Annotated in this window: 49 protein-coding genes and 1 riboswitch (1 of these 50 cut by a window edge); of the genes, 15 read left to right on the top strand and 34 right to left on the bottom strand. The window is 63.6% G+C overall.

What is annotated here, in order from left to right:
• Positions 1-130: the 5' end (the start) of a recombinase RecA gene (gene recA, locus I2H31_RS23020; protein ID WP_196295439.1), read on the bottom strand. 923 nt of this gene lie to the left of the window's left edge; 130 of the gene's 1,053 nt are visible here — the first part of the coding sequence; it begins with the start codon at positions 128-130; its stop codon lies beyond the left edge, outside the window.
• Positions 131-548: 418 nt separating this feature from the next.
• Here recA and I2H31_RS23015 point away from each other — a divergent pair, with 418 nt between their 5' ends.
• A complete protein-coding gene (locus tag I2H31_RS23015) occupies positions 549-1,628 on the top strand; it encodes a hypothetical protein (protein WP_196295411.1) in 1,080 nt (359 codons plus the stop codon).
• A 30-nt stretch (positions 1,629-1,658) separates the two neighbouring features.
• Here I2H31_RS23015 and I2H31_RS23010 read toward each other — a convergent pair whose 3' ends face one another.
• Entirely contained in the window at positions 1,659-2,207 is a 549-nt protein-coding gene (locus tag I2H31_RS23010; RefSeq protein WP_196295410.1) for a GNAT family N-acetyltransferase, read from the bottom strand.
• A 142-nt stretch (positions 2,208-2,349) separates the two neighbouring features.
• Here I2H31_RS23010 and I2H31_RS23005 point away from each other — a divergent pair, with 142 nt between their 5' ends.
• A complete protein-coding gene (locus tag I2H31_RS23005) occupies positions 2,350-3,246 on the top strand; it encodes an SDR family NAD(P)-dependent oxidoreductase (protein WP_196295409.1) in 897 nt (298 codons plus the stop codon).
• Between the two features lie 176 nt (positions 3,247-3,422).
• Here I2H31_RS23005 and I2H31_RS23000 read toward each other — a convergent pair whose 3' ends face one another.
• From I2H31_RS23000 to guaB, 8 genes are all read right to left on the bottom strand, one after another.
• Complete coding sequence (locus tag I2H31_RS23000) at positions 3,423-3,839, bottom strand: hypothetical protein (protein WP_196295408.1); 417 nt, start codon at positions 3,837-3,839, stop codon at positions 3,423-3,425.
• 165 nt (positions 3,840-4,004) lie between these two features.
• Complete coding sequence (locus tag I2H31_RS22995; RefSeq protein WP_196295407.1) at positions 4,005-4,970, bottom strand: AAA family ATPase; 966 nt, start codon at positions 4,968-4,970, stop codon at positions 4,005-4,007.
• Between the two features lie 136 nt (positions 4,971-5,106).
• Entirely contained in the window at positions 5,107-6,489 is a 1,383-nt protein-coding gene (locus I2H31_RS22990; RefSeq protein ID WP_196295406.1) for a peptidylprolyl isomerase, read from the bottom strand.
• A gap of 263 nt (positions 6,490-6,752) precedes the next feature.
• Positions 6,753-9,065, bottom strand: coding sequence for a peptidylprolyl isomerase (locus I2H31_RS22985; protein ID WP_196295405.1), 2,313 nt, complete (start codon positions 9,063-9,065; stop codon positions 6,753-6,755).
• A gap of 243 nt (positions 9,066-9,308) precedes the next feature.
• Entirely contained in the window at positions 9,309-9,722 is a 414-nt protein-coding gene (locus tag I2H31_RS22980; protein WP_196295404.1) for an ATP-binding protein, read from the bottom strand.
• Between the two features lie 95 nt (positions 9,723-9,817).
• Complete coding sequence (locus I2H31_RS22975) at positions 9,818-10,147, bottom strand: STAS domain-containing protein (RefSeq protein WP_190925021.1); 330 nt, start codon at positions 10,145-10,147, stop codon at positions 9,818-9,820.
• Between the two features lie 15 nt (positions 10,148-10,162).
• Positions 10,163-12,265 carry a PP2C family protein-serine/threonine phosphatase gene (locus I2H31_RS25730; protein WP_196295403.1) on the bottom strand — a complete coding sequence of 701 codons (2,103 nt, stop codon included), beginning with the start codon at positions 12,263-12,265 and terminating at the stop codon, positions 10,163-10,165.
• 179 nt (positions 12,266-12,444) lie between these two features.
• On the bottom strand, positions 12,445-13,923 hold the full coding sequence (gene guaB, locus I2H31_RS22965; RefSeq protein WP_196295402.1) for an IMP dehydrogenase: 1,479 nt from the start codon (positions 13,921-13,923) through the stop codon (positions 12,445-12,447).
• Between the two features lie 285 nt (positions 13,924-14,208).
• Between guaB and I2H31_RS22960 the strand changes: the two genes are divergently transcribed.
• Positions 14,209-15,060, top strand: a complete 852-nt coding sequence (locus I2H31_RS22960; RefSeq protein WP_196295401.1) for an oxidoreductase — start codon at positions 14,209-14,211, stop codon at positions 15,058-15,060.
• A 164-nt stretch (positions 15,061-15,224) separates the two neighbouring features.
• Positions 15,225-16,067 (top strand): FRG domain-containing protein, encoded by an 843-nt coding sequence (locus I2H31_RS22955; protein WP_196295400.1) that lies wholly within the window; start codon positions 15,225-15,227, stop codon positions 16,065-16,067.
• Between the two features lie 25 nt (positions 16,068-16,092).
• Here I2H31_RS22955 and I2H31_RS22950 read toward each other — a convergent pair whose 3' ends face one another.
• The 4 genes from I2H31_RS22950 to I2H31_RS22935 form a co-directional block, all read right to left on the bottom strand.
• Positions 16,093-17,004: a fatty acid desaturase gene (locus I2H31_RS22950; RefSeq protein ID WP_196295399.1), complete on the bottom strand. Its 912-nt coding sequence runs from the start codon at positions 17,002-17,004 to the stop codon at positions 16,093-16,095.
• Between the two features lie 86 nt (positions 17,005-17,090).
• On the bottom strand, positions 17,091-19,775 hold the full coding sequence (gene hrpB / locus I2H31_RS22945; protein WP_317192264.1) for an ATP-dependent helicase HrpB: 2,685 nt from the start codon (positions 19,773-19,775) through the stop codon (positions 17,091-17,093).
• Between the two features lie 9 nt (positions 19,776-19,784).
• On the bottom strand, positions 19,785-20,573 hold the full coding sequence (locus I2H31_RS22940; protein WP_196295398.1) for a YqjF family protein: 789 nt from the start codon (positions 20,571-20,573) through the stop codon (positions 19,785-19,787).
• Positions 20,574-20,761: 188 nt separating this feature from the next.
• A complete protein-coding gene (locus I2H31_RS22935; RefSeq protein ID WP_196295397.1) occupies positions 20,762-21,094 on the bottom strand; it encodes a rhodanese-like domain-containing protein in 333 nt (110 codons plus the stop codon).
• Between the two features lie 67 nt (positions 21,095-21,161).
• On the opposite strand from I2H31_RS22935, the gene pnuC reads away from it, so the two are divergent.
• Together pnuC and I2H31_RS22925 are read left to right on the top strand one after the other, a co-directional pair.
• Positions 21,162-21,803 carry a nicotinamide riboside transporter PnuC gene (pnuC, locus tag I2H31_RS22930; protein WP_196295396.1) on the top strand — a complete coding sequence of 214 codons (642 nt, stop codon included), beginning with the start codon at positions 21,162-21,164 and terminating at the stop codon, positions 21,801-21,803.
• A gap of 98 nt (positions 21,804-21,901) precedes the next feature.
• The gene (locus tag I2H31_RS22925; RefSeq protein WP_196295395.1) at positions 21,902-23,401 is read left to right on the top strand and encodes an aldose epimerase family protein; all 1,500 of its coding nucleotides are present in this window, start codon (positions 21,902-21,904) and stop codon (positions 23,399-23,401) included.
• Between the two features lie 73 nt (positions 23,402-23,474).
• Here I2H31_RS22925 and I2H31_RS22920 read toward each other — a convergent pair whose 3' ends face one another.
• Positions 23,475-23,699 (bottom strand): hypothetical protein, encoded by a 225-nt coding sequence (locus I2H31_RS22920; RefSeq protein WP_196295394.1) that lies wholly within the window; start codon positions 23,697-23,699, stop codon positions 23,475-23,477.
• 161 nt (positions 23,700-23,860) lie between these two features.
• Positions 23,861-23,966, top strand: a riboswitch (TPP riboswitch).
• Positions 23,967-24,024: 58 nt separating this feature from the next.
• On the opposite strand from I2H31_RS22920, the gene I2H31_RS22915 reads away from it, so the two are divergent.
• Complete coding sequence (locus I2H31_RS22915) at positions 24,025-26,265, top strand: TonB-dependent receptor (RefSeq protein WP_196295393.1); 2,241 nt, start codon at positions 24,025-24,027, stop codon at positions 26,263-26,265.
• 189 nt (positions 26,266-26,454) lie between these two features.
• On the opposite strand, the gene I2H31_RS22910 is transcribed toward I2H31_RS22915, so the two are convergent.
• A complete protein-coding gene (locus tag I2H31_RS22910) occupies positions 26,455-28,215 on the bottom strand; it encodes an APC family permease (protein WP_196295392.1) in 1,761 nt (586 codons plus the stop codon).
• A gap of 190 nt (positions 28,216-28,405) precedes the next feature.
• On the opposite strand from I2H31_RS22910, the gene I2H31_RS22905 reads away from it, so the two are divergent.
• Positions 28,406-29,641 (top strand): acyl-CoA dehydrogenase family protein, encoded by a 1,236-nt coding sequence (locus tag I2H31_RS22905; protein ID WP_230688007.1) that lies wholly within the window; start codon positions 28,406-28,408, stop codon positions 29,639-29,641.
• 77 nt (positions 29,642-29,718) lie between these two features.
• On the opposite strand, the gene I2H31_RS22900 is transcribed toward I2H31_RS22905, so the two are convergent.
• The 4 genes from I2H31_RS22900 to I2H31_RS22885 form a co-directional block, all read right to left on the bottom strand.
• Entirely contained in the window at positions 29,719-30,078 is a 360-nt protein-coding gene (locus I2H31_RS22900) for a hypothetical protein (protein ID WP_196295391.1), read from the bottom strand.
• Positions 30,079-30,156: 78 nt separating this feature from the next.
• A complete protein-coding gene (locus I2H31_RS22895) occupies positions 30,157-30,525 on the bottom strand; it encodes a DUF4177 domain-containing protein (RefSeq protein WP_196295390.1) in 369 nt (122 codons plus the stop codon).
• A 46-nt stretch (positions 30,526-30,571) separates the two neighbouring features.
• Positions 30,572-31,027 carry a hypothetical protein gene (locus tag I2H31_RS22890; protein ID WP_196295389.1) on the bottom strand — a complete coding sequence of 152 codons (456 nt, stop codon included), beginning with the start codon at positions 31,025-31,027 and terminating at the stop codon, positions 30,572-30,574.
• A 53-nt stretch (positions 31,028-31,080) separates the two neighbouring features.
• Positions 31,081-32,205 carry a hypothetical protein gene (locus I2H31_RS22885; RefSeq protein WP_196295388.1) on the bottom strand — a complete coding sequence of 375 codons (1,125 nt, stop codon included), beginning with the start codon at positions 32,203-32,205 and terminating at the stop codon, positions 31,081-31,083.
• A 143-nt stretch (positions 32,206-32,348) separates the two neighbouring features.
• Between I2H31_RS22885 and I2H31_RS22880 the strand changes: the two genes are divergently transcribed.
• From I2H31_RS22880 to queG, 4 genes are all read left to right on the top strand, one after another.
• Positions 32,349-32,696, top strand: coding sequence for an HIRAN domain-containing protein (locus tag I2H31_RS22880; protein ID WP_196295387.1), 348 nt, complete (start codon positions 32,349-32,351; stop codon positions 32,694-32,696).
• A gap of 158 nt (positions 32,697-32,854) precedes the next feature.
• A complete protein-coding gene (gene ruvB, locus I2H31_RS22875; RefSeq protein ID WP_196295386.1) occupies positions 32,855-33,910 on the top strand; it encodes a Holliday junction branch migration DNA helicase RuvB in 1,056 nt (351 codons plus the stop codon).
• 65 nt (positions 33,911-33,975) lie between these two features.
• On the top strand, positions 33,976-34,458 hold the full coding sequence (locus tag I2H31_RS22870; RefSeq protein WP_196295385.1) for a YdeI/OmpD-associated family protein: 483 nt from the start codon (positions 33,976-33,978) through the stop codon (positions 34,456-34,458).
• Between the two features lie 17 nt (positions 34,459-34,475).
• Positions 34,476-35,435 (top strand): tRNA epoxyqueuosine(34) reductase QueG, encoded by a 960-nt coding sequence (queG, locus tag I2H31_RS22865; protein WP_196295384.1) that lies wholly within the window; start codon positions 34,476-34,478, stop codon positions 35,433-35,435.
• Here the strand turns inward: queG and I2H31_RS22860 are convergent.
• The 5 genes from I2H31_RS22860 to I2H31_RS22840 all read right to left on the bottom strand — a co-directional run bounded on the left by I2H31_RS22860 (position 35,402) and on the right by I2H31_RS22840 (position 39,222).
• Complete coding sequence (locus tag I2H31_RS22860; protein ID WP_196295383.1) at positions 35,402-35,617, bottom strand: hypothetical protein; 216 nt, start codon at positions 35,615-35,617, stop codon at positions 35,402-35,404. The genes queG and I2H31_RS22860 overlap by 34 nt on opposite strands.
• Positions 35,618-35,839: 222 nt before the next feature.
• A complete protein-coding gene (locus I2H31_RS22855; protein ID WP_196295382.1) occupies positions 35,840-36,697 on the bottom strand; it encodes a ferritin-like domain-containing protein in 858 nt (285 codons plus the stop codon).
• Positions 36,694-37,422 (bottom strand): ferritin-like domain-containing protein, encoded by a 729-nt coding sequence (locus tag I2H31_RS22850; protein WP_196295381.1) that lies wholly within the window; start codon positions 37,420-37,422, stop codon positions 36,694-36,696. Before I2H31_RS22850 ends, I2H31_RS22855 begins: the two co-directional genes overlap by 4 nt.
• Before the next feature lie 162 nt (positions 37,423-37,584).
• Entirely contained in the window at positions 37,585-38,421 is an 837-nt protein-coding gene (locus I2H31_RS22845) for a ferritin-like domain-containing protein (RefSeq protein WP_196295380.1), read from the bottom strand.
• Between the two features lie 33 nt (positions 38,422-38,454).
• Positions 38,455-39,222 carry a ferritin-like domain-containing protein gene (locus I2H31_RS22840; protein ID WP_196295379.1) on the bottom strand — a complete coding sequence of 256 codons (768 nt, stop codon included), beginning with the start codon at positions 39,220-39,222 and terminating at the stop codon, positions 38,455-38,457.
• Positions 39,223-39,534: 312 nt separating this feature from the next.
• On the opposite strand from I2H31_RS22840, the gene I2H31_RS22835 reads away from it, so the two are divergent.
• A complete protein-coding gene (locus tag I2H31_RS22835; protein WP_196295378.1) occupies positions 39,535-41,067 on the top strand; it encodes a BatD family protein in 1,533 nt (510 codons plus the stop codon).
• A 94-nt stretch (positions 41,068-41,161) separates the two neighbouring features.
• Positions 41,162-42,241, top strand: coding sequence for a chorismate synthase (gene aroC / locus I2H31_RS22830; RefSeq protein ID WP_196295377.1), 1,080 nt, complete (start codon positions 41,162-41,164; stop codon positions 42,239-42,241).
• Here the strand turns inward: aroC and I2H31_RS22825 are convergent.
• The gene (locus tag I2H31_RS22825) at positions 42,238-44,502 is read right to left on the bottom strand and encodes an OmpA family protein (protein WP_196295376.1); all 2,265 of its coding nucleotides are present in this window, start codon (positions 44,500-44,502) and stop codon (positions 42,238-42,240) included. The two genes, aroC and I2H31_RS22825, sit on opposite strands and share 4 nt — an antisense overlap.
• A gap of 239 nt (positions 44,503-44,741) precedes the next feature.
• Here I2H31_RS22825 and I2H31_RS22820 point away from each other — a divergent pair, with 239 nt between their 5' ends.
• On the top strand, positions 44,742-45,341 hold the full coding sequence (locus tag I2H31_RS22820; RefSeq protein ID WP_196295375.1) for a NifU family protein: 600 nt from the start codon (positions 44,742-44,744) through the stop codon (positions 45,339-45,341).
• Positions 45,342-45,510: 169 nt separating this feature from the next.
• On the opposite strand, the gene I2H31_RS22815 is transcribed toward I2H31_RS22820, so the two are convergent.
• The 8 genes from I2H31_RS22815 to I2H31_RS25725 all read right to left on the bottom strand — a co-directional run bounded on the left by I2H31_RS22815 (position 45,511) and on the right by I2H31_RS25725 (position 56,938).
• Positions 45,511-46,437 carry a DUF5777 family beta-barrel protein gene (locus I2H31_RS22815; RefSeq protein WP_230688006.1) on the bottom strand — a complete coding sequence of 309 codons (927 nt, stop codon included), beginning with the start codon at positions 46,435-46,437 and terminating at the stop codon, positions 45,511-45,513.
• A 27-nt stretch (positions 46,438-46,464) separates the two neighbouring features.
• On the bottom strand, positions 46,465-47,058 hold the full coding sequence (locus I2H31_RS22810) for a YceI family protein (protein WP_196295374.1): 594 nt from the start codon (positions 47,056-47,058) through the stop codon (positions 46,465-46,467).
• Between the two features lie 18 nt (positions 47,059-47,076).
• Complete coding sequence (locus tag I2H31_RS22805; protein ID WP_196295373.1) at positions 47,077-47,478, bottom strand: c-type cytochrome; 402 nt, start codon at positions 47,476-47,478, stop codon at positions 47,077-47,079.
• A gap of 89 nt (positions 47,479-47,567) precedes the next feature.
• Positions 47,568-48,239 carry an outer membrane beta-barrel protein gene (locus tag I2H31_RS22800; RefSeq protein WP_196295372.1) on the bottom strand — a complete coding sequence of 224 codons (672 nt, stop codon included), beginning with the start codon at positions 48,237-48,239 and terminating at the stop codon, positions 47,568-47,570.
• Between the two features lie 958 nt (positions 48,240-49,197).
• Positions 49,198-49,812, bottom strand: a complete 615-nt coding sequence (locus I2H31_RS22795) for an RNA polymerase sigma factor (protein ID WP_196295371.1) — start codon at positions 49,810-49,812, stop codon at positions 49,198-49,200.
• Between the two features lie 217 nt (positions 49,813-50,029).
• Positions 50,030-53,011: a protein translocase subunit SecDF gene (gene secDF / locus I2H31_RS22790; protein ID WP_196295370.1), complete on the bottom strand. Its 2,982-nt coding sequence runs from the start codon at positions 53,009-53,011 to the stop codon at positions 50,030-50,032.
• A gap of 189 nt (positions 53,012-53,200) precedes the next feature.
• Positions 53,201-53,563, bottom strand: a complete 363-nt coding sequence (locus I2H31_RS22785) for a hypothetical protein (protein WP_196295369.1) — start codon at positions 53,561-53,563, stop codon at positions 53,201-53,203.
• Positions 53,564-54,037: 474 nt separating this feature from the next.
• Positions 54,038-56,938, bottom strand: coding sequence for a LamG-like jellyroll fold domain-containing protein (locus I2H31_RS25725; RefSeq protein ID WP_196295368.1), 2,901 nt, complete (start codon positions 56,936-56,938; stop codon positions 54,038-54,040).
• Between the last annotated feature and the right edge of the window lie 255 nt (positions 56,939-57,193).

Genomic DNA, 57,193 nt, shown 5'->3' with positions numbered 1-57,193 from the left:
CCGTGCTGATGCTCGGAATGTCGTCCACCTTGTTGTCGCTGAGCTTCATCACGGTGCCTTTGCCGTAGGCTTTGTCCAGCTTGTCCAGCGTGAGCTGCAGGGCTTTCATCTTTTCGGCAGCGACGTTCATATCGCCTTTCTCCGCTTTTTCAACTTTGTCGGCTTTGGAGGCCGTTTTGGTAGCTAGTGCCATGAGGGGGTGTTTGAGAAAAAGGAATTAGGTTTGGTAAAGTTAAGGGTTTTGGCGAGGTCGCAATCAGATAATTCTATTCCTGGGTTAAAACTTCGGACAGGCCCTTTTGCGACGGCTTTTTCTAACACACTGCCCCGTGGTTTCGTGCCCTAGAAAGGGGAAATATATGAGGAAATTTCTAAAAATATTAGTTGGCCTTGTGGCTGTGCTAATTAGAGTGGAAGCGGCGCACGCGCAACTGGATAATCGGGCGTTTATTCAACCTTATGATGTAAGAAAAACAGCCGAAGAACCCAAAGAAACGCTGGTAAGCGCTGAGGATTCTGCCAGGGCGAAGATTCGGGAGAATATTCGAATGGATGCTGACAACGTGTGGCGCATGAAGCAGGAAGGACACAGCGGGGAGTTGCGGCTGGCAATAAGCTCCTTTACTTTCTTCAAGGACAATGAGTATTTCAATAAGATTGTCGACGGATATACGCTCTTTGGCACCCAGTTAAATCCCCAACTCATCTATTACCCCACGAAAGAACTACGCCTGGAAGCCGGCATCTTTTTGTGGAAGGACTTTGGAAACCCTGAACTAAAGCAAATAAGGCTGACCTACCGCGCAACCTGGACGAAGGACAAGCACCAGTTCATCCTGGGTAATATCCGCGCCAACCTCAACCACGGCTACGTCGAGCCCCTCTTCAACTTCGAGCGGGTGATGCTAAACCCGCTGGAAGAGGGACTACAATACCGCCACCTCGGCAACCGGCTGTTTCTGGACGTATGGGTGGACTGGCAGCGCCAGCAGTACCGCTACAGCAACTACCAGGAAGAAATAGCGGGCGGCCTGAGCAGCAGCTACCGCTTGAGCGACGACTACCGCGAGTGGCAGGTAAAAGTACCTTTTCAATTCACTGCCACCCACCACGGCGGGCAGATTGATACCCTGAATAAGCCATTGCAAACGCTGTTCAACGAAGCCATTGGGCTGGAAGCACGGCGTGCACTTGCCGGTTCGGCGGTGCAGGCATTTCGCTTCAACGGCTACGTCCTCGGTTTCCAGGACCATTCCTTCGCGTTCCAGCTGCCCTACAAACAGGGCCGGGCGCTGTACCTGAATACCACGCTCGAAACGCGCTACGCCGACGTGATGCTGAGCTACTGGCGGGGCCAACGCTTCGTGGCGCCGCTGGGGGGCGACCTGTACCAGAGCGTGTCGCGTACGGTGGCCGACCCCGGGTTCACGGACAAAAACCGCCAGCTGCTGTTTGTGCGGCTGCTGCGCGACTTCCGCATCGCCGACGCGGCGGCCCTCACCGTGCGCGTGGAGCCGGTGTACGATTTCAATGCCCAGTTGCTGGATTTCTCTCTGGGCGTGTACCTGAATTTCCGGCAGGAATGGCTGCTGGGCAACAGCGGCCAGCGCGTGCGGGTGGGGCAGTAGCCGTGGGAAAGCCTCAGGGCCAGGCGGAGGCTATTCGTCGCGCGAGAGCCAGAAGCGGCGGATGTTGCTGGCAGCCTCGGTGGCGCGGAACCAGCCGGGGCGCTTGGGCGGGGCTTCGGGCCTGAAGCCGGCGGCCCTGGCCACGGTCTGCCCGCGGGGGTTGTCCACGAAGCAGCGGATGAGCAGCTTCTGGCTGCCCACGGGCCCGAAACCGAAATCGATGACGGCGTTGAGAGCTTCGCGGGCAAAGCCGTGGCCCTCGGCGGCGGCGGCCAAGTAGTAGCCAATTTCGGCCTGGCCGCGCGCCTGGGGCATCAGGCAGATGTCGCCGAGGTAGTCCTGCGTGGCGCGGTGCCAGATGCCGAACACGTAGAAGCGGCCCGACTCCCAGTCCTGCGCGAAGGCTTGCAGGGCGGTGGTGGCATCGGCGGGCACGCGCACGGCTTGCAGGCGGTCGGGGAAAGAGGTGCGGAAGCGGGCCCGGTCGGCATCAAGCAGCGCGAAGAAGGCGCGGGCATCGGCCGGTTCGTAGGGGCGCAGGCAGAGGCGGGCAGTGAGCAGCGGAGTGCGGGGCAACATGGGGGCAAATACGGCAAAAGCGCGGCTGTAGTAACCTGAGCCATGATTAGAAAGTAAGGAAATGTACGCCTGGCTCCAGCACGAGGCTTCCTTCCTTTCCACCTAACCCCCGCCCAAGCTGGAGATTGGGCTTTCTAGTTTTATGGCAAACAGACTGAGTGGCAAAGTGGCCATCGTGACCGGGGCGGGCTCCGGCATTGGCGAGGCCGTGGCCAAAAAATTTGCAAGCGAAGGCGCGGCCGTGGTCGTGGCCGGTTTTGCCGAAGACCCGGTGCAGGCCGTGGTGGAAGAAATCCTGGCCGCCGGCGGTCAGGCCGTGGCCTTTCAGGGCGACCTCTCGCACGAAGCCACCGCCCAGGCCTGCGTGCAAACCGCCGTGGGCCGGTTTGGCCAGCTCGACGTGCTGGTGAACAACGCGGGCGTATTCCCCGCCGCCGAAGAGCTGGACAAATACCCGGTGGAAGCTTTCGAGTACATGGTGAAAAACAACATTTACTCTGTGTTTCACATGAGCCGGGCCGCCCTGCCGGAGCTGAAGAAAACGCGCGGCAACATCGTAGCTGCCGGTTCGGAAGCCGGCCAGATGGGCGAACCCATGAACACGCCCTACGGCGGCACCAAGGGCTTCGTGCACGCCTTCATCAAGGGCATTGCGGGCGAGCAGGCCAAAAACGGCATCCGGGCCAACTGCGTGGGGCCCGGCCCCATCGACACAGCCTGGACCCACAAGGAAACCGGCCCCATGACCTCCAAAATGGAGAAGCAAACCGTGGAAGGCGTGCCCATGGGCCGCCGCGGCACTCCGGAGGAAGTGGCCAACGTGTATTTGTTTCTGGCTTCCGATGAGGCCAGCTTCGTCACCGGCGCCATCTATTTCGTTGATGGCGGCGTGACCATCTCCAAAAGCAGCTCCGGCGCCGAAGTGCCCAGCGACCTCAAGAAGGAGCCCGCAGGATACTTGAACCTGCAACACAGCAAAGACGGCCACACCGAAGTGCGCGACGAGGACGCCGGCCACATGATGAGCCGGAATGTCTGAACCGCAGATTTAACGGATTTAACGGATTTAACGGATTCTGCCGTTTACAAGTACAACCTAGCAAGAAGGCCGCTCATCTGAGCGGCCTTCTTCGTTTTCCATATCATCGAACATACGGCAAACCCTCTGTCGTAGATAGAATCTGTATAATCCATTAAATCCGTTAAATCTGCGGTTCAGACGGCGTACTGGCTGGGGCTGCCCAAGGCCTGCTGGGTGCGCATCACATTCACCTGGCGGGCGGCTTCGTTGAAGAATTCGAGGCGGCGAATGAGCATTTCCTTGGTCAGCACGCGGCCTTCGGGGGTGCGCATGGTGCCGCGCTTGTCGGCGAGCACGCGCTGCATGGCGGCCAGGGTCTGGCCCTCGTGCTTCATGAACTGCTGCTGGAACTCGGCCAGCCGCGCCACGCCGCTGGCGGTGAGAGCAAAGTCCTCGCCGGCGCCTTGGTTCAGCACTTCGCATAGTACGTACACTTCAAGAGGCAGGCTGGTTTCGAGGGCCGTGGTGCGCAGGTCGAGGCCGGCGGCCAAGGCGTCGAGAATGATGCGCACGTTGCGCTCAAATTGCTGATAGTAGGCTTGGGCTTCCATTTATTTTGTCTGGGCTTTTGTCATCCTGAGCATTCTGCGATTAAAGCAGAGACGAAGGACCTTATCACGGTTGCGCTGCAAGGATTGACAAATCTACTTCGGCAAGCGTGATAAGGTCCTTCGTCTCTGCTTTAATCGCAGAATGCTCAAGATGACTGGCATCTTCTACAAAAGTTCTTTCACAATCTGCTCCACGCCCACGCCCTCGGCTTCGGCCTTGAAGTTGCGCACCAGGCGGTGGCGCAGGATGGGCACGGCCACGGCACGCACGTCCTCAATGTCGGGCGAGTACTTGCCGTTGAGTAGGGCGTTGCACTTGGCGCCCACAATGAGGTGCTGCGAGGCGCGGGGGCCGGCTCCCCATTCCAGCAGCTGGTTGGTGCGGGCGTGGGCGCGCTCGGTGTTGGGGCGGGTTTTGTGCACGAGGCCCACGGCGTATTCCACCACGTTGTCGGCCACCGGCACGCGGCGCACCAGCTCCTGGAAGGCCTGAATGTCGGCGGCGTGCAGGACTTTGCTCACCGTCGGCTTGCGGTCGGAGGTCGTGTTTTTGACGATGTTCAGCTCTTCGGCGTAGCTGGGGTAGCCCAACTCAATGTTGAACATGAAGCGGTCGAGCTGCGCTTCGGGCAGGGGATAGGTACCTTCCTGCTCGATGGGGTTTTGGGTGGCCAGCACGAAGAACGGGCGTTGCAACGGGTAGCGCTGCCCGGCCACCGTTACGGCGTATTCCTGCATGCTTTCGAGCAGGGCGGCCTGGGTTTTGGGCGGCGTCCGGTTGATTTCGTCGGCCAGAATGATGTTGGCGAACACGGGGCCTTTCACGAAGGTGAAATCCCGCTGCTGGTTCATGGTTTCCGAGCCCACGATGTCGGAGGGCATCAGGTCGGGGGTAAACTGGATGCGATTGAACGACAAGTCCAGCGAGTCGGCAATGGTCTGAATCAACAGGGTCTTGGCCAGGCCGGGCACGCCCACCAGCAGGCTGTGGCCTTGCGAAAACACGGCGGTGAGCACCAGCCGCACCACTTCGTCCTGCCCCACGATGACTTTGCCAATTTCCTGGCGCAGCTTCTGGAAGGAGGCGGCCAGGGCGTCGGCGGCTTCTTTGTCGGAGGGGTATTGGGCCATTCGGGGTGATTAGTGTAAAAAAGCTGTCATCCTGAGCGCAGCGAAGGACCTTATCAAAAGTGAACAGTTGCAGCGTTTTCGGCTACGGCTGACGTGATAAGGTCCTTCGCTGCGCTCAGGATGACAGGTGTTGTTTCTATTTATTTTCCGTCGATTCCAGCACTTTGCACTGGGCGTATTCCGGGGCCACTTCGAGGTACACGGTGTTCCGGTTTTTCTCAAACCACTCATCCAGCGCCTTGTTGCGCTTTTCGTTGAGGGCAGCGGCGGCAATTTTCTGGTAGTCCTGCTCCAGGTTGGCCTGGTGGGGAGGGGTGTTCGATTTCAGCCACAGGATGCGCACGGCATCCTTACCGTCGTCGGTGCGGTAGGGCATGGGCGGGGTAATGTGGCCCACCTTCATGGTGTCGATGGTGAAGAACACGGCCGGGTCGAGCTTGTCGAGCGGCAGGCGCGAGCCGCCGTCCTGGCGGTTCACCAGCAGGCCGCCGTTGGTGCTGCTTTGCTTGTCCGAAGAATTGTCCTTGGCCGCTTTGGCAAAGCTGATGCTGTCGGTCAGAATCTGGCGGCGCAGGCGGGCTAGTTTCTTGGCCGATTCGCTGGCGTCGGCGGTGCCGGTTTCAGGCTTCAGCAGGATGTGACGCGTGGAATACGTGTTGCCCTTGCGCTCAATGAACTGAATGAGGTGGAAGCCGAACTGCGACTGCACCACCGGCGACATCTGGCCGGGCTCCAGCTTCATTGAGGCCGCTTCGTACTCCGGCACCAACTCCCCGCGCTTGAAAAAGCCGAGGTAGCCACCTTCCTTGGCCGAGCCCGGGTCTTCGGAGTACTGCCTGGCCAGGGCGGCAAAATCGCCCCCGGCCAGCACCTGCGCCCGGAGGTCGTTCAGCTTGGCGATGGCGGCCTGCTTGGCTTTCTCGTTCACCTGCGCCGGAATCACAATCTGGCCCACTTCCACTTCGGTGTTGAAGTAGGGGAGGCTGTCCTTGGGCACGCGGCTGAAGTACTGGGCCACTTCGCGGGGCGTCACGGCCACCTTGCCGGTGATGGTTTCCTGCATTTTCTGCTGGGTGAGCTGGTCCTTGATTTGCGGACGCAGGTCGTCTTTCAGCGCCTTGATAGGCTTGTTGTACTGCTCCTCCAGGCGCTTTTCGGAGCCAATCTGCTGCACGAAATAGGCCATGCGGCGGTCGACTTCGTCGTTCACGCGCTTGTCGTCCACCGTCACGGAGTCGACTTCGGCGCGGGCCAGCATCAGCTTGTTCAGCACGAGGCTTTGCAGGATTTTGCATTTCAAATCCGGCGGCAGCGGCTTGCCGGCCGCACGGCTCGTCTCCTGCAAATAAATATTCTCGACGTCGGAGCGGAGCACAATCTGGTTGTCCACCTTCACCACGATGCCGTCGAGCAGTTCCTGGCCCTTGGGCCGGCTAATGCCCAACTGGGCCTGGGACGCAGGCGCAAAGCCCACCAGCAACAACAGCGTAAGCAGGGCCGACGCCGCAGCGCGATTCATTTTAACAAGCATAAACAACTGAATAAAGCCCCACGGCCAAACTGCCGGAGCCTGAGCCACACCAGCGCATAACACGCAAACGAGCCCACAAATTTCATGATAAATCCGCGGGCGGACAAAAACAAGGAGCGCCGCCCGCTCCGGATGGTTGCAACGGCTAAAACAGAACGCCATGCCGAGCGAAAGCGAAGCATCTTTACCGAGGAAGTAGATAATTACTGCTGCGGTAAAGATGCTTCGCTTTCGCTCGGCATGGCGTTCTGTTACTTCGTTACGAGCTTGTTTACCTCGGCTTCGTTCACTTTCACCGGGCGCGCGGCGCGCATCTGCGAAATCCACTCTTTTTCCAGGTAGGTCTGGTAATCGGACGTGGCTTGGCCGCGGGCTTCGGCGAGGGTTTTGGGGCCGGCGGGCAGGGTTTTGTCGATGGTGACGGCGTAGTAGCGGCCGTCTTTCTGCACGTTGTAGGTGCCGGGGCCCTTGCCCATGAGGTCGTCCATCACCTTGTTGTCGCCCTTCTGGAACACGCGTTGGGTGATTTGAACCGACAGCGGGTTCTGCTCGTTCAGCGCCGCCTCAATGGCCGCCGGGCTGGCCGTAACCAGCGCAATCTGCACCTGGCTGTCGGCCGCCGGGGCCTTTTGCACCGCTTTGCTGATGCGGCGCGCCGGCACCCCGCCGCGCACCTGCAGGTAGCGGGCGGCCGAGTCGGCGCGGGCGGCAGCCAGGCTGGCTTTCTCGCCTTTTTTCACCCGTCCCGTCAGCGTTACGCGCGCCAGCGTGTCTTGCAGCATGCGCTTGGCCACTTCCTGTAGGGCCAGCACGCCAATTTTGGTGTAGCGCGCCGAGCCAGCAATGAAGGGCGACACCTTGGGCACGTTCTTCGTCAGGGGGAAGCGGCCGGTTTTCAGCTCCTGTTGCACGCGGGCCAGCAGGGCAGGCGTGGCGGCGCTGGCCACGGTGCCCTGCACGCGCTGGTCCCACTGGTACTTGGCCTGGTTGTCGGCGAAGTACTTTTTGAGCCCCACGGTGTCCTCAATGGCTTTGCTCCACACTTTCTCGTCCATCAGCTGGAAGAGCAGAATGCCGTCGCGGTATTCCTTCACCAGCATGCGGTAGTCCTCGTACTTGGTGTCGAGGCTGTTTTTCTCGAAGTCGGTCAGGGACTGCTCCACGTACTGGTCGTAGAGCTGCTGCATGGCGAAGCTGGGTTGCGCGCCGGTGCGGGGGTGCTGGTTTTGCTGGGCGTAGGTCAGGAAGTCCTTCACCGTGTAGGGCTTGCCCTTGATGGTGAACAGGGGCGAATTGTCGGAAACCGCGCCTTTGGCCAGTTTCGCACCGGCGGCCGGTGCCGCATACTTGAAGCGGCCCGCCACCAGTGCCGTGTCGGCCTTGCTGAAGACGTAGGTTTTGGCGGCCGGCACTTCCGCAAACTGGTCTTCCTGGCGCACGCGCTTCAGGAAGGCGGCTTTGTTGAGTTCCGAGCGCGAGTCTTTGGCCACCTTGCTTTTCAGGCCGGCTTCCAGGTCGGCGAACTTGGCCAGGGGCTGTTTCTCAATTAGTTTGATAACGTGCCAGCCGTAGGGCGTTTGCACGGGCGCCGAGATGTCGCCGGGCTTTTGCAGCTTGAACGCCACTTCCTCAAACGAGGGAATCATGCGGCCGGTGCCGAAAGGCGGCAACTCGCCGCCGTTGGCCGCCGAGCCGGCATCTTCCGAGAACTGAGCCACGAGCTTGTCCCAGTTTTCGCCTTTTTTCAGGCGGCTGTAGAGCTCGTCAATCTTCTTTTTGGCCGTGAGCGAATCGGACTTGGCCGCGTTGGCGTTCACCCGAATCATGAGGTGGGCCACCTTGATTTCACCCTGCGCGGCGCGCTTGTCATTCACCTTGATGAGGTGGTAGCCGAAGCGCGTGCGCACCGGCTGCGACACCTGCCCCACCGGCGTTTTATAAGCCGCCGACTCAAACGGGTACACCATCTGCATGGCCGTGAAGTAGCCCAGCTTGCCGGCGTTTTCCTTGGCCGAGGGGTCTTCGCTGTTGGCGCGGGCCAGCACGCCGAAGTCTTCGCCCGCCAGCGCCTGCTTGCGCAGCTCCTCCACCTTCCGGTACGCCTTCAGGGTGTCCTGCGGGGTGGCGTCGGGCGCCACGCGGATGAGGATGTGCGAGGCGTTCACCTCCTGGCTCATGCGGTCGTAGGCTTCGCGCACCAGCTGGTCGGTCACGCTTTTCTCGGTGAGGTAGGGCTGGGCCAGTTGCTGGCGGTAGCCCTCCAGCTCGCGCTTAAAGGCCTGGGTGGTGTCGAGGCCGCGCTGCTCGGCTTCCAGCACCTTGAGACGGAAGTTGGTGTAGAGGTCGAGGTAGTCAGTCACGCTCTGGCGGGTGCCGTAGTCGGGCGCCGAGCTGTTGTTTTTGCGGTACACGTAGGCAAACTCGTTGGCCGGCACGGGGTAGGTGCCCAGCGTTTCGACCACGGGACCGGCGGCGGTAGCGGCCGAAGCAGCCGGTTTGGAGGTCTGGCAGCCTGCCAGCAGCGTGACGACGGCAGCGCCGGCGTACAGAATGCGGTTGTGCATATAAAGGAGAAAGGAAACAAAAACGACGGCGCCGATGAAAGCCGCCGCGCGGGCATAAAATTACCGGTGCGAAATTAACTAATTTCCGGACGGAAAGAAAGGCGACGCGCCTGAGAGGCCAAAGCCCCAAACAGAACGTCATGCTGAGCGTCAGCGAAGCATCTTTACCACGAGAGTAACAATTACTATTGCGGTAAAGATGCTTCGCTGACGCTCAGCATGACGTTCTTTGAGTTGGGACGACTATGCCAGGTGCTTGCTCAGGTGGCAGACGGTGTGGTTGCCGCGGGTGAAAAACTCCACCCGGTCCATGAGGCGGTTAACCAGGGCCATGCCCATTCCTCCTTTGCGGCCCTCGCGGATGTAGGCCCGCAAATCGGGGCTTTGGTGGGCGCCGGGCAGGAAAATGGTGTCGCCGTGGTCGGCAATTTCCACGTTGAGCTCCTGCTTCTCAAACGCCAGCTCCAGGTCCAGGAACTGAGTTTCGTCCTCGTTGTTGGCGTGGATGATGAAGTTGGCCACCACCTCGTCCACGGCCAGCACCACTTGGTTGACCGTGATTTCGGGCAAGCTGCGGCTGTTGAGGTAATTCCGCACGAAATCCCGCACCTGCTGGAGGTGGGCGCGAGAGCAGGCAATGCGGAGGGTAGACTTCATCTTGAATTATGAGTTATGAATTATTAATTATGAATTGTCAAATGGCGAAGTGAACAACCAATTCGTAATTCATAACTCATAATTCATAAGTAGTATCAGGCGGCTTCGGCTTCGGCGGCGCTGGGCACGATGGTCATCAGCGCATCCAGACCCAGGATTTCAAATACGTTGAACACCTTTTCCTGCATGTTGAAAAATACCAGCTTCACGTTGGCATCCTGGAAGCGCTGCAGGTGCGAGATGAACACGCCCAGGCCCGCGGAAGAGATGTAGCTGAGCTTGGCGCAGTCGACGAGCACCTTGCGATAGTTGAGGATGTCGGGCTTGGCCAGCTCCGTGTCGAGCACGATGGCGGAGCTGGCGTCCAGCTCACCATCGAGCAGCAGGGTGAGGGTATCGGCGGAGGGTTGAGCAGTTACTTTCATAATGAGGTCGATACGTCAGGCCAACGGTGGGGGTTGGGCCGACTTGAATTTAATGACGAGCAGCGTCTGGTCGTCGTGAATCGGGTGCCCGAGGGTAAAGGCGTTGAGGTCGTTGAGGATAAAGTTCTTAATGTCCTCCGCTTCCTGAAAATAGCTTTCTTCGAGCCGCAGCTTGAGCCGGTCTTCGCCGTACTCGTCGGTGCCGTCGCCGCCGCGCGCCTCCACGATGCCGTCGGTGTAAATCACCATCACGTCGCCGGGGCTGTAGTCGTAAAACTGGTTTTTGATGTGCTTCTCGTAGCTCTCGTTCCGGATGATGCCCAGGCCGAGGCCCGTGGATTCAAAGTAAAACACCTCCTCGCGCAGGGCATGGTAGTAGAGCGTGTGGCAATGCCCGGCGCGGGCAAACACAAAGCCGCCCTGCTCATAATCAATGATGTAGAGCGAGGACGTGATGAACGAGGACTTCTCCAGGCAGTGCGTGAGGGCGGCGTTGGCCTGGGCCATGAAGCGGCTGGGCACCGGGAACTTGTCGCGCTCGTTCTTGGCCAGCGGGTTTTCCTGCATCAAGGAGTGGAAAATCCCCTTCATCTGGGCCATGTGGAAGGCGGCCGTCACGCCCTTGCCGCTCACGTCGCCGATGATGACGGCCAGCCGCCGGCCCGGCAGGTGCAGAAAGTCGTAGAAGTCGCCGCCCACTTCCTTGGCCGCCAGCGAGTGCGAGCTGATGTCAAACCAGTTATCCGTCGGCAGGTTTTTCGGAATGAGGCTGTCCTGCACCTGCGAAGCAATTTTCAGCTCTTCCTGGGTGCGCTGGTTTTCTAGCGAGGTGCGCACCAGCTCCAGGTTTTCGATGCTGAGTACGGCCTGGCTGGTGAAGGTTTGCAGGATACTCAGGTCTTCGCGGTCGAAGGTGTGCGGCTTCACCTTGAGCAGGTAGAGCATGCCGTAGTTGAAATGCAGGCCGCGCAAAGGCAGCTGCAGCAGCGAGCGGAATTCCTGCACCGTGCCCTCAAACCCCACGCGGGCGTTCAAGTCGTTGGTGATGAACTCGCCTTCGGGCAGGTCGTGGCCGCGCAGGCGGGTGCGCAGGTCGTCGGCCTGGGCCGGGTTGAGGTTGTGGTATTGGGTGGCGGCGGCGGCCTCCACGTTGGCGTGGCCGGGGTCGAGGTCGAGCCAAGCGGCGTCGGCCTGCACGGTTTGCACCGCCGACTCCAGCAGGATGCGGTACACCTCGGCCGTGGTCTGGCCCCGCTGGATAATCTGGGTAAGGCGCTGCAGGCGCAGGATTTCGTTGCGCCGCTGCTCGATGACGTCGGCAATGGGCAGGTTGAAAAACGTGACCAGCAAGCCCATCAGGGCATAAAAAGCCGAGAAAAAAGCCGTGAGTAGCAGAAAGGCATATTGCGGCTGCGGGGCAATGAGCTGCGGGTCGACCTGCGTGACGCGGAAGTACTGCACAAACACCAGCACGCTGAACAAGAGCCCGGCCTGCAACAGCACGGCGCGCCATTTTTCGCGCTGGCTGAGGTAGGCCACCCATTTCTGGTGCCCGCTCAGGTAAATGCCGTAGAGGCCCAGGCCTACCACCAGCGGGATGCTCAGGTAGTTGGGCGGGTTCACGCCCACCAGCCGAAACAGCAGCGTGGCGCCCAGCAGCACCTCAAAAATCGTCCATTCGCGCTGCAGGCGGGGCGAGGAACGAAACAGCACCAAGGCTCGCCACGCGTAGTTGGTGCGGGCCAGGAAAATGACAAACAACCCGAGGTTCAAGGTGTAAATGCTGGTGAACAGCAGGCTGTTGCTGCCAAAAACCGGCTGGTTTTTCATCAGGCGCTCCAGCAGGTGCAGCCCAATGCAGCCCAGCGCCAGCAGCCCCGGACCCGCCAGCAGGCGCCGCAGCAGCCGGATGAACGCCTGCCCCTGCAGCGGCGAGGGCCGGTAGCGGTAGTACAGGAACACGCCCAGCACGAAAGCCCCCTGCGCCAGCTGCGTGGCCCAGTCGGGCCAGGTGCCCAGCCACGGCCCGGCCCCCGAGTGGCTCAGGGCGCTGAGCAGCAGCACGCCCCAGCTTAGCAGGCTAAACGGCAGCAGAAAAGAGAGTAAGCGTTGAGGCACAGACACTAACTAGGAATAACACAAGCGCACCAGCCCGCCGCGCCACTGTCGACGCTCAACTGGCATGCAAGATACAATCAGCCGTGCAAAAGCAACCCCAACATTATGGCCACGGCAAAGAGCCCCGCCAGTGTAAACCGACGGGGCTCTTTGGGTTTCAGCCTGCTAAAGCCACCGGGCTAGCGGCTCGAATAATTGGGGGCTTCGCGGGTGATTTGCACGTCGTGCGGGTGCGACTCGCGCAGGCCGGCCCCGGTGATGCGCACAAACTGCGCCGCCTGCAGGGCTTCCAGGTTGGCCGCGCCCACGTAGCCCATGCCGGCGCGCAGCCCGCCCGCCAGCTGGTAAATCACCTCCGACACGTTGCCCTTGAAGGGCACGCGGCCCACAATGCCCTCGGGTACCAGCTTCTTCACGTCGTCCTCGGCGTCCTGGAAGTACCGGTCCTTGCTGCCGTCCTCCATGGCCTCCACCGAGCCCATGCCGCGGTAGCTCTTGTACTTGCGGCCTTCGTAGATGATGAGGTCGCCGGGCGCTTCCTCGGTGCCGGCCAGCAAGGAGCCCACCATCACGGCGGCGGCGCCCCCGGCCAGGGCCTTCACGATGTCGCCCGAAAACTTGATGCCTCCGTCGGCCACCAGCGTCACGCCGGTGCCTTCCAGGCCTTTGGCGGCTTCGAGCACCGCCGACAGCTGCGGCACGCCAATGCCCGCGATGATGCGCGTGGTGCAGATGGAGCCCGGCCCCACGCCCACCTTCACCACGTCGGCGCCGGCGTCGGCCAGGGCCCGGGCGCCGGCGGCGGTGGCCACGTTGCCGGCCATCACGGGCAGGTTGGGGTAGGCTTTTTTGATGGTGCGCACGGCGTCCATCACGCCCTTGGAATGGCCGTGGGCGGTGTCGAGGCTCACGAGGTCGACGCCGGCCTCGACCAGCGCAGCCACGCGGGGCAGCAGGTCGGCCGTGACGCCCACGGCGGCGCCCACGCGCAGGCGGCCCTGGCCGTCTTTGCTGGCGTGCGGGGCGCGGCGGCGCTTGCGAATGTCTTTGTAAGTCATGAGGCCGGCCAGGCGGCCGTCGGCGTCCACCAGCGGCAGCTTGTCGACTTTGCTGTCGGTGAGGAGCTGCTCGGCGGCAGCCTGGTCGATGCCGGCGGGGGCCGTGACGAGGCGGGCCAGCGGAATCATGACGGTGGTCACGGGCTGGGCCAGGTCGGCTTCAAAACGCAGGTCGCGGCTGGTGAGGATGCCCTGCAGCAGCCGGTCCTCGGCCACCACGGGGATGCCGCCAATGTTGTGCTTGCGCATGAGCTGGCGGGCGTCGGCCAGGGTGGCGGTGGGCGGCAGGGTGAACGGGTCCTGAATCAGGGTCGATTCGCTGCGCTTCACGCGGCGCACCTGCTCGGCCTGCGCCTTGACGGACATGTTCTTGTGGATGATGCCCAGGCCGCCTTCCTGCGCCAGCGCGATGGCCATATCTGACTCCGTGACGGTGTCCATGGCCGCCGAAATCAGCGGGGTGTGCAGCCGGATGGTGGGGGTGAGGCGGGTGCCGGTGTCGCAGTTTCGGGGCAAAACCTCGGAGTACGCTGGCAGCAGCAGCACGTCGTCGTAGGTGAGGGCCTCGAAGGCAATTTTGGGGGGTGCGGAATCCGCCATGGCAAAAGGGGTTGGGGGTTTGGGCCTTTTGCCAGGCAAAGGTACGGCGGGAAGTTGGGTTGAAAGCCAGAAAAACGATTCCTGAATGTAGTGTTTCTGTCATCCTGAGCGCAGTAAAGGACCTTCTCGCGGCTGGTGCATTAAGGAGGTTACTGCTGCCTGGTATTCGGTAAAAAGGCCCTTTGCTGCGCTCAGGATGACAGAAACAGTCCCAGTACACCCTTCTTTATAAACAATTACGCCCCGCAATCCGTCTTAGCGGCTACCATTTCATTGCCTCTTTTTATGCCCGATACTACTCCCAAAACCTGGTTCATCACCGGCGCCTCGTCCGGCTTTGGCGAAGCCCTGGCCGACTACATTCTGGAAAAAGGTGGCCGCGTGGCCGCCACCTTCCGCAAGCCCGAGCAGGCGGCGGCCTTTACGGCCCGCGAACCCGAGCGCACCTTTGGCGCCGTGTGCGACGTGACCAACGAAGGCCAGGTGAAAACGGCCATCGCCGATTCCATTGCCCGTTTTGGCTACCTCGATGTCATCGTGAACAACGCCGGCTACGGCTCCATGGGCAGCATCGAAGAAGTGCCGGCCGAAGAAGTGCAGCGGCAGTTCGACGTAAACGTGTTTGGGGCGTTGCACGTGTTGCGGGCGGTGCTGCCCCACCTGCGCGAGCGCCGCAGCGGCCACGTGCTGAACATCACCAGCATCGGCGGGCTGCGCACGTTCCCCGGCGTGGGCATTTATAATGCCTCCAAGTTTGCGCTCGAAGCCATTGGCGAGAGCCTTTCGCTGCAAGTGGGGCCGTTGGGCATCAAGGTCACCAACATCGAGCCCAGCGGCTTCCGCACCAAGTGGGCGGGCGAGTCGGCCACCATCGCCAATACTAATATCGACGACTACCAGGCCACGGTGGGCGAAAACATCCGCAGCATTCAGGGCTACAGCGGGCGCCAGCCCGGCGACCCCGTGCGCGCCGCCAAAGCCATGTACGAGGTGGTGTATCTGGAAAACCCGCCCCTGCACCTGCCGCTGGGCAAAGCGGCCGTGAAAGGCGCCCGCGAGAAGTTTGCGGCCCTCACCAACGAGCTGGAGCAGTACGCCGAGATGGGCGACGCGGCCGATTTTCCGGCGGGCGAATAGCCTTTTTAGCGCAAAAAGCTACGGCCGGTGTTTCGTTTCAGCCTGAGCGAAATGCCGGCCGTTTTCGTGGGGCGCGGGGTCCAGTTGGCGCGGCCACGGGTAAGCTCTTCGTTATCCAAAGCGGCAAGTTTGCCGTTCTTGCGGCACCACCGCTTGTTCTTAGTATGCCGCTCACCACCAACGACCACCGCGCCAATTCCTGGGAGGATTTGCAGCGCCTGCTGTTCCAGAACACCTGGGACGGGCGCATCGGGCGGTTTCGCTCGCCGTTTGTGTACCGGGGCAGCCGCTCGCGCCACTACCGGCTCGATACCAGCCTGCAGCGCCTCGGCGGCGAGTACCACAACCTGGAGCACCACCTGCTGCGCAACTTCCGCAAGTACGCCCGCGACACGCCAACGCAGGTGGCCGGTGCCAGCACCTGGGACTGGCTGGCCCTGGCCCAGCACCACGGCCTGCCCACCCGCCTGCTCGACTGGACGTACTCGCCCTACGTGGCCCTGCACTTTGCCACCGACGACCTTGAAGCCTACCACGAAGACGGCATTGTGTGGGCCCTGAACTACGTGAAAGCTGCCGAGCACCTGCCCCAGCGGCTGCGTCAGGCCCTGCACCAGGAGGGCTCCAATGTCTTCACCTCGGAGCTGCTGCAACCCGTGACGGGCAGCCTGGCCGACCTGGAAGAGCTGCAGGCTGAACCCTACGTGCTGTTTCTGGAGCCGCCCAGCCTCGATGCCCGCATCGTGCACCAGTACGCCCTTTTTTCGTTGATGAGCACCGCCCAAAGCGTGCTACACGACTGGCTGGCCGCCCGCCCCGAGCTGTATTTTCGCATCATCATCCCGGCCGAGCTCAAGTGGGAAGTGCGCGACAAACTCGACCAGGCCAACATCACCGAGCGGGTGCTGCTGCCGGGCCTGGGGGGCCTCAGCCGCTGGCTGCACCGCCACTATTCGCCCGCCCGGGGCCGCGACGCCGGTGGGCCCGGCGGCGAGCTGCCCGGCTAAGGCCGCAGCCACTATTGGCTAGGAATTAGTCCTGCCAGGGCCAGTGCCAGCGGAATTTGTGCTCTTTGGCGCGGGCTTTCTGGGTGGGGGCGTGGCCCACCACCTGCACGTCCCACACCAGGCCCACGGCACGTAGCAGCGCCACCAGGTACCAGCCCAGGTCCAGCTCGTACCAGGCGGTGCTCATCTTGGCCGAGCTGGGGTGGGCGTGGTGGTTGTTGTGGAAGCCCTCGCCGAAGGACAGCGCGCCCAGCACCCAGTTGTTGAAGCCGTGCTCTGCGGCGTCGTCGATGTCGTAGCGGGCGTAGCCGTACTTGTGCGACACAAAGCCCACGAACCAGTGCCCTAGGATGGTGACGCTGACGCGCAGGGGCACGCACACTATCATGGCTTCAAATCCAAAAAACGCCCAGATGAGCCCGGCCGCGGCCAGCACGTGCAGGTACCAGGTTTTCTCCAGAAACGCCAGCCACGGGTCGTGCAGGTCCTCGTCGGGGATTTCGTAGCGGCCGATGTCGCCGGACTTGAGCGCGAAGTGCAGGTTCCAGTAGTAGTCGCGGGCCATGGAATGGTCGTAGCGGAAGTAGGCCGGGCAGTCGACGCGGTTTTGCCAGTAGTCGCGGAAGTAGTGCACCCGCACCCACGACAGCGGCCCGCCCAGCCCCGTGTGCACAAACAGGTACGCCAGCAGCCCCCGCGTGAAACGGGCGCAGCGGTAGGAGCGGTGAATGATGCCCCGGTGCAGCCCAATGGAGTGCCCAAACCCCACCGTGACCACCGTGAGCACCGCCGAAGCCAGGCTGCGCGGCCCCGACAAGCTGGAGAAGCCCCACACCAGCGCCGGGGCCAGCATCAAATACAGCCAGCCGATTTTCAGCCACCCGGGAGTGAGCTTGTCACCGGCAATAACGGGCGAGGAATCGGGGGCTGAGGCCATAGTGGGCGGGGATGAAGTGGACTTTTAACAAAATTAACCCCCAGCCACTTCGCGTGCGAACGAAAAGCTTATTGCTGGCCACAAGCTTATTGCCCCAGCCGTTTTTTGGTCAGCTTGGTGGGAATGTGCTCCATCGGCTTGTCGGGCCAGGGGTGCTTGGGGTAGCGGCCCTTCAGGTCCTTGCGCACCTCAAAGTAGCCCTTCTCCCAAAAGCTGCGCAGGTCGCGGGTGACCTGGGCCGGCCGGCCGCCGGGCGAAAGCAAATGCAGCAGCAGCAGCACGCGCCCGCCGGCCACGGTGGGCGTTTCGGTGAGGCCAAACAGCTCCTGGAGCTTCACGGCCAGCACCGGCGCGGCGGGGTCGCCGTAGTCGAGGGTAATGTGCGAGCCGCTGGGCACTTCCAGCGCGGCCGGCGCCAGGCGGTCCAGCTCTTGGCGCTGATTCCAGCCGCCGGGCAGGCGGGCCAGCAGCGGCTCCGTCAGGTCGAGGCGCTGCACCTCGGCCAGGGTTTTGAGGCCGGTGAGGTGCGGGCCCAGCCAGTCGGCCAGCTCCCGGGCCAGCGTCTCGTCGTCGAAGGCGGGCCAGCTTTCGGCCGCCGCTTCCCCGGTTTCGCCCGCCGGGAAATGCCGCCGCAAGAACTCCAGCCGCTGCTGCAGCTGCCGGGCGTGGGGCGTCCAGTTGAGCTTGCCCAGCCCGGCTTCCAGCAAATAGGCCAGCAGGGCTTCGGCTACCAGCTCCGGCCGGGGCTGGCCGATGACTTTTTCTTCCAGCAGCAACGCGCCCAGGCGGCGCACCCAGCGGCCCGTCACGCGCTGGGCCGCCGGGTCGTAGCGCACCTCCTCGGTGGTCGTAATCTGGTCGGCAAAAGCCAGCTCCAGCTCGTCCTGCTCCAGCGGGGCGGCTAGCGTGGCCCGCGGCGCCGAGGCCGTGCCCGCCAGGTGCGCCACCGCGAAAAAAGTGGCCTGCGCGTCCACGTCCGTCGTGTTCAAACTCACCCGCTGGCCCGTCACGAGGCGCAGCCGGTCGTGCGTTTCGCGCTGGGCCAGTCGGTCGGGGTAGGCCAGCGCCGTGAGCAGGCCCACGGGTGATGTGCTGATTAACTGATTGGCGGATGTGCTGTCGGCTTTTCCCAGGCGGCCGGTCAGGTTGCGGGCCACGTCGCGCACGCGCTGCAAGGTGGCGTGGTGCAGGGCCAGGCCCGGCAGCGGCGGCCGGCCGCTGGCCAGCGCTTCGAGGCGCAGGCGCAGGTCGGGCGGGGCAGGGCGGGTGTCGGTGGGCGCGGCCCAACGCAGCAGGTCGCGCTCGGACAGCAGCGCCGCCAGCGAAGCGGCTGCCGCGCCGTGGCCCAGCTCCTGCCCGCGCACGACCAAGTGCCCCAGCCGCGGTGGCAACCCCAGTGCCGCCAGCTGCCGGCCGTGGGATGTGGGCTTGGTTTTTAATGAAGAATTATTCGACGTCCCCAAATCTTCGTTCGTCATTCTTAATTCTTCATTAAGCGAAGCTGAATGTGAAGCGTCCAATGCTCCCAGGCGCAACAGCAGGTCCTGAGCCTGGCCATAGGCGGCGGCCGGCGGCACGTCGAGCCAGCGCAGGCTGCCGGGGCCAGCGGCGCCCCACAGGGCTAGCTCCAGCACCAGGCTGCTGAGGTCGGCGGTCTGGATTTCGGGCGGGCGGTGGGCCGGCAGGTTGGGGTGCTCGGCTTCGGTCCAGAGGCGGTAGCAGGTGCCGGGCGCCAGGCGGCCGGCGCGGCCCCGGCGCTGGTCGGCGGCGGCGCGGGCCACGGGCACGGTTTCGAGGGTGGTGAAGCCGGTGCGTGGCACGAAGCGCGGCACCCGCGCAAAGCCCCCGTCAATCACCACCCGCACGCCCTCAATGGTGAGGCTGGTTTCGGCAATACTGGTGGCCAGGATGACCTTGCGCCGTCCGCCGCGCACGGGCCGCAGGGCAGCATCCTGCGCTTCGAGGGGCAATTCGCCGTGCAGCAGGTGCAGGTCTACGTGCTCGGGCAGGGCCTCCTGGAGCTTGCGGGCGCTGCGCTGCAAGTCGCCCACGCCGGGCAGGAACACCAGAATATCGCCTTCCGGGTGCGCGTTCAGGGCGGCCCGCACCTGCGCGGGCACCAGCTCGGCCAGTCGGTCGGCAGGCTTGGTGGGCAGGCTGGCGGCGCGGCGCGGGTCGAGGTAATGCGTTTCGATGGGAAACAAAAAACCGGCCGACGACACCACCGGCGCGGGCAGCCACTGCCCCAGCCGCTGGGCTTCCAGCGTGGCGCTCATTATCAGGATGCGCAGCTCGGGCCGCAGCACGGCCTGCGCATCCAGGGCCAGCGCCAGGCCGAGGTCGGCATTCAGGCTGCGCTCGTGGAACTCATCAAACACCACGGCCGCCACGCCTTCCAGGGCCGGGTCGTCCTGAATCATGCGCGTGAGAATGCCTTCGGTAATGACCTCCACGCGGGTTTTCCGGCTCACCTTGCTGTCCAGGCGCACGCGGTAGCCGATGGTGCGGCCCACGGGCTCGCCCAGCAGCTGCGCCAGGCGGGCGGCGGCCCCGCGCACGGCCAGCTGGCGCGGCTCCAGCACCAGGATTTTATCCTGCGGCGCACGCCACTCGGCGGCCAGCAGCTCCAGCGGCACCACGGTGGTTTTGCCGGCGCCGGGCGGGGCTTCCAGCACCACGCGGCTGTGGGCCGCCAGGGCCGCCCGCAGCTCGGGTAGCGCCGCGAGGATGGGCAAATCGGGGAGGGGCGGCAGGACGAAGGCGGGGTTCACCCGGCAAAATTACACCTGCTGCATGGGCCACAGCTCCACGCTCACGGGGCCGCCCGCGTGCACCACCGGCGCGCCGGCGGGCGTGGGCAGGCCGTGGCTTTCCACCAGCGACGACTCGTAGTGCAGCACCTGTGCGCTGCTCAGCGGCCAGGGCGCGTGGGCCACCCGGCCCCGGTAGAGCTTGGTCTGGGCTTTATTGCTGGCGTAGAGGCAGTACCGCTCGGTGAGGAAAAAGGCCAGCGAGCCCGGTTCGGCCGGGGGCAGGGGCGCGCCGATTTTCCAGGTGGCGCGGAAGTGGGCGGCCGGCTTGCCAGCGTGCGTGCGCCGGGCCGTGAACTGCCGCAGCTGCGCGCCGGGGCTTTCCAGGCGCATGGTGGCGCGCAGGTAGGGCAGGTGGAAAAACGTGCGCGCCACCCACACGGCCAGCGGGCTGGTGGCATCGAGCGAGAAAAACCACACGCCGGGCACGCCGTCGAGGTGCACGTAGGTGCGCACGTTCAGCTCCAGAAATTCATCGCTGCCGGGCAGGGGCGGGGTCACGCGGGTGCTCACCTTCGACATTTTGAAGGGCACCACGCCCAGCCAGGCCATGCCCTCGTGCGTGTCGGCCTGCAGCCGCGGCGGCAGGTGCGGCTGCAGCAGCGCCGCCGGTACCGGCCAGTGCAGAAACAGCAGCTCGCTCCACTGCTGGCGGAGCAGCGGCGCGCCCACGGGCCGCTCGCGCAGGGCCAGCCGGGCGGCCAGCGTGGGGGCGTTGGGGTCGGCTGCGGCCGGCGGGGCAAATGGTAAGTCAAGCATGGCAGAAGCAAAGTGTGCTTCTACAACGGATTTCAGGCTCAAACGATTGCGGAAATGTCTGCCGCGTCGGCAGAACGGTCATGCCGAGCGCAGCGAAGCATCTTGCCCGCAATAGTAAATGATTAGTGCTGGCGGTAAAGATGCTTCGACTGCGCTCGGCATGACGTTCTTTATATCTGCGTGATGCTTCAGTACGTCGGAAATGCCGGGTCGACCTGCGCGGCCCAGGCGGCCACACCGCCGCGCAGGTTCAGCACGTTGGCGCGGCCCAGGCGGTGGCGCAGGTAGCCCGCGGCCTGGCCCGAGCGCACGCCGTGGTGGCAAATGACCACCACCGGGCCGTCCTGGCGGATTTCGTCGGTGCGACGCGTGAGCTCGCCCAGCGGCAGAAGCCGGCTGCCGGGCAGGTGGCAGTAGTCGTATTCTTCGGGTTCGCGCACGTCGACGAGCTGCAGGTCGTCGCCGGCTTGCAGGCGGCGGTGCAGCTCTTCGGGGCTGATTTCGAGGGGGGCGCTTTCCATGGCAGGGGTTAGAGCGGGCAAAAGTAGGGCCCGGGCTCTACCTTGCGGCGCAACTTCCCCGCTCGCCTTGGCCGCCTTGTCTGTTTCCGATGTTCTGCCCGCGGCGCTGGCCGCCATTCGCGCCGCTAGTCCGCTGGAGGTGGCCGGCGTGGTGACGGGCGTGGCCTGTGTGTGGCTGGCGGCCCGCAATTCCATCCTGAATTTCCCCATTGGCATCCTCAACGGCGGGCTCTACCTGGTGGTGTTCTGGCAGAGCCGGCTCTATTCCGACGCCGGTTTGCAACTGGCCTTTGTGGCGCTGCTGGTCTACGGCTGGGCCAGGTGGCTGCACGGCGGCGCGGGCGCCGAGGCCGCGCCGCTGCCCATCACGCGCACGCCCGGCCCGGTGGCGGGGTGGCTGGCGGCGGCGGGGCTGCTCTACGCCGCCGGGGCGGGCTTCCTGTTTGCCGAGCACACCAACGCCGCCCTGCCCTACTGGGACAGCAGCACCACGGCCATCAGCCTGGCGGCGCAGCTGCTGCTCTCGCGCCGCCACCTCGAAAACTGGCTGCTCTGGATTGGCGTTGATGTGGCCTACGTGGGCATGTACTGGCACCGCGAGCTGTACCTCACCAGCGGGCTCTACGTGGTGTTTTTGGGGCTGGCGGCCTACGGCTACTGGCAGTGGCGCCGCGAGTTGGCGGCGGCCGCTACGGCGGGCACGCACTAATATGTAAGGCGATAGCACGGGCAGAAGCTAATTAAGTCGTAGCGCCGTGCAATCTTTGTCCGGCCGTGCGTTCGGAGGCACCCCCGTTATTCCACCCGATGACGGCTCCCTTGCGCCGGGGTTTCCCTTCCATCCCCCGCCTTTCCGCCCTCTCTTTGCTGCGCATTTCCCTTACCGGCCCCGAATCCACGGGCAAATCGACGTTGGCGGCCCAGCTGGCGGCGCACTACGGCACGTCCTTCGCCCCCGAATACGCCCGCGAATACCTCGCCGACACCGGCCCGCACTACACCCTGGCCGACATTGAAGAAATAGCCCGCGGCCAGCTGCGCGCCGAAGCCGAAGCCGTGCGCACGGCCCGGCACGTGGTGTTTTGCGACAGCGACCTGCTGGTGATAAAAATCTGGGCCGAGCACGCCTTCGGCACCTGCCCCGAGTGGATACTGCGCCGGATTGACGAGCAGCAGTACGACCTAGTGCTGCTCATGGGCGTGGACCTGCCCTGGCTGCCCGACCCCCTGCGCGAGCACCCGCACCTGCGCCAGCAGTTCTACGACCTCTACCAGCGCGAGCTGCGGGACCGAATGTCCAACTTTGCCGAAATTTCGGGCTCCGGCGAGCGCCGCTTCGCCCAGGCCCGCTTTCTCGTTGATGAACTGCTGCGCACGGCCGAAACCCCGTCTGTGCTGCACGAAGACCCAATCCCGTACGCCACCATGCCTTCGCACTACACTTTGCGCACGCCGCAGTGCTGCGCCACGTTCGCGGCCCGCGGGGCCGAGCTCACCAGCCTCGTCACCACCGCCAACGACCTGGAATACGTGTGGCCCGGCGACCCCGCCGTGTGGGCCCGCCACGCGCCCGTGCTGTTCCCCCTGGTGGGCCGCCTGCCCGGCGACGCCTACCACTACCAGGGCCGCGACTACAAGCTGCCCCAGCACGGCTTTGCCCGCGACCAGGAGTTTGCCGTGCTGCGCCACGACGAAACCGAGCTGGTGTTCCAGCTGCAGCACGACGAAACCACCCAAACTGTCTTCCCCTTCGCCTTTGAGCTGACCATCACCTACGTGCTGCGCGGCACCGAGCTCACCGTGCGCTGGGACGTGCGCAACCCGGCTGCCACCCAGCCGCTGCTCTTCAGCATCGGGGCGCACCCGGCCGTGCGCTGCCCGCTGCTGCCGGGCGAAGCCTTTGAGGATTATTACTTTGAGTTCGACCACCCCGTCACGCTGGAGCGGCACCTGCTGCAGGGCGGCCTGCTCACGGGCCAAACCGCGGCCGTGCTAAACGAAGAGCGCGAGCTGCCCCTGAGCTACGAGCTGTTTGCCGACGACGCGCTGGTTTTCAAGCACTACGACTTCTCCGGACTGGTGCTGCGCTCGCGCAAGTCGGCGCATTTCGTGCGGTTTCAGTTCGACGGCTTTCCCTACCTCGGCCTCTGGACCAAAGGGCCCGGCGCGGGCTTTGTGTGCGTAGAGCCCTGGTACGGCGTGGCCAGCCCGGCCGGCGAGCCCGGCGAGCTGCGCGACAAAGAAGGCATCCTGACACTGGAGCCGGGCCAGGTGTTCACCGCCGCCTACACCATTGAAGTGAGTTAAGCGTCAAAAAGTTAGGAGTAAAAAAGGCCCGCCTGGATTATCAGGCGGGCCTTTTTAATTTTTAACCAATGCCTTACAACTCCACCCGGCGGCGGTTGTAATCGGGTTCCCAGTCGCTGATGGGGCGCGAAATACCGGGCGGCAGGTCGAGGTCGGGCAGGCCGGGGTCGTGCGGTTCGCCGCCGTCATCGTCGCCGTCGGAGGGCGGCGGGGGCGGCAGCACGCGCCGGCGGCGCGGCATCACCAGCACGAAGAGGAAGAATGCGCAAAAGGCGACGGCGTAGACGAGATTGAGCATGACGAAAGCAGCTTAAGCGGGGCGATGCCTATGAACGCAAGCCCCCGGCCCGACGTTGCGCGGCCGACGTCCCTAAATTAACTGATAGCCAGCAAACGCGCACGCTCCGGGCCCGGCAATAAGTAAAAAAAGCGCGCCCGCCGCCCACAGTGTTACCTTTGCGGCCTGTTTAGGGGTGCTGAGGTTGTGTACAACCTCGGCTGAGATGATACCCATCGAACCTGAACCGGGTAATGCCGGCGCAGGGAACAAACAATCCGCGGACGTTTCCGCCGCCGCTCCGACCCCTGGGGCGACGGCGCGTTCCATCTTTAGCTGTTGACTTTTGAAAACTGTACTGCTCGTCGGCGCCGCCCTCGTGGGGCTGGCCGCTGCCCCGGCACGGGCCCAAGAAACCGCCCCGCCCGACACCGCCAAGCTGCGCCGCATCCTGACGCCCGAGGCCGTGGTGACCGCCACCCGCGCCACCGACAAAACCGGCACCGCCTACCAAAACGTGAGCCGCCAGGAGCTGCAAGCCCGCAATTTCGGCCAAGACATTCCCTACCTGCTCGACCAGACGCCCAGCGTGACGACGACCTCCGACGCGGGCACCGGCGTGGGCTACACCGGCATCCGCATTCGCGGCACCGACGGCACCCGCATCAACGTGACGCTGAACGGCGTGCCGGTGAACGAGGCCGAAAGCCACGGCGTGTTTTTTGTCGATTTGCCGGATTTGGCTTCGTCCACCCAAAGCATTCAGGTGCAGCGCGGGGCCGGGCCCAGCACCAACGGCGCGGGCGCCTTCGGGGCCAGCCTGAACGTGGAAACCCTCGGCCTGCGGCCGAAAGCCTACGCCGAAGTCAACAACTCGGCCGGCTCGTTTGGCACCTGGAAAAGCACGATAATGGCCGGCACGGGGCTGCTCAACGGCCATTTCGCGGTGGACGCCCGTGCCTCGCGGGTGCAGAGCGACGGCTACGTGGACCGCGCCTCATCGCGGCTGAAGTCGCTGTACCTGACCGGCACGTATTCGGATGAGAAGACCCTGCTACGGGCTTTGGTATTGACTGGCTACGAAACCACCTACCAAAGCTGGTACGGCCTGGCCGACTCGCTGCTGCGCAAAAACCGCCGCTACAACGAAGCCGGCACCGACGCTGGCCAGCACCTGCCCGCCTATAAAAACCAGACCGACAATTACCAGCAGGACTACTACCAGTTCCTGATTTCGCGCCAGCTCGCACCCACCCTAAACCTGAGCGTGACGCCCTTCTGGACGCGCGGCGGCGGCTACTACGAGGAGTACAAGGCTAATCAGGATTTTGAAAAATATGGCATTGGTGGCCCGGTGTATCAGCCGGCGGCCGGCGGCGGGTTCGATACGCTGCGTACCACCGACGTCATCCGGCGGCGCTGGCTCAAAACGGATATGTACGGCGCCACCTTCGCCCTGCAGGCCCGGCCCACGAGTGGCCGCATCACCGAGGCTACGCTGGGCGGGGCCGTGGTGGGCTACCGGGGCCAGCATTTCGATGAGCTGACCTGGGCCCAGCGCGGCACCTTCATCCCCGAAACCGGCACGCGCTACGACGACGAACCCAATGCCCACAAGCAGGACATCAACGTGTACGGCCGCGTGAACGTGGGCCTGACCGATAAGCTGGCCGGCTTCGCCGACCTGCAAAACCGCTACGTGCGCTACGAGCTGTACGCACCCGACGGCCGCCCCAACGGCGCCAAAAGCCAGCAAACGGCCCGTTTCACCTTCCTCAACCCCAAGTTGGGCCTCACCTACCAGCTGCGCCCCAGCACCCAGGTGTACGCCTCCTTTGCGCTGGCCCAGCGCGAGCCCACCCGCACCGACTACACCGACACGCCCGCCGAGCGCCGGCCCACCGCCGAAACCCTCTACAACTACGAGCTGGGCCTGCGCCGCGCCACCGAAAAGGTGCAGGTCAACCTGAACCTCTACTACATGTACTACCACAACCAGCTGGTACTGAGCGGGCAGCTGGACGACGTGGGCAACGCCATTCACACCAACGTGGCCGAGTCGTACCGCCGCGGCGTCGAAGCGCAGGTGACCTTTAAGCCCGTGCCCGCCCTGAGCCTAACGGCCACCGCCACCGCCAGCCAGAACAAAATCAACAACTACACCGACTACCTGACCGACTACGACCAGGGCGGCGAAAAAGCCACCACCTACCAGCAAACCAATATTGCTTTCTCGCCCGGTTTCACGGCCGCCTACACCGTGGAGTACGAAGCCCTGCCCGGCCTGAAGCTGGCCACGCTGGTCCGCTACGCCGGCCGTCAGTACCTCGACAATACCAGCACCGAGTCGCGTAGCATCAGCCCTTACTACGTGCAGGACCTGCGCCTGCGCTACCTCTGGCACCCGCAAAAACTGGGCTTTCAGGAAATTGAGCTGGCCGGGCTGCTCAACAACATTTTCGACACGGAGTACGTGAATAATGGCGCCACTTACGGCTACGTAAGCGGCGGGCAAGCTCAGTATTCCACCTATTACTACCCGCAGGCCAAAACCAATTTCCTGGCCTCGCTGAACCTGCGTTTCTGAACCGCAGATTCTGCAGATTTAACGGATTTCACAGATTTTTTGTGGCCGGCTTCTAAAATTGATTTGTAAAAAGGCTACTCATTTAGAGTGGCCTTTTTTATTGCGCCTGCGGCGGCACGTTATCATCCCTTAAAGAAGAATCTGTGAAATCCGTTAAATCTGCAGAATCTGCGGTTCAGAAACCACCGCTCAGATAATCAGGCGTACGCCGCCGAGCTCCGAAATCTGGTACGGAAACCGGTCGCCGGGCGAGCCGATGAACATGAAGTTTTTGGGGATGTTCCACCGCTCCGACAGTTCCTCGATGAGCGCCGGGCCAAAGCTGCCTTCTATCGTCACGAAGTCGACCTCGATTTGCTCGTAGGCGCGGTCCAGCACCCGGATGTCGTTCAGCAGTTCGTCGGGGTATTGTTCGCCGGGCTTGAGCAGCGTCACGATTTTCAGGCGGTTGGTGAATTCGTTTTCCACCACGTAAGTCATCACCTTGTTGAGGTTGGCCACGTTGTCGCCCTTCGTAAAAAACACGAACTCCTGCTGGGCCAACTCCCGCAGCTGCCGGCGCACCTTGAGGCGGGCCAGGCGCGCCACCCGCGGCAGGTGCCGCGCCAAAGACTCCACCGCCGACATTGCCAGGTTGAGGATGGCAATGCGGTTGAGCATGATGGACACCACGGCCATGGCCGGCAGGAAGTATTCGAGGAACACAATCAGGTACTCGGGGTGAATGCGGACGTTGCCGAACAGGGCCACCAGCACGCCCAGCAACGCCAGCGTGACCGTGAGAATGCCCGCGTACACCGGCCGCGGCAGGTTGGGCCGCTTGCCTTTGAGCAAAAAATTGCCCAGCGCAAAAAACGCCATCACCGACAAAAACGAAATGGTATAAACGCCCGCCAGCGGCCCCAACTGCCCCTGCGTGATGAACAGCACCGAGCAGCACAGCAGGAAGAAAACGATAAGGATAAGGTAGTTGCTGCCCCGCTTGTTTTCGCGCAGAAACACCTGGGGCAGAATGCGGTCCAGCGTCATGCGCTTCATCAGGCCGCTCACGCCCACGAAGGACGTGAGCACGGCCCCGCTGAGCACGGCCACGGCATTCACCGAAATGAGCTTGCCCAGCCAGGGCCCGCCCGTAACGGTGCCCAGGTGCGAAAGCAGGGTTTCGGTGTGCTGGCCCACCTCGGCCAGCGGCAGCACCGCAATGGCCAGAAACGCCAGCAGCGGGTTGAACACCGTGACCACCACCCACATGTTCCGCAGCGTTTTCTGAAACACGCCCTGGGCCTGCTCCTCCACGAAGTTGGCCGAGCTTTCGAACCCCGAAATGCCCAGCATGGCCGCGCTGAACCCAAAGAACAATGCTCCCAGGATGCTGCCGCCTTTCACTGGCACGTGGAAGTTGAGCGACAGATTGGGCATGCCGTGCGTGGCCAGGTACCACACGGCCACGCCCACCAGCAGCGTGAGCGACGCCAGATGCGTGAGAAAGATGATGACCGCCACGATGGCCGACTCCGACATGCCCAGCAGCGTGAGCACCAAAAACAGCCCCAGCAGCCCCATGGTGGCCCAAATGATGGGTAGCCCATGCCACAGCGTGTGCAGGTAGTGCATGGCTTCGTTGGCCGAGAGCACGGCCGTGGCCATGTACGACAGGATGGTGAGGCAGGCGGCCAGCGCGGCGTTGCGCTTGCTGGTGGTGTTCAGCAGCACGTTGTAGGCGCCGCCGTTCAGGGGCAGGGCGCCCACCACCTCGCCGTAGATGCGCCGAAACAGAAACAGCACCGCGCCCACCACCAGCAGGGCCAGCCAAGCGTACTGCCCGGCGTAGGAAATGGCCAGCGCCGACACATAGAGGCACGAAGAAGAAATGTCGTTGCCGCAAATGGCGGTGGCTTCCAACTCGTTTAGCTTGGCGGCGTGGTGGGTGGGAGGCCCGGTGGTGGACATGGTGAGAAACGTATGAATTTTTGGCAAGCATACGACGCCGCGCGTTAAAAGGAGGGCCCGCCCGCGCCGCCAACCGAAAACAGGGCACTTCCGGCCCGTGGCCTTCCAGCCAGCCGAACCGCACCTGCGCCCCGGCTGTTACCTTTGCGGCCGCATTCCCACTCATTCTCACCGCCCCACTTCCCCGCTTATGTCTTCGCAAGCCGACGTACTTTCCCCCGAATCCAAAGCCCACACCGCCCAAAAGGGCAGCACCAACGCCAACGGCTTCACCGATTATTTCGACCTCGACGGCCTGTTGACCGAGGAGCACCTGCTCATCCGCCAGTCCATCCGCGACTTCGTCAAAAAGGAAATCAGCCCCAACATCGAGAAATGGGCCCAACAAGGGCACTTCGAAAGCAGCATGGTGCGCAAGTTCGGCGACGTAGGCGCCTTCGGCCCCACCATTCCGCAGGAGTACGGTGGCGGCGGCCTCGACTACATCAGCTACGGCCTCATCATGCAGGAAATCGAGCGCGGCGACTCCGGCATGCGCTCCACCGCCTCGGTGCAGGGTTCGCTCGTCATGTTCCCGATTTACGCCTACGGCTCCGAAGAGCAGCGCCGCAAGTACCTGCCCAAGCTGGCCAGCGGCGAGTGGCTGGGCTGCTTCGGCCTCACCGAGCCCGACCACGGCTCGAACCCCGGCGGCATGACCACCAACATTAAGGACATGGGCGACCATTACCTGCTGAACGGCGCCAAGCTCTGGATTTCGAACTCGCCCGAGTGCCAGGTGGCCGTGGTGTGGGCCAAGAACGAGCAGGGCCGCATCAAAGGCGTCATCGTGGAGCGCGGCATGGAAGGCTTCAGCACCCCCGAAATCCACAACAAGTGGAGCCTGCGCGCCAGCACCACCGGCGAGCTGGTGTTTGAGGACGTGAAAATCCCCAAAGAGAATATTCTGCCCAACATTGACGGGCTCAAAGGTCCGCTGTCCTGCCTCGATTCGGCCCGCTTCGGCATTGCCTGGGGCGCCATCGGCGCGGCCATCGATTGCTACGAGTCGGCCCTGAAATACTCCTTGCAGCGCGAGCAGTTCGGCAAACCGATTGCCAGCTACCAGCTCCAGCAGAAGAAGCTGGCCGAAATGATTACCGAAATCACCAAGGCCCAGCTCATGGCCTGGCGCCTGGGCGTGCTCAAAAACGAAGGCAAAGCCACCTCGGCTCAGATTTCGATGGCCAAGCGCAACTCGGTGGAAATGGCCCTGCACATTGCCCGCGAAGCCCGCCAAATTCACGGCGGCATGGGCATCACCGGCGAGTACCCCATCATGCGCCATATGATGAACCTGGAATCGGTGATTACCTACGAAGGCACCCACGACATCCACCTGCTCATCACCGGTGCCGACATCACGGGCATTCAGGCATTTAAATAGGCAGCAGCAGTTGGGTTAAATCTTAACAGCAAACGGCCGCTCCAAGTAATTGGGGCGGCCGTTTGCTTGCGGGCTGCTTAGCGTTTCTCCAGAAGATAAGCCGTCGTCATCATTCCTTCTATGGCTTGAGGAGTTGCCTGAATGACGACCCAACCCTGCTGCTTAAGCTCATTGATTTTTTGAAGCTCGGCCATGTGTAGTTTATTCATGGACTGGGTAATTTGCTTGGCCGAGGTGTTGCGGGCGTCTACATCAACAACCGTGCTTTTACCAGCGGCGTCTACTACGGTGACCTCTGCTTTGCTTGTGAAGCCGGCGAACGTAGCGCTGCCGATTACCATCATGTACCCGCTTGGCTCGGCCGGGGCCTTCGGATAAAATGCCCACGAGCCGGCCACGGCCAGCGCCAGGGCGGTGGAGAGAAACACTTTTTTCATAAGCGTCAAAGAAGAAGGGGAGTTAATTGCGCCCGCAACTTACTCCACCAACCGCTTTGCTAACGTGACTGCAGTGACCTAGCGCCGCTCCATCATGTACACGGTTTCGGTGGTGGCGCCCACGCCCACGGTGCTCTGGGCCACGCTCACCAGCCGCCAGCCCTGGGCGGCTAGCTTATTCACTTGCAGCAGCTCGGCATGGTGCAGAGCCACGGCCACGTCGGTGGTGCTGCGGTCCGAGCTGGGCTTCACGTTGGTGAGGCGCTGCACCTGCTGCTTGCCATCGGGCTGAATGGTCACGATTTCGGGCACGTAGGACTCGTTGCCCGGCCGGCCGCTGCCCACCACCATCAGGTAGACCGTGGGCGCGGGGGCGGCGTTGGGGTAAAAGGCCCAGGAGCCGGCCACGGCCAGCGCCAGCGCAACGGAAGAAAGCACTTTTTTCATAAGCGGAAAAGTAGATGAATGGCAATGCCCTTGCAATCTAGGCTATTTACTGCACCACCAGCCGGCGCACCGCCCCGCCGCTGCGCACCAAGTACACGCCCGCTGGCAATCCCTCGGGCAGCCGCAGGCGGGCCGTGCCACCGGCATCGGCCGTGGCACTGAGCGGCATCCGGCCCAGTGCGTCGAGCAGGATGAGCGGGGCGTGAGGCGGGGCCCCGGTGAGGGTGGCCGTGCCGTGGGCGGAATCGGGAAAGACGGAGAAGGTGGCACGGCCAGGGGCGGCGGCCAGCGCCAGTTGGTTGAGGCGGATGCTCACGGTGCCCGTGTTGCCGTTGTTGCCCGTGAGCAGGTCCAGGCCGCCGTCTACATCGCCCATGACGATGCAGTAGGTAAGGCCGCCCCCCGCGCTCACGCCGAACTGCTGAGCGCCGCGGAACGCGCCACCGTCGTTGAACTGCACGCTCACCGTATTGGCGCCGTTGTCGGCGGTGAGAAGGTCCAAATCCCCGTTCCAGTTATGGTGTGGTAGTTGTCAAAATTATGGGCCAGTGGATTTTATTCCTCCAGCAGTTCCGCCAGCCGCCCGATTTCGGCCCGGGCCGCGGCCACGTCCTCGTCGTCGGGGTGGTTGGCTTCCACCACTTCCACAAACCCGGTCATCATGGCCATCATCGCTTCGCGGGTGTGGCGGGCGTCTTCGGCCGTCACCTCCGGAGCGTCGGATGCGTCGCCCCGGCCACTCATCAGAAAGTCCTCAAGGCTGCCCACGGCCGACACGGCGGCCACCGAGCTCAGGGCGCACACGTGCGCGGCCTGGTAGAGGCGCAGCATTTCCGACCAGGTGAGGGCAAATGGCACGTCGTCTTCGGCGGCCAGCAGGCGGTCGGCCAGCCGCGTCAGCGCCTTCTTCCGAAACCGCGGCACATCGGCCAGCGCCCGGGCAAAGGGCGTTTCGCCCAGGCCGGCCAGCAGGTGGGGCAGGCGCAAGGCCAGGGCCAGCGTCGCGCGTTGCGCGTGGGTGAAGGACACCTGCACGGCGGCCTCTTCGGCGTCCTCGGCCTCGTCGGCGGCATCCAGGGCGGCGGCCCGCTCGTCCTCGGGCGAGCTGCCGGGCGGGTAGTAGGGCCGCAGCGTATCGGCCAGCCGGCTGAAAATGCTTTCCGTTTGCAGGCGGCGCATGCGCAGCTCCTCCTGCAGGTCGGCGTCGTTGGCGCTGAGGTAGTGGCCGATGTTTTCCAGCAGCGCCTCGCCCTGGCTCAACAGGTAGGTCCGCAGGCTTTCGGTGCCCTCGTCCGACACGTTATGGCGGCCCAAGTAGGCCTGCAAGGGCGGCCCGAGGGGGCTTTCGTACACCTGAATGCCAATCTGGATAAAGTCGAACAGCTCCAGCGTGTGCAGGGCCATCACGCGGGCCAGCGCGGGCGTGTCCTTCACGTTGGCCAGCCGCTGCACGGCGTCCAGGTCGTAGCCCAACAGCTCAGTTAGGGCCATGGGCACGGGGTCTTCGTCGTGGCCCATCAGCATGTAGTTGGCCACGCTGCCCAGCATCAGCAGCGGCTTCAGGGCCTCGAAGAGCTCGGGCGGCACCTGGGCCACCTGCCGTTCCAGCTCGGCCTCAAATTCTTCGTTTGGCTCGGGTGTGGGGTCAAATTCGGCGTCGTCGTCATTAATCGCAGCCATGGCATACCGGCAAAAAGTGCCACTCACGATGGCGCCGGTAAGTTGGGGGTAAAAGTTGGAAAATGCTGCACCCGTGCGCGAAGGAGAACGCCGGGCCGGGGCCACCGTGCCCAAACCCGCCGCCCGTGCCGTAATTTGGCCCCATGATGAAAATCGTCACCGCTTCTGAACCGCTCGTGCTGCTCGAATGCCTCGTGGCCGGCACCTCGCACCGCCCCAATCTGGAGAAATACGAGCCCAAATTGCAAGTCGGCCAGGCCCTGCTGCTCACCCGCGAGCCCGACAACCACTACGACGACTGGGCCGTGCAGGTGCACACCGCCCCGCCCGACTCGCCCGACAACGTCTGGCTCGGCTACCTGCCCGAAGGCCGCAACGAAACCGTGGCCCGGCTCCTCGATGCCGGCAAGCACCTCTCGGCCCGCCTCAACCACAAATCCTGGGAAACCGACTGGCTGCACCTCGACATTGAGGTGCTGCTGCACGAGTAAAAAGTCTTTTCAGGCCGTCTGTCATCCTGAGCATTCTGCTTTCGCAGAATGCTCAGGATGACAGACGATTTTTCTTTAGTACACGGAGCTTTTTTGCAGGCAAATTAGTTACTCATTAGCTTAGCAACGAGCGACCAATAATTTTAGCAACTATATCTATGCGCGAAGCCTTTCTCACCGGCGGCACCGACGGGTTTGATGCCACCGACAAGGACATCGACAAAGCCCTGCGGCCGCTCAGTTTCGACGATTTTACGGGCCAGGATAAAATTCTGGAGAACCTGAAGGTCTTCGTGGCCGCCGCCAAGCAGCGCGGCGACGCCCTCGACCACGTGCTGCTGCACGGCCCTCCCGGCCTGGGCAAAACCACCCTCTCGCACATCATCGCCAACGAACTGGGCTCGGGCATCAAGATGACCAGCGGCCCGGTGCTGGATAAGCCTAGCGACCTGGCCGGCCTGCTCACCAATCTGGAGCCGCACGACGTGCTGTTCATCGACGAAATCCACCGCCTCAACCCCGTGGTGGAAGAGTACCTGTACTCGGCGATGGAGGACTACCGCATCGACATCATGCTCGACTCGGGCCCCAACGCCCGCTCGGTGCAGATTTCGCTGTCGCCCTTCACCCTGGTGGGCGCCACCACGCGCTCGGGCATGCTCACGGCGCCGCTGCGGGCCCGCTTCGGCATCTCGGCCCGCCTGGAGTACTACGATTCCAAGCTGCTGACCACCATTGTGCAGCGCTCGGCCGAAATCCTGGGCACGCCCATCCACGAAGATGCGGCCTTTGAAATTGCCCGCCGCTCGCGCGGCACGCCCCGCATCGCCAACAACCTGCTGCGCCGCACCCGCGACTTTGCCCAAATCAAAGGCGACGGCACCATCACGGTCGAAATCGCGCAGTTTGCCCTCAATGCCCTCGACGTAGACGCCCGCGGCCTCGACGACATGGACAAGCGCATCCTGACCACGATTATCGACAAGTTCAAGGGCGGCCCGGTGGGCATCAGCACCATCGCCACGGCCTGCGGCGAAGAGGGCGAAACCATCGAAGAAGTGTACGAGCCCTTCCTCATTCAGGAAGGCTACATCAAGCGCACCAGCCGCGGCCGCGAGGCCACTGAGGCGGCATACCAGCACCTGGGGCGGCTGTTGCCCAACCACCTGCGCGGCAACAACGGCGCCAGCCTGTTTGACGAGATAACCTCGTAACCTGTTTTGTCCTGTGAAAACGCACCGCCCGCCGGCGGTGCGTTTTTGCGTGTAGTCAGTTGCTCATGCACACTTTTACCGCGACGCTGGAGCTGATTGGCGTGAACCCGTTTGTGCAGGTGCCCGATGCGGTGCTGGCCGACGTGTTTGCCCAGGCGGGGCGCAGCAAAGGCCCTATCCGCGTGCACGGCACCGTGCACGGCCGGCCCTACCAGCAAACGCTGGTGCGCTACGCCGGCCTCTGGCGCCTCTACATCAACCTGCTGATGCTGCCCAACTCGCCCCGCCGCATCGGCGAGGTGCTGGACATTGCCCTGGATTACAACCCGGTGGCCGCGCCGGTGCTCAGTTGCCCGGCCTTCGAGCAGGCGCTGGCCGAAACTCCCGAAGCCCGGGAGGTGTTTGCCCGGCTGGCGCCCTCGTGGCAGCACGAGGTGGTGCGCTACCTCCTCAGCCTGAAAACCGCTGAGAGCCTCGAGCGCAACCTGGGCCTTGCCATTGGCTTTTTGCTGGGCAAAAACCGCTTCGTCGGCCGCGACCGGCCTTAACTTCACTTCTGCCAAGCATGCTTCCACAGTCTCAATGGGCCCCGTTCATCAAGCGCCGCGCGGCGGAGCTGGGCTTCATGGCCTGCGGCATCTCGAAGGCCGAGTTTTTGGAGGAAGAAGCCCCGCGCCTTGAAACCTGGCTCACGAAGCGCATGAACGGCCGCATGGGCTACATGGAAAACCACTTCGACAAGCGCCTCGACCCGCGCCTGCTGGTGGACGGCGCCAAATCGGTGATTTCGCTGCTGCTCAACTACTACCCCGCGCCGGAAAATCAGCAGTCCGACGATACGCTCAAAATCAGCAAGTACGCTTACGGGCGCGACTACCACTTCGTCATCAAAGACAAGCTGAAGATGCTGCTGGCCGACATGGAAGCCGAAATCGGCCAGATTGGTGGGCGCTGCTTCGTCGATTCGGCCCCGGTGCTGGACAAGGCCTGGGCGAAGAAATCTGGTCTGGGCTGGGTGGGCAAAAATTCGAACCTGATAACGCCGGGCACGGGCTCGTTCTATTTCATCGCCGAACTGATTGTGGATGTGGACCTGCCCGCCGACGGGCCCATCCGCGACTACTGCGGCACTTGCACCAAGTGCCTCGACGCCTGCCCCACGCAGGCCATTACGGAGCCCTACGTGGTGGACGGTAGCAAGTGCATCAGCTACTTCACCATCGAACTCAAGGACCAGATTCCGACCGAGGTGGCCGGACAGTTCGGCAACTGGGTCTTTGGCTGCGACATCTGCCAGGACGTGTGCCCCTGGAACCGCTTCAGCAAACCGCACACCGAGCCGCAGTTCGACCCCGCGCCCGGCCTGAAAGACCTGACGCCCGGCGACTGGCGCGAAATCACCCACGAATTATTTACGGAGCTGTTTCGCCAGTCGGCCGTGAAGCGCACGGGCTACGAGGGGCTAAAACGCAACATCCAATTTGTGGCCGCCTACCCGACCGCCACCACCGGCGAAACGCCGTGAGGGTTGCCAAACACCTTTTTCAGCACCCGCCGGTACACCCGTGCAAACTGCTGGTAGCACCAGGCCCGGAAATCGGACAGCTCGGCGGGGAGCAGCATTTTGAGGGCTTTGCGCAGCTCTTTCTCGAACAGCGCCTTGCTGAAGCTGACCTTGACCAGAATCATTTTTACGTAGTCTAGCATAGCATCAGAGAATACGAGGAAGGGGAAGGGTGGAGGTGGCCGCGGGCCCTACGGGAGAGCTTGGCAGCTGCCTGATAATGAAGGTACAACCGGCCGGCGGGGCAACGCAATAGCTTGCGCCTGGTGCAGCCGGCTTGGGTGCCCGGATACGCAAAAAGAGCGGCCAGGGCCACTCTTTTTCTGCAAAATGCCAAAATTTTATATCGCGCTATATTGCCCTCTTTAGAAGAACAGGCTGAGGGCCGCTTGAGCTGCGGCGGAGCTTATGGGCTCGTCAAATGCCTCAGCAATGGACTCATCGCTCACGAAAGTGAGCCTGAACACGTTCAGGATGGTGGGGAAGGGCACCGTGGCGCCGGCCAGCCGCTCGTGCAGCAAGTTTTCCTCGCCGCCCGTGGCGGCAGTGGCCAAGGCCTGGGCCCCGGCTGGGCGCGCAATGGCGGCGTCGGTGCTGCTGGGCCAGTTTTTCACGGTGGCACCGCGGCTGCGGCGCAGCCCGCGCACGTGGGCCGAATGCTCGGCCTCGACGGCGTGAATGCGCAGGGCCGCTTTGTAGAGCTTGGCGTCGTAGGCGATGTTGAACACCTGCCCTTTGTAGAGCCGCACGCTCAGGTCTTCGAGCTGCTGGGCCAGGGCCAGAAAGTCATCGTACACGCTCAGCACGTTGGGAAACAGCACGGGGTTGGCGGCCACGTTGCGCTGCCCGCTGAAATCGAAGGCCGGCATTGGGGGCAAAATGGCGCCGCCGTCTTGCAGGGCCTGCGTGAGCAGGGCCACGTGCTGGTTCTGATGGCGCAGGATGCGCTGGAAATCGGGGGCCTGCGCGGCCGGAATCAGCCCGTTCACGGCCAGGGCCCGGGTGTAGAAGGCCGACACTAGGCGCTCCAGCAGTAGCAGCTGGCTCACGGCGTCGAGCGAAGTGTCTTTGGTTTCGGCGGCGGCGGGCAGGGCCGCGCCCAGGCCCAGCGGCAGCGCCGCCACGGCGGCCCGGCCCAGTTGCTGCAGCAACGCCCGGCGCGGCGCGGCGCCCCCGGCCGGGGGCGTGGCCGCCAAATGGTCAAGAAGGGAAATCAGCTTCATACAACGGGAACGGGCAAACTGGCGACGGAAATGACGTAAGGGGCAAAAAACGGCGCCAGCGCGGCGTTCACTTCCACCGGGGTTTTCGGGAGAAGCTGGCCGGCGGCGTCCACCACGTCGTCGTTGGCAAAAGAGCCGGGCACGAGCAGGTCGCGCACCACGGCCGCGTGGCGGGCCTGCACCGACGAGGCCTTCAGCAGCAACTGGCGCTGGTAGGAGGCGGCGCTGCTAAACAGCGGAATAATGACCGGGTAGAAGGCCGCGGCCAAATCTTCCAGCTTTTGTGCGGCGGCCAGCAGGCCTGCCCGCGTGCTGAGCGTGAAGGAGCTGAGGTTGAACGCAAAATCGGTAGGAAACAGCTGTGCCGTCAGGGCGGGGTCAAGGTAGTAGCGCAGCAGCTCGCGGTAGGCTACCTCGTGGTCGTACATGTTCAGGAAGAGGGCGCGCTCGGGCGCCGTCAGGTCGGCGGGCGGGGTTTCAACCACTTTCTGGTACAAGGTCGACTTCGCCAGCGCCAGCAAGTAGGTCTGATAAAACAGGCCGTTATCGTCGGCGGGCAGGGGCAGCAGGTGCGGGTCGGGGAGTTCGGGAGTCGGGGTCGAGGTGTCGCACCCCGTGGCGGCCACGAGGGCCACCGTGGCCGCCGATGCGGCCGAAACCCGTAGAAAACCGCGCCGTCCCAGCGGTTGTGCCCGCCAGGCGGGCGAATGGGAGTGTTCAGACATGCTTAGCTAATTCAATCGGCCGGCCCGAAACCTCGGGCCATGGGCTACTGCAAAGGTACTCGCTGCCCCTCCAATGGTTGCAAAGGCCAAAAAAACAGCGCCGGTTCCGCGAGATGCAGAACCGGCGCTGTTTTTTGGCCGCTCAAAAGGCTATGCCCGGGGCTATTGTTTGAGCGGGGTCACGAGGGCACCCACTTCGGTCGGGGTCAGAATCTCGTCGAACGAAGCGGCGGCGTCGGCGGCCGAATACGTGGTGTTGGGCGTGATGGCGTTGGCCGCAATCAGGCTCACGCCCGACTGGGTGGTGTTGCTTTCGGGGATGGCGCCCGCGTAGTTGGGCTGGCTGTCCTTGTCGCCGCTGCCCGTAATCCAGGGCGTCTGGCCGCGCATGGTGCGGATGTGGGCCGCGTGGCGGGCTTCCACCGAGTGGATGCGCAGCGCGGTTTCGAGCGGGTTGTAGGCGGTGCCGCCGATGGTGACGTCGGCGATGCCCAGCAGGTCGCCGGCGCGGCCTTTGTAGGCGCGCACCCCGGTGTCTTCCAGCAACTGCGCCACTTCCAGCTGGGCCGCGAACGAGCCCAGGCCGTTAAAAACCGTCGTGCTGAAGGCGTTGCCCGTCACGGGCGTGCCGCCAATGCCGCTCACCACGGCCTGCAACAAGGCCACGTGGGCGTTTTCATTTTTCAGAATCTGGTTGATGGCGCCCTGGTAAGCGGCGCTTTGGCCGGAGAAATATTGCGAGGCCACCATCTTCTTGTAGAAGTCGGCTTCCAGCAGTTCCAGCGACAGGGCGTAGTTGAACACCTCTTTGGGGTCGCCGGCGGTGGTGCCCGCGTAGGCTTTGGTGAAGAACGAAGCCAGCAGCGCCGGGCCCGCGGCCAGGGCGGTGCGCTTGCCGAGGGTGGTGAGCGAGTTGAAAACCGAACGGCGCGTGTCGAGGCGGCCCATCACGTCGGGGTCCACTTCGGCCAGTTGGTTGATGATATTGAAGAAATTCATGGCGAGAATTGATTACGAGTGAATGGGAAAGGACTAGGCGTTGACCCCGATGCTGCTGCCGTCGAGCTTCTCGGTGATGAAGGCCTGGGCCGTGGCAAGTACGGCCGTGGGCGTCATCACCAAATCCAGCCCCTGGGCGTTTACGGAGGTAGCGGCGTTGCCGTCTTCGGCAAAGGTGCCAGGCGCAATCAGGTCGCGGATGTAGGCGGCGTGGCGGGCTTCAACCGACACAATCTGCCCGGCAATTACCAGGTAAGCGGCATTTTTGATGAGCTTGCCGGCGCCGTTGTAGGCCGATACGCCAAGGTCTTCAAACGCCTTGGCGGTGGCCAGGATGCTGGTGCGCGTGTCGAAGGTGCCGGTGGGGTATTTCGGCGTGAGGCCACGCAGCGTCTGGCCGGGGGCGTCGCGGGTGATGGCCGCCTTGAAGAAGTCGCGGTGAATGGCTTCGTGCTTGGCCACTTGCTGGAAGTAAGCCAACTCGGCACCCGACAGCACGCTGCCAGCCGCCACCTTGGCATAGAAATCGGCTTCGAGCTGCTCCAGAGCGTAGGCGTAGTTGAGCACGCCCACGTCGCCCGAGCCCAGGCTGATGGAGCCGTCGGCGGTAGTCGAGTTGCCGTTGGGCAGGTTGGGTTTCACCGGGTCCGGGCTGTCTTTCGAGCACCCAGCCAGCACCAGGGCCGAAGCCCCGGCCGTAGCGCCGGCGTACATGAAAAAGGAGCGCCGCTTGATGGGCGTATACAGCGGCTGCGCGAACGTGGCATCGTCGGAGCCCCGGGGCTGAAGATTGTCGGACATGGGTGAGAAACGTTTGGTGGAAAAATGAATGACGGTTGAGAAAAGGCAATAAATGCCCGCACGGCGCCAGTGGCCCGTTTTTACAGCGGAAAACCTGAACAGTTCGGGGATTGTGAAGGCAGATACGGTAGTTTAGCTAAAAAAGGATTGGTTAAGCTAAAAATATAGCTTGTACAGCTTGCAAAATTCACTGCTTTGGTTTATATCGAGAGTGCTGCTTTCGCCGCAAAAAGCGGATTCCGACGTTGGAAGCTACTTTTAGGGCCTGCAATCGCGCCAGCAGTTATGGGGAGACTTTTTGAGATAATCACCTTGCTCTGGCTACTGGCGGGCGCCGAACCGGTAGCGGCCCAGCCGGGCGCGCCTCCCAAGCCCGGCGCCGCGGCCCCAGCCGACGTGGTGCTCGTGCCCGGCCCGGCCACGCTGCCCGTCACGGGCACGTTCACGCTGGGGTTTCGGCTGCGGGGCGGCACGCTGGGCCAGTATTCGGAGTTTCCGGAGCTCGACGGCTTTAAGAAAACCACTAAAGTCCGCACCAACACCACCCGCACGGTGCAGGGCCGCCGATTCACCGACGTCACCATCACCCAGCGCTACGTGCCCTACGGCGAGGGCGACATCGCCATCAAGCCCTTTCAGCTGACCGTGAACGGCGTGGTGCTGCAAAGCCCCGCCGCCAAAGTGCGCGTGACGCCCGCCCCGGCCGCCGCCAATCCGCCTGCCACGCCATCCGCCAGCGGCCCTGTAGCTTCGCCCGGCACCGCGCCCGCCCTCACCCGGCCCGCCAACCCCGCCGCCCCGCTGCAGGCCGTGGGCGACCTCGACAAGCTGTTTGGCAAGCCCAAGCCGGCACTGTACCAGGACGTGCCCGACCACGCCTTTCTGGCCGTGGTGGCCGAGCGGCCCAGCGTGTACACGGGCGAAGGCGTGCGGGTGGGCCTGTATTTCTACCTCAAGCCCGAAGACCAGGCCCTGCTGGATTTTCACGACTTCAACGACCAACTGCCGCCGCTGCTGCACGAGTTGCACCAGCCCACCGCCTGGCAGGAACCCGGCCCCGAGCCCAGCGTGACGCCCGACACCGTGCGCCACCTGGGCCAGCGCTACCTGCGCTTCCGGCTGGCCGAAAACGTGTATTACCCCCTCACCACCCAGCCCCTGCGCTTCCCCCCGCTGGCCCTGACGATGGTGAAGTTCAAGGTCCTCAAAAAGCCCGAGCCCGGGCAGGACAACCGCCTGGCCGGCTACAAAACCTACTACGCGCCCAGCGTGGCGGTGCAGGTGCGGCCCCTGCCGCAGGCCACCCAGCGGGGCGCCGTGCCGGTGGGCCGCTACAAGGTGAAAGAAGCCATTAGCCGGACGCGGTTCCGGGTGGGCGAGTCGTTCACGTACTCGTTTGGGGTGGAAGGGCAGGGCAACCTGGCGGCCGTGCTGGCGCCGGTGTGGCCCACGCGGCCGGGGCTGGACGTGTACGGCCCCGAGGTGCGCGAGGAACTCGCACCGGGCGGGGGGCGCAAGCTGTTTCGGTACCGGCTGGTGGCCCGGCGGCCCGGACTGATTCCGCTTGACAGCCTGCTCAGCATCGTGGTTTTCAACCCCGCCACGGCCCGCTACGACACCCTGCGGCCCGCAATACGGCCGCAGGTGCGCGGGGTGGCCGTGGCGCTCAATGCCCTGCCCAAGCCCGAGGACGACCCGTTCTACGGTCCCGCGTTGGCGGGCGCCGACGCCACCCTGCAGCCGCTGGACGTGTACCGCGACGTGCGGCGCTACGCCGACTGGCTGCTGCTGGGGTTGGCCGGGGTGGCTGCTTTTGGCTGGTGGCGGGCGGGGCGGCGGGCGTAGTTTTGGTGCCTGGTTGGTGGTGCCTAGTGCTTGGTTTAATATGCATGAGCACCACCATCCGAGCACCAGGTACTATCAACCAAGCACCAACAACATGTCCAACTCCTTCGGCTCCCTGTTTCGCATCACCACCTTTGGCGAGTCGCACGGCGCGGGCATCGGGGTCATTATTGACGGCTGCCCGGCCGGCGTGGCCGTGGACGCGGCCCAGATTCAGGCGGCGCTGGACCGGCGCCGGCCCGGCCAGTCGGCCCTCACCACCCCGCGCAAGGAGGCCGATACCGTGCACATTCAGTCGGGCCTGTTTGAAGGACTGACCACCGGCACGCCTATCAGCCTGTTCATTCCCAACGCCGACCAACGCTCCGACGACTATTCGCACATTGCGCACGCCTACCGCGCCAGCCACGCCGACTACACCTACGACGTGAAATACGGCCGCCGTGACTACCGCGGCGGGGGCCGCAGCTCGGCCCGCGAAACGGCGGCGCGCGTGGCCGCCGGTGCCGTGGCCATGCAGCTGCTCGCGCATTTCGGAGTGGAAGTTGCCGCTTACGTGTCGGCCGTGGGCGAGGTGGAAGTGCCCGTGAGCTATGAGGAGTTGGATTTTAGCCTCATCGACAGCAACCTGGTGCGCTGCCCACACCCCGAAACCGCGGTCCGTATGGAAGCCCGTATCCGCGAAGCGCAGGCCGCGCACGACACCGTGGGCGGCGTGATTACGGGCGTGGCGCGGCGCGTGCCCGCCGGGCTGGGTGAGCCGGTTTTTGACAAGCTGCCGGCTGTGCTGGGCCACGCTTTGCTCAGCATCAACGCCGTGAAAGGGTTTGAATTCGGCTCCGGCTTTGCGGGCACGAAGCTGTCGGGTTCGGTGCACAACGACGAGTTTTACACCGATGAAACCGGCGCCGTGCGCACCCGCACCAACCACAGCGGCGGCAGCCAGGGCGGCATCAGCAACGGGCAGGACATTTATTTCCGCGTTGCCTTCAAGCCCGTGGCCACGCTGCTGCAGCCCCAGCAAACCATCAACGACCAGGGCGAGGCCATCACGCTAGCGGGCCGCGGCCGCCACGACCCCTGCGTGCTGCCCCGGGCCGTGCCCATCGTGGAAGCCATGACCCAGCTGGTGCTGGCCGATTTGCTGCTGCGCGCCCGCGCCAACCGGCTTTAGCGCTTCACAATCACGAATTCGACGCGGCGGTTGCGGGCTTTGTTGGCTTCGGTGTCGTTGGGCGCCACGGGCCGCAAGCCCCCGTAGCCCCGGGTGCTCAGGCGGGCGGCCGCAATTTTTTGCCGCACCAGATAGGCTTTCACTGCCTGGGAGCGCTGCTCGCTGAGCAATTGGTTGGGCTTGGGGTCTTTGGCGTCGCCGGTATTGTCGGTGTGGCCGTCGAGGCGAATTTCCAGGCCGGGGTGCTCGGCCAGTGTCTGGGCCAGGCGGTTGAGCTCGGGATAAGACGCCGGCAGCAGCTCGGCCTTGCCACGCACGAAAAACAGGTTGTTCAGCGCAATGGCTTCTTCCGCGGCAGCACCCACCATGGGCGCCGGGGTAGCCAGGCCACTCAGCTGCTTGGGCACGGCCGCCGCCGGACGGGCTGCTTGCAAAGCCGCCGCTTTGGAGGCCAGGGCTTCAACGGGGGCCGTCAGGGGCATGAGGTATAGGTCCCTGGTTACTTCGCCGTATTTGGTGGCCGCGGTCAGGTTCAGGCTTTCATTCACCGAGAGGTAGCCGGCGGCTGTGGCGCGCAGGCCGTACTGCTGCCCGACCGGCAGGGTGGCTTCGAACGAGCCGGCCACGGCGGGCAGCACCACGCCGGCTTCGGTGCCGGCGGGCAGCTGCTCGTAGCGCACCTCGGCCGTGGCGATGGGCTGGTTCGTGCGGGCGTCGAGCACCCGCCCGCGCACCAGTACGGTGGCGGCCGGCTTGAGCGCGGGCGGCAGCGCCAGCCGAAAAATATCGCCCAGGTGCCCCGGCCCGGCATCGCTCACCCAGTAGGCCACGTCGCCGGCGGCGGAAGTGGAGTAATAGCTTTCGCCCATCGGCGTGTTAATGGCCGGCCCCAGGTTCAGCGGCTCGCTCCACTTGGTCCAGGTTTCATCGAGCCGGGTGCTCATAAAAATATCAAGCCGGCCGTAGCCCGGGTGGCCATCCGATGCGAAGTAGAGCGTTTTGCCATCGGGGGCCAGAAACGGCGCCACCTCCCGCGCCGGCGTGTTGATGGGAGCAGGCAGCGCCACCGGGGCCGACCAGGAGCCGTCCGGTTGCCGCCGGCAGAGGTAAATGTCGTTGTTGTCGAGCGCCGTGGTGAGGGCCGCGGAGCGCAGCAAAACCGTGCCGCTGGCATCGAGACAATAGGTGGAGTTGCGAGCCGCAAAGTCGGGCCGGTAGCCCGTGCCTTCGGGCAGGGCCTCGGGCATGGTCCAGGTGCCGTCGGGGCGGCGCTGGGTGCGCGACAGGCCCGGGCCCAGCAGGGTGCCGGCCGGCCCGTAGCGGTTGCTCATGAGCAGGGTCTGGCCATCGGGCGATACGTGCTGGGGGTAGTCGGAAGCGGCCGTGTTGATGGGCGGCCCCAGCGCCTGCACGTGCCCCCAGCGGCCATCGGGGCCGCGTTCGGCTACGTAGGTGTCGGAGTTGAAGGCGTTGGCGTTGTCAATGTCGAGGTGGCTGCCCATCGCCCGCGAAAAATACAGAAACCGGCCGTCGGCCGAAACCAGTGGGGTGGCTTCGTCGCGCTCGGTGTTCAGGCCGGGGGCATCGAGGCGTTCGCGCCGCAGGGTGGCGGGGAGCCCCGGGGCCAGCCGAATGGAGTGGTGGTGCCAGATGCGCAGGCGGCGCAGGGTCACGGCGCCCCCGGCTTCCACCGTCAGGCCCAGGCCCTGACCCGGCGGATTGGGCCAGGACTGCTTCAGCAGCTGGCGGCCATCCACCCAATACGTTACCTCGGCGCCCGTGCGGGCAATGCGAATGGTATGCCAGTCGGCCGGGGCCACGGTACTGGGTAAGGGCTGGGTGGCCAGCGCCGTCCAGGCGCCGGCCTGCAGGCGCAGCACCGCCGCCGTGGGGGCTGCCAGCGCCAGGTTCAGCTGCGTGGTGGTGAATTCCTCGGCCGTGCCCAGCCGCTGCCCGGCCCAGTACAGGCCGATGCTTCCCTGGCCGCGCAGCTCGCCCTCTAGCGCAAAGTCCTGCTGCTGGTTGAGGGCTGGCCCGTAGGGCTCGATGGGAATGTTGCTGAAAGTGGTGCCGAGGGACTGGAAGGCATAGCCGGCCGCGGTCAGTTCCCCTACTAAGTTGGGGGTGCGGCCCACCCAGTAGGCGTGGCCCTGCTGAAAATTCTCGTCCGTGAGCAAATCGGGTGGCAGCTGCTGGCCACGGCCCCGGGCCGGAGCCAGCAACGCCAAGCCGAGTAGTAGCGCGTGCGCCAGGTATTTCATGCTTCTTGAATAGGAGGGACAGGTATTAATGGCCACCGCCGACGGCTTGGCCGCGGCGGTTTTTCACGCCAGCAAGGTAGGGCCGGCATCTGCCAGCCCGCCATCCGTGCCAGCCCGTATTTTTTCTGGCGTCCCGCAATCCATGTAGCTACATTTGCAACCTCTGATGCCCGGTTGCGGTTGTATCTTTGCCGTTGCAAACGCGTCAAGCTTTCTCCTTGATTTTAAGCCCCTCAGCCATGTCTGTTTCCATTTATGCCGAAGCGTCTCCCAACCCGGAGAGCATGAAATTTGTCCTTAACAACAACCTGCTGGCCGATGGCGTGAGCGTGGACTACCCCAACGTGGAAGCCGCCGCCAACTCGCCGCTGGCGCAGGAGCTGTTCAATTTCGACTACGTGGGCCGCGTCTTCATCGCCCAGAACTTCGTCACCGTCACCAAAACCCAGCCCGACCTGGGCTGGACGCAGCTCATCCCCGAGCTGCGCCAGTTCCTGAAGAGCTACGTGGAGGCCGGCGGCCCCATCTTCACCGTCGACCCCGCCGCCGAGCAGAAGGCTGCCCAGGCCGCCACCGCCGGCGACCCCACCCAGCAGGAAGGCCAGATTGCCCAGAAAGTCATCGACCTGCTCGACAACTACGTGCGCCCCGCCGTGGAGCAGGACGGCGGCAACATCACCTTCAAAAGCTACCACGAAGGCATTGTGACCGTGAACCTGCAAGGCTCGTGCTCGGGCTGCCCCTCGGCCACCGTCACGCTGAAATCCGGCATCGAAAACCTGCTCAAGCGCATGGTGCCCGAGGTGCAAAGCGTGGTGGCCGAAGGCGTGCTGGTGTAAGTGAGAGTCAAACATAAAAAAGGCCCGCCTGATGATTCAGGCGGGCCTTTTTACGTTTGGTTGTCATGCAGAGCGTAGCGAAGCATCTCGCGTGCTTCCACTAATTATTTTCCTGGCGATTGAATTACTGCCACACGCGAGATGCTTCGCTACGCCCTGCATGACGGCCTCAGTCCCGCGATTTCACCGTGAAATTCCGGGCCACGGTGAAGCCGAAGAAGATGTCGCCGTCGAAGAAATTGCCGGTGGTTTGGGGGATGAAGAACTTCTCCACCATGCCGCTGGAGTTGGTGACGTGTAGCTGGAACACGTGCCCGCCGGTTTCGATGTCGACGCCCACGCCGAGGGCGTTGCGGTAATTATCGGCCACGTAGCCGGGCAGCACATAGAAGTAGTCGGCGGTAAGGGCCAGGCGCTTGGTGAGTTTCTGGCGCAGGCCGGCCCCGATGGAGTACACGTCGTTCTGCATGCCTTCGAGGGCCACGTAGTTGCGGTGGATGAGCGTGGGCATGAGCTGCACCGACAGGCTGGAGCTGAACTTGCGCGCCAGCAGCACCTGATAGGTGTAGTCGAGGCGCGAGGCGGTGGTGCGCTCGGTGGCGTTGGGCGCGGCTTCGTTGAACTTGAGCGTGGTGATGGCCGACGAGGCAAACAGCGTGACCGAAACCGGCATGGGGTGCGCGCCCGTGCTCTGCTGCAAGGCCCGGTATTTCAGGAAGCCGTCAAACGTTTTTTCCTGAGAGCTGCGGCCCAGGCCCACCGCCAGTCGGTCGGTGAGGCCGTACTCGAAGCTGAGGCGCAGCACGGCATTATCCAGCCCAAAAAACTCGTAGGCACCGCTGTTGAGCGTGCCAAAACGGTGCTGGATGAGGAAGGCCAGCGTGCCCTCGCCCGGCGTTTCGACGGACTGCGAGTTGATGATGTGCGTGCCCTTGAACGTGGCCGCCACCGCCTCGCGCTTGGTCGAGTCGGTGGTTTGCTTTTCGAGGTCGCGCAGCAAGTCGTTTTCGGTTTGGGCGCGGGCGGGGCCGGCCCAGGCCAGCAGGCCGGCCAGCAGCAAGCCAGGAAAGGAAATAGCGTAAAAATTGCGGGGCATAAAATGCGTAGTAAAACCGGTGGGAAGTTAGTTGGTGGGGCGGGTGGCGGCGCCCACGGCGGCCGGCACGGGGTCGCAGGCCAGGGCCACCTTCACGCTCACGCTTTTGGCGATGTTGTTGCGCACCAGCAGCGGAATCTCAATGTTGTAATCGGCCGGGGCCACCGGGAAAATGGCCGCCGCCAGCAGCTGGCTGCCCTTCAGCTCCACGGTGGCCGGCACCTGAATGCGGTGCGTGACGCCGTGCAGCGTGAGGTCGCCCTCCACCTGCAGGCTGTGCGGGCCGGGCGTGGCCAGCGTGGCCGCATCAAACCCCACGAAGCGGCCCGTGAAACTGGCTTTCGGGAATTTGTCCGACTCCATGTAGTTCTCGTTGAAGTGCTCCTGCATGAGGGTGCGCTTGAACGCGAACGCCTTCACGGGCAGCGTAAAGGCCAGCTGGCCGGTGCCAAAGTCGAGCACCGCGGCCACCTGCTGGTTTTTGGCCTCGATGTCTTCGATGGGGCTGGCCGAGAAAAACGACACCCGCCCCGCCTTGGTCATGAACTTGCTTTGCGCCCGCGCATGGGGCTGGACGAGCAGCAGAAATAGCAACAGCAGCGGCGAAAACGAGCGTTTCATAGCAAAAGAGGGGAGCATTTAGTTGTTGGGCTTGCCGGCCGCAATCCAGGCCTCGATGCGCTGGATGTCGCAGTCCGACAGCTTTTCGCGGCCCTGGGGCATGGGGTCGAAGCCGGCGTCGTGGCGGATGCAGCCGAGCAGCTTGCTGGGCGAGAAATAACTGTTGATGGCCGCGTAGTCGCCGAAATTGTTGCCGCCGCCCTTCACTGGGTAGTCCTTGGAGTTGTGGCACTCGCGGCAGTGGGCGTCGAAAATGGGCGAAATGACGTTGGCGTACGTCACGTTTTCGTGGGGCACGTCGCAGGCCGGGGCCGGGTCGCCGTGCGAGTAGGTGCAGCCGGCCGCCAGGCCGAGCGCCAGCAGCGCCGCGCCCGCCAGCGCCGCGCGCAGCCGGGCAGGTAAAGGGTACTTGTCGGACATACCGAACATCGTCAAAAAGTAATAGATAAGTGAAATGGGCGTGAAATTCCAACCCGCAAGCTACGGCGCCGCGGCGGCATTACGCGCGGCTAAAACCCATACTTCACGCCCAGAAACACGCCCGCGCTGGTCAGCTTGAGCTTGCCGGCGCCCACGCCGGCCAGGGGCAGCTTCACGTAGGGCTCGGCGTGCAGGCTCCAGCGCGAGCTCAGGGCGCGCTCGTAACCGGCCGAGAGGTTGAGGATGCTGAACAGGTGGCGGTTGGCGTTCACCACTTCGCCCGACCAGTAGCCCGGCTTGTTGTACTCCACATACGAATAGGAGTACTGCTCGCGCTGCATGAAGAAGGAGGACAGCCCCACGCTGCCATACAGCGCGTAGTGCGGACGCGAAACCAGGTCGTAGCGCAGGTTCAAGGGCACGTCGAGCACGGTGCAGGAGCCGTCCACGTCGTCGAAGTAACGGTGCGTGAGGTAGACGCCGTAGTCGCCAAAGTCGTAGTCGGCGCGCCGGGCCTTGTATTGCTTGGTCGAGCGTAGCAGGCCCGTGGTTACGCGCAGGCGGCTGCCGAGGCGGTATTCCAGCACCACGCCCAAGTTGGGCAGTGGGCTTTCCACGTTGGCAAATTTCACCGTCGTGATGTCGGGCGCGCCCACCAGGCCCACGTAAAAACGCGGCTGGTGAGCCAGCGCTGGCTTTTCCGGATTGGCCGGCGTGGGGGCCTGGGCCAGCGGGGCCGGCAAAGCCGGAGCAGCGGGCAAGGCCAAGCCTACCGGTTTTAGCGGCAAGGCGGTATTCTCGGCAGCTAGGGCTGAATTATCGTTGACTTGGGCAGTGTTTTCCGTCGAAGAGCCTGCAACCAAAGCCGCCGGGGAAGCTGGTGAGTCGTTGCCCGCTGACGGCCGGGCCGGGTAGCCGCGGTGTCGGCGGTTGGCTGGGCCAGCCGCAGAAACGACCGTCGGCTCTTCGGAAGGTTGCGCCAATATCGTTCGGCCCGCCGCCTGGCGCCCGGTTCCAACGGCAGTTGCGGTGGCTGAAGCAATGGTCGACTTGCGAGCGGAAGCCGTGGGCTTGCCTTCTTCTCCGGCAGCTTGGCGCGTAACTCTCGTAGTTGCTACGCGCCGTTTAACAACAGCAGAGGCAATAGCCGGCATTGCAAGGCCACGAACCCGGTCTTCGCGGGAGGCTGAAAGGCGGCGTACAGGCTTTTTTGGGGACGTTGCGGCCAATACTACCGGGGCTTTGGCTGGTGCCGGGCGACTATCGGCCGACGGCGAAGCGGCCGACAGCGTTTCGCCTGGCTGCGAAGCTGGCGCAGCCAAGGCCGCATTAGCGGCAGCCGTGGCCGTGGGCACAATTGCCTTGGCTGCCGCTGGAGCAGCTGTGCTAGCAGCAACTCTGGCCGCAGTGGAGTTCACTGCGGTGTGTGCTGCCGCCTTTGTGCTGGCCTGCGCCGAGGCCGCCACCTCAGTTGCCTTTGTCGCGGCTGCAACAGCCGGGCGCGGAGCCGAGCCGCTGGGCCACCACAGCAGCCAGCCCAGCCCCACGAGGGCTACCACCAGCACTTCCGCCGCAAAAAACTTCCACATCTTCCGCCGCACGGCGCGCTCAATCACGGCTTTGTCGAGCTGCGTTTCCAGGCGCAGCCAGGCGTCCAGCGGAAACGGCGCGGGGTCCGGCTCCGGCGGATTCAGCCGTTGGAAAGCGTTGTCAATATCGTTATCCGACCACATAGCGGGCTGTTGAAATAGGATTGGATTGGGCCAGCATCGTGCGCAAATGGGCTCGGGCTTTAAACAGGTTGGATTTGGACGTGCCCACCGAAATGCGCAGCTGCTCGGCAATTTCCTCGTGCCCAAATCCGTCAATCACCGCCAGGTTGAACACCGCCCGGTAGGCCGGGGGCAGGCGCTGCACCAGGCCCAGCAGTTCGTCGTAGCTCAGCGTGTCGAGGGGCGTGGCGCCCTGGTCGGCCTGGTTGAGGGTCACGTCGTCGAGCTCCTGCTGGTGCTGGTGGCGCTCGTTGGCGCGGTAGTGGTCGATGGCCGTGTGAATCATGATGCGCTTGAGCCAACCGCGGAACGAACCCAGCACATCCTCGGGGTGGCGGGCCGCGTCGAAGCGGTACAAGTCGCGGAATACTTTCAGAAAGCCGTCGTTGGCCGCTTCCAGGGCCTGGTCGCGGTCGCGGGCGTAGCGCAGGCAGATGCTCATGGCAAAGCCGTGAAACTGCCCGTAGAGCCGGCGTTGGGCCACGCGCTCCTGCCGCTGGCAGGCCGCCAGCAACTCCGGCAGGGTAGGGGGCGCAGAACTTGGAGAGGAGAGGTGCAGCATGCGAGCGGCGATTGGCGGGGCTTCACTAAACGACTCGGAAGATAAGCAAAAACGGTTGCCTCTGTCTGAACCGCGGATTTATCGGATTCGTCGGATTTATCGGATTTTGTGGACGTTTTCGGGGTGGGACAGAAATAAAAAAAGGCCGCTCCAGTAAGAACGACCTTTTTTAACTGAAAATAATCGGCTACAAAATCCGATAAATCCGCGGTTCAGACTACACGTTGGCTTGGCTCAGCTTGGGCGTGCCAGCGTCCACACCGGTCACGTCTTCGCCGCGGGCGAGGCGCTCGCGCTCCTCTTTCTTGCCGTAGGTGTCGAGGATAATTGGCGTAGCGATGAACAGCGACGAGTACGTGCCGAAAATCACGCCGATAATCATGGCGAAGGAGAACGAACGCAGGGTTTCGCCACCGAACACGTACATCACAAACACCACCAGGAACACCGTGGTGAACGTAATCATGGTGCGCGAGAAGGTCGAGTTCAGGGCCGGGTTCACCACTTGAGCAAAGGTCAGCTTGGGGTTCTCGCGCAGGTACTCCCGGATACGGTCGTAAATAACCACCGTGTCGTTCATCGAGAAGCCGATAACCGTGAGCAGCGCGGCCACGAAAATCTGGTCCATCTCGTAGTTCAGGCCAAACAGGCGGGCAATCGGGAAGGCCGCAATCACGAGCAGGGCATCGTGGAACAGGGCCACCACTGCCGCCATCGAGTACTGCCAGCGCTCGAAGCGGAACAACACGTACACGAAGATGCCCAGCAGCGTGAGGCCCAGCGAGAGCACCGAGGTGCGCTTGATGTCGTCGGCGATGGTGGCGCCCACTTTCGAGGTCGACTTGATAACCGGGGCATCGGCGCTGTACTGCTGCAGGCCCCGGTTGAGGGCCGCCACCACTTTGGCGTCGGCGGCGGGGCTTTCGTCTTCGGCCAGGTAGCCGGTGGTGATGCGCAGGCGGTCGGGCGAGCCGTACTGCTTCACTTCGAGGCCGGCGCCTTCAAACACGGGGCGCAGCTTGTCGCCCACGGCCGAGGCCTCCATGGTTTTGTTGAAGTCAACCACATAGGCGCGGCCGCCTTTGAAGTCCACGCCCAGGTTGGGGCCGCCCTGGTAAGCCATCAGCGCGAAGCCGATGACGATGAAAGCGGCCGAGAAGGTGTAGGCGAGCTTGCGCTTGCCCACGATGTCGAAGTTCAGGTTCTTGAACAGGTTGCGCGAAATCACCGTGCTGAAAGTCATCGGGTGGTTCTCGTTGCCCTTCACCATCCACTCGATGATGAGGCGCGACACAAATACGGCCGACAGGAACGAGGTGAGCACGCCAATGCCGAGCGTCACGGCGAAGCTCTGCACCGGGCCCGTGCCGAAGAAGCCGAGAATGACGGCAATCAGCATGGTCGTCACGTTCGAGTCGAAAATGGCCGAGAACGCGCGCGAGTAGCCTTTGTTGATGGCATCGGTGAGGCTGAGGCCGTGGTCGAGTTCTTCGCGAATGCGCTCAAAAATTAGCACGTTGGCGTCCACCGAGGTGCCCATTACCAGAATCAGACCGGCGATGCCGGGCAGGGTGAGGGCCGTGCCGAACTGCGCCAGCACCCCGAGAATCAGGAAAATGTTGAAGAGCAGGGCGATGTCGGCCACGATGCCGGCACGGCCGTAGTAGAAGGCCATGAACAGCATGATGATGACCACGCCGGCCAGCGACGAGTACAGGCCCTGGTTGATGGCTTCCTGACCGAGCGAGGGGCCCACCACGGCTTCTTCCACGATGCGCGTGGGGGCGGGCAGCTTGCCGGCCTTCAGCTGGTTGGCCAAATCCTGGGTGTCTTCAATCTGGAAGCTGCCCGTGATGCTGGTGCCGCCGCCCGTGATTTCGCCCTGCACCACCGGCGCCGAGCACACGTAGTCGTCGAGCACCATGGCTACTTGGCGGCCGATGTTGGCGGCCGTCATCTTGGCCCACTTGCGCGAGCCCGTGGGGGTCATGTTCATCAGCACTTCGGGCTGGCCGTTCTGGCCGATGTCGGCGCGGGCGTCGTTCACGGCTTCGCCGCTCAGCATGGGCACGCCGTCGCGGGTTTTGCGCACGGGCACCAGCTCCAGGTACTCCTGCTTGTCGATGGTGGTGGGCTTCAGGCTCCAGAGCAGGGCCAGGGTGGGGGGCAGGGTGGCTTTGGCTTCGGGCGAGCGCAGGATGGTGTTCATGCGGGCGGTGTCGCGCAGGTTCACGCCCAGGCGGCCGGGCATGGTGAAGAGCTTGGCGAGCACGCCGCCCTGGGTCGAGTTGGCAGCCGAGTCGGCCGCGGCGTTCTTGGTTTTCTTGGCCAGCTGCTTGGCCAGCGAAGTCGTGTCGCCAGCGGCGGCCGTAGCCGAGGTGTCGGCCGACGCCACGGCGGGGCCGGCTTTTTCGGCGGCCTGCTTGGCGGAAAGCTGCTTGTCGAGGGCCACCAGGAAGGGGCTGATTTCGTTCTGGTTCCACACTTCCCAGAACTCCAGCTTGGCCTGGCCTTGCAGCAGCTTGCGCACGCGGTCGGGGTTGTCGACGCCCGGCAGCTCAATCTGGAGGCGGCCGGTGCCCTTCACGCGCTGGATGCTGGGCTGGTTCACGCCGAACTTATCGACGCGGGTGCGCAGGATGTTGAACGAGCGGTCGATGGCTTCTTCCACTTCCTTGTCGATGGCGCCAATCACCTTCTCGTTCGAGGAATTGATGTCGATGCCGCGGCTCTTGTTGGTGGTGTTGGCGAAGATGGTGGCCAGCGGCTTGCTGGGGGCCAGCTGCTGGTACTGCTGGGCAAACAGCGCCGTGAAGGGCGTGCCGGAGTTGGTTTTCTGGGCTTCCTGGGCGTTGGCCAGGGCTTTGTTGAAGGCGGGGTCTTTGCTGTTGCCGCTCATGGCCCGCACAATTTCTACGGGCGACACTTCCAGCGTCACGTGCATGCCGCCTTTCAGGTCGAGGCCCAGGCCAAGCTCGCTCTGGCGCACTTCGCGGTAGGTGAAGGGCCCGAACACGGGCGCGCGCCACACCGAATCGAGGTAGTGCTGGCGCTGGCCTTCGTTGAGCTTGCCGTTTTGGGTGGCGTAGGCCACGGCCTTCTGCTGCACCCCGCGCGAGACGTAGGTGAAAAACAGAAAGTACGCGCACAACCCCGTGACGACGAGGGTGAGCGCGATGATTAATCCTTTGTTACGCATTAGTTGATGGGTTAATTATTCGATGTGCTGATGTGCTGTTTGAGGGGGCTGGTGGTAATGCCGCCACTACCGCGTTTATAGAAGTAGGGCCTCCCGATGGCTGATAATTGATGCAATCCTCCAAAAAGGAATTGCCTGATGCCACTGCCAGCGCAGCACATCAGCACATCAATTAATCAGCAAATCAGCCTAGGGGGCCTGCGGCGACAGGGCCACGGCCAGCAGCCGCGCCCGAAACACCTCGCCGGCCCGGATGCCGGCCCGCGGGCGCGGCACGGCCAGGCGCTGGCGCAGGCCGGGCAGCCACACGGCCGGCACGGCAGCGGGCAGCCAGGCCACCACGGGCGGCGCCACGAAGTGCTTGAGCGAAGCCGTGGCTTCCAGCAGCACCTTTTGTTTCACCACCGTGGCGCGCGTGACCCGCGTTTCGCCGGTGCCCACGGGGCGCAGCACGCTCACGGCGCGCTGGTTCAGGCCCAGCACCAGCAGCACCGTGGCGGCGAGCAGGGCAAAGCGGAGCGAGAACCAAAAACGGGAAAGCAGAGCCAGCATGGGTACGGACGGGGTCTGCAAAGATACCCATTGGAAAGGAATGAAGGCAAGGGCCGCGCATCATGCCGCAAAAGGCCCTCGCCGACGCGTATGGCCAGCTCGCCCCCCGTTTGGCGAACTCGCATGCGCGTATGACGGGCTCGCATGCCCGTTTGGACGGCTCGCACACCTGTATGGCGAACTCGCACACGCGTTTGGGCAGCTCTCATATGTGTATAGCCAACTCGCACACGCGTTTGGGCAGCTCTCATATGTGTATAGCCAACTCGCACACCCGTTTGAGCAACTCGCACACCCGTTTGAGCAACTCGCACACCCGTTTGAGCAACTCGCACACCCGTATGGCGAACTCGCACATGCGTATGACGGGCTCGCATACCCGAATGACGACCTCGCCAAAGAAAACACCACTCGCAAAAAAGCCCCTACCGACACGGCAGGGGCTTTTTCAGCCGTGAGCTACGGCCGCAGTTGCTACTTAACCTCCAAGCGGACGACGCTGCGGCCGTCGGCACTCGTGACGATGACCAGGTAGAGGCCCGGCCGCAGCTCGTGCAGGGGCAGGCGCACGTCGTGCGCACCCGCCTCCAGCTTGGCCAGGGGCAGGGCCAGGGCGCGGGGCAGGCCCGTCATGTCCTCAATGCGCACTTCGACGGAGCCGGCGTCGCGCAGCTGGAAGTGCATGAGGGCTTCGCCGCTGGCCGGGTTGGGCGAAATCGTGAGCTGGCTCAGGTGCTCCGTCGAAGAAGAGCCGCGCGTGTTGCCCGCCACTGCCCGGCCGTGCTGGCCGGTGGTATCGGGGGCCAGGGGGCGCGTGCCGGCGGACCGGAAGTTGCCCTTCACGTTGCAGGTCAGGTTGGCCCCCAGCACCCAGGCGGGGTCGCTTGCTTCCACCAAGGTCGAAGCCCCCAGGTAGCCCAGGGCGTTGGCTACGCCGCCGGCGCTGGCGCTTGACCAGTCCGAGACGTCCTGGCCGCCCGTGCCCCGCAGGTCGTAGTAGCCCACCAGGCCCGCCTGTGGCGAAGTAAGGCCCGCCGCCTGGAGCGCCAGCAGGTCGGCGGCGCTACGGGCGGTGTTCCAGACGCGCAGCTCGCCCAGCTGGCCGTAGAAGCCTTCCAACGGAAAGTTGGGGTCGGAGCCAAACGAGACGTTGGCCGTGGAGGCGGCGCTGCGGGTGGTGGTGGGCGCGTAGGCCGCCGCCACGCCGTCGATGTAGAAATGCAGCTGGTTGGCGGCGTCGTGCGACACGGCGACGTGGTGGCAGCCCCCGGCGGGCAGGCTCATGCCGGGGTCGGAGAGGCTGTAATAGTTCTGGCCTTCGAGCTGGCACAGCAGGTAATGCCCGTTGTAGAGGGTGAACGAAACCCCCTTGACGTTGTAGCTGGCGTCGGTGTAGCGGTTGGTGAACAAGGTTTGGGTGTAGCCCGTTGTATAATCGGCCCGGATGGTGGCCTCAATGGTGAAGGTCTGGCCCAGGCTGTTGAGCGGGGCGCCACTCACGTACGGAATGGTCACCACGTCGTCGTTGCCGTCGAAGAGCAGGGCTTCGGGGCCGGTGGGACAGATAGCACTCAGGTCGGGGTTGTTGCCCGTGAGCCGGCCGCAGAATTGCAGTTGGGTGCGGCAGTTCAGGGCCGGCAGGCCCAATGCGGGGTTGGTACCGACGATGGCCCCCGGGGCCACGTCGAGCACCACGTCGCCCAGGTCAGCACCCGCTTCGAGGCAGAGGTAGGCCCCCGCTTGCACCTCAATCCGGCCGCCGGTGCCCTGCAGCTTGCCGCCGCTGCGCACCACGAGCGAGCCGCCGGGCGTGATGCGCAGCTTGGTGCCGGCCGCGCCCGTGTACACGCCCGTGCTCTGAATGTCGAGCAGGGCCCCGGTTTTCACCGTGAACGTGGCACCGCCCGCGCCGAGCTTCAATTCGCCGCCGTTTTTTACCACGAAAGCCGTTTTGTCGCCTTCCACGCTCACGGTGGAAGCGCCGTCCTGCAAAAACTGGATGCCGGGCCCCGCGCAGGTGAGGGTGGTGGGGTTGATGAACTCGCCGGCAACTTTGGTTTCCCGGTTGTTGGTGCCGCTTTTGTTGATGGTCAGGACGCCCCCGCTGGTAACGTGCACGTCGGCGCCGCTGGCCGTGTTAAGCACATTGGTCATCACCAGGTCGCCGCTCCAGCGCGTGGTGCGGGCCACGTCCACGTCGTCGTAGCGCACTTTCACCGTGATATCCCCGCTGCTGTTTTTGCTTATCAGCTCCACCGACAAACCGTTCAGGTGCAAGGCCGACAGTTTGGAATTTGTTCTGTCGTAGCGCTGATGCTCCGCGATGGCGGGGTTATGGGCGATGCCCATCTTTTGGCCCACGGTGTTGAATTCCACGTTGGGGCCAAACATGCCGTTTTCCCACGTTCCATTGGAACGTAGCGAATAGTAGTGTTCGTCGTGACGCGGGGAGCCGTTGCCGCCGTCGCGGTTGTTGTAGATGAGGTTATCAGGGGTCATGACCCCGTTGAGATTTTCCCCATCCAGGCGACGGTCGGTTATCTGGTTTTCGCCCCCGAACGGGTTGGCGGTGGGGTTTGTGAAATCGAAGATGGGGTGATAGTAATGGTAATTGTTGTAATCCGACGACGTCGTGGAAGGCGTGTAGTCGAAGTTGCCCTGGGCAGAAATTACTTTCAAGCCGTTGCAGCCCACCGTATCAGACGGGTAGGTGCCGCCCGGCAAGGGGCTGGTGCGACTGGTTTGCATGTCTTCCACCATCGCCAAAATGCCGGTAGGGGCTGTGGGATAGGGGAGCGGCGGTTGCGGATTGTAGTCCCAGGAATTGGTAAGCCAATTCGCCCGGTCGTCAAAATTGCTTACGTGCTGGTGATTTTCCAGCCACAGGTACTGCGAAGCGCTGCCCGGGATGCGAATGCGCATGGCGTCGCCCGTCGTCACGAAGTCCCGGAGCGTGAATTCACCGTTGGTGGGCGTTAGCTGGCTGGGCAGGAGTATGTCGCTGTTGACGTGGTTGGCGCCGGTCTGCAGCTCAATCCAGCCGTTGTACCACCGCTCCCAAGCGTTGGCCGCGTCGTGGGTTTTGTAATAAGCCATCATGCCCGGCCCCTGGGTGCCGTAGAAGCGCATCCCCATGACGCTGTTGGCAAAGAAATAGTGGGGGCTGTTGTACACCGTATGGGCAAACTCGTGCTGAAAAATCGCTTGGTCGAGCCCTGACATGCCAAACGCCTGGGTGAACCCGTTGCCGTAAATAGAATACGACTGGCCGTTGGCAGACGGAAGACCAAGCGCAAAGCCCACGCCCGCCCAGCCACCGTTGCCATTAATCACCGTTGAAGTAAGGCCATAAGGCTGCTTGGTGTTTCGCCACACGATAACGGTATAGTCGATAACGTGGTCTGGGCTCGTGATACTATTGTCGTATTGAAAATTGGGCGTGGTACCGGGAAAGTTAGGGTTGACGCCCCGTTGGTCGACCTGGCTAAAATCAAAGTTTTGGGTATCCGGGTCATTTCTCAGCGTATTCAGGACTTCTTGGGAGTAGTAGACCTGAGGTGGTCTAGCTAAGCCGGACAGAACTGGTACGTGGTTTTGAGTTGGGATTCGAAGTGGTTGGGGGCGAGGTAA

Origin of the sequence: Hymenobacter ruricola (assembly GCF_015694525.1) — a bacterium.
In the GTDB taxonomy this organism is placed as follows: Bacteria; Bacteroidota; Bacteroidia; order Cytophagales; family Hymenobacteraceae; genus Hymenobacter; species Hymenobacter ruricola.
This window is presented reverse-complemented; position numbering and strand designations above follow the sequence as displayed.

Bases quoted from the DNA above. Each gene is read 5' to 3' on its own strand.
- I2H31_RS23015 (WP_196295411.1), top strand. From the start codon at position 549: ATGGATGCTGACAACGTGTGGCGCATGAAGCAGGAAGGACACAGCGGG.
- I2H31_RS23010 (WP_196295410.1), bottom strand. From the start codon at position 2,207: ATGTTGCCCCGCACTCCGCTGCTCACTGCCCGCCTCTGCCTGCGCCCC.
- I2H31_RS23005 (WP_196295409.1), top strand. From the start codon at position 2,350: ATGGCAAACAGACTGAGTGGCAAAGTGGCCATCGTGACCGGGGCGGGC.
- I2H31_RS23000 (WP_196295408.1), bottom strand. From the start codon at position 3,839: ATGGAAGCCCAAGCCTACTATCAGCAATTTGAGCGCAACGTGCGCATC.
- I2H31_RS22995 (WP_196295407.1), bottom strand. From the start codon at position 4,970: ATGGCCCAATACCCCTCCGACAAAGAAGCCGCCGACGCCCTGGCCGCC.
- I2H31_RS22990 (WP_196295406.1), bottom strand. From the start codon at position 6,489: ATGAATCGCGCTGCGGCGTCGGCCCTGCTTACGCTGTTGTTGCTGGTG.
- I2H31_RS22985 (WP_196295405.1), bottom strand. From the start codon at position 9,065: ATGCACAACCGCATTCTGTACGCCGGCGCTGCCGTCGTCACGCTGCTG.
- I2H31_RS22980 (WP_196295404.1), bottom strand. From the start codon at position 9,722: ATGAAGTCTACCCTCCGCATTGCCTGCTCTCGCGCCCACCTCCAGCAG.
- I2H31_RS22975 (WP_190925021.1), bottom strand. From the start codon at position 10,147: ATGAAAGTAACTGCTCAACCCTCCGCCGATACCCTCACCCTGCTGCTC.
- guaB (WP_196295402.1), bottom strand. From the start codon at position 13,923: ATGGCGGATTCCGCACCCCCCAAAATTGCCTTCGAGGCCCTCACCTAC.
- I2H31_RS22960 (WP_196295401.1), top strand. From the start codon at position 14,209: ATGCCCGATACTACTCCCAAAACCTGGTTCATCACCGGCGCCTCGTCC.
- I2H31_RS22955 (WP_196295400.1), top strand. From the start codon at position 15,225: ATGCCGCTCACCACCAACGACCACCGCGCCAATTCCTGGGAGGATTTG.
- I2H31_RS22950 (WP_196295399.1), bottom strand. From the start codon at position 17,004: ATGGCCTCAGCCCCCGATTCCTCGCCCGTTATTGCCGGTGACAAGCTC.
- I2H31_RS22940 (WP_196295398.1), bottom strand. From the start codon at position 20,573: ATGCTTGACTTACCATTTGCCCCGCCGGCCGCAGCCGACCCCAACGCC.
- I2H31_RS22935 (WP_196295397.1), bottom strand. From the start codon at position 21,094: ATGGAAAGCGCCCCCCTCGAAATCAGCCCCGAAGAGCTGCACCGCCGC.
- I2H31_RS22925 (WP_196295395.1), top strand. From the start codon at position 21,902: ATGACGGCTCCCTTGCGCCGGGGTTTCCCTTCCATCCCCCGCCTTTCC.
- I2H31_RS22920 (WP_196295394.1), bottom strand. From the start codon at position 23,699: ATGCTCAATCTCGTCTACGCCGTCGCCTTTTGCGCATTCTTCCTCTTC.
- I2H31_RS22910 (WP_196295392.1), bottom strand. From the start codon at position 28,215: ATGTCCACCACCGGGCCTCCCACCCACCACGCCGCCAAGCTAAACGAG.
- I2H31_RS22905 (WP_230688007.1), top strand. From the start codon at position 28,406: ATGTCTTCGCAAGCCGACGTACTTTCCCCCGAATCCAAAGCCCACACC.
- I2H31_RS22900 (WP_196295391.1), bottom strand. From the start codon at position 30,078: ATGAAAAAAGTGTTTCTCTCCACCGCCCTGGCGCTGGCCGTGGCCGGC.
- I2H31_RS22895 (WP_196295390.1), bottom strand. From the start codon at position 30,525: ATGAAAAAAGTGCTTTCTTCCGTTGCGCTGGCGCTGGCCGTGGCCGGC.
- I2H31_RS22885 (WP_196295388.1), bottom strand. From the start codon at position 32,205: ATGGCTGCGATTAATGACGACGACGCCGAATTTGACCCCACACCCGAG.
- I2H31_RS22880 (WP_196295387.1), top strand. From the start codon at position 32,349: ATGATGAAAATCGTCACCGCTTCTGAACCGCTCGTGCTGCTCGAATGC.
- ruvB (WP_196295386.1), top strand. From the start codon at position 32,855: ATGCGCGAAGCCTTTCTCACCGGCGGCACCGACGGGTTTGATGCCACC.
- I2H31_RS22870 (WP_196295385.1), top strand. From the start codon at position 33,976: ATGCACACTTTTACCGCGACGCTGGAGCTGATTGGCGTGAACCCGTTT.
- queG (WP_196295384.1), top strand. From the start codon at position 34,476: ATGCTTCCACAGTCTCAATGGGCCCCGTTCATCAAGCGCCGCGCGGCG.
- I2H31_RS22860 (WP_196295383.1), bottom strand. From the start codon at position 35,617: ATGCTAGACTACGTAAAAATGATTCTGGTCAAGGTCAGCTTCAGCAAG.
- I2H31_RS22855 (WP_196295382.1), bottom strand. From the start codon at position 36,697: ATGAAGCTGATTTCCCTTCTTGACCATTTGGCGGCCACGCCCCCGGCC.
- I2H31_RS22850 (WP_196295381.1), bottom strand. From the start codon at position 37,422: ATGTCTGAACACTCCCATTCGCCCGCCTGGCGGGCACAACCGCTGGGA.
- I2H31_RS22845 (WP_196295380.1), bottom strand. From the start codon at position 38,421: ATGAATTTCTTCAATATCATCAACCAACTGGCCGAAGTGGACCCCGAC.
- I2H31_RS22840 (WP_196295379.1), bottom strand. From the start codon at position 39,222: ATGTCCGACAATCTTCAGCCCCGGGGCTCCGACGATGCCACGTTCGCG.
- aroC (WP_196295377.1), top strand. From the start codon at position 41,162: ATGTCCAACTCCTTCGGCTCCCTGTTTCGCATCACCACCTTTGGCGAG.
- I2H31_RS22825 (WP_196295376.1), bottom strand. From the start codon at position 44,502: ATGAAATACCTGGCGCACGCGCTACTACTCGGCTTGGCGTTGCTGGCT.
- I2H31_RS22820 (WP_196295375.1), top strand. From the start codon at position 44,742: ATGTCTGTTTCCATTTATGCCGAAGCGTCTCCCAACCCGGAGAGCATG.
- I2H31_RS22815 (WP_230688006.1), bottom strand. From the start codon at position 46,437: ATGCCCCGCAATTTTTACGCTATTTCCTTTCCTGGCTTGCTGCTGGCC.
- I2H31_RS22810 (WP_196295374.1), bottom strand. From the start codon at position 47,058: ATGAAACGCTCGTTTTCGCCGCTGCTGTTGCTATTTCTGCTGCTCGTC.
- I2H31_RS22805 (WP_196295373.1), bottom strand. From the start codon at position 47,478: ATGTCCGACAAGTACCCTTTACCTGCCCGGCTGCGCGCGGCGCTGGCG.
- I2H31_RS22795 (WP_196295371.1), bottom strand. From the start codon at position 49,812: ATGCTGCACCTCTCCTCTCCAAGTTCTGCGCCCCCTACCCTGCCGGAG.
- secDF (WP_196295370.1), bottom strand. From the start codon at position 53,011: ATGCGTAACAAAGGATTAATCATCGCGCTCACCCTCGTCGTCACGGGG.
- I2H31_RS22785 (WP_196295369.1), bottom strand. From the start codon at position 53,563: ATGCTGGCTCTGCTTTCCCGTTTTTGGTTCTCGCTCCGCTTTGCCCTG.